This window comes from Microbispora corallina (assembly GCF_016863035.1).
In the GTDB taxonomy this organism is placed as follows: domain Bacteria; phylum Actinomycetota; class Actinomycetes; order Streptosporangiales; family Streptosporangiaceae; genus Microbispora; species Microbispora corallina.
Map to the genome: position 1 here is coordinate 1 of NZ_BOOC01000052.1, position 48,605 is coordinate 48,605.

Genomic DNA, 48,605 nt, shown 5'->3' on the forward strand with positions numbered 1-48,605 from the left:
GGAGCGCCGACGTCGCGGACGGGGTGCTCGTCGGGGTGCTCGTCGGACTGGAGGTGGGGGTCGCCGACGGTGTGGGCGTGGTGCCGCCGGGCGGGTCGAGCGGGCAGCTGGCCTGATACCTGGAGATGCCGTTCATGTTCGAAAGGGAGGGGCACAGGAACGGCGCGTACCGGGTGTCCTTATCGATGAACAGCTTCATCCAGATCATCTCGGTGCGGGCGAAGGCGCCCGAGTTGCCGCCGCCTCCGCCGGCCGGGAAGCCGTGCCCCTCGTTCGCGATCTCCACGTACGCCCGCTCGACGCTCCCGGGGATCGTGTTGTACGCGCTCAGGGCGTACGACGGAGTCACCGTGCCGTCGGTCTGGCCCGCGAACAGGACCGTCGGGATCCTGATGCCGGACAGGTCGCCGCCGGGCACGTACGGTGCCATCCCGATCGCGGTCATCAGGGAGGGGCGCTGGATGGCGGCGAGGAGGGCGCCGCCTCCGCCCATGGAGTGCCCGCCCACCGCCAGCCGGTTGCGGTCGACCCGGTCGCGTACCGGGCTGCTGGTCACCAGCCAGTCAAGGGCGGCGAGCAACTGGGCGGCCCGGGCGTCGGCGTAGTCGTTGAGGGTGTTGGTCTCGATCCCGATGACGACGAATCCGAACGAGGCGAGCCGCGGGCCCTGCCAGGCGTAGTAACTCCACGCGGTGCCGTAGCCGGGGGCGATCGCGATGGCTCCGAACGTTCCCTGGCTGGTGTCGGTCGGGTAGTAGACGACCCCGCCGCCGAAGCCGTTGCCCGCGGGAACCGTCACCTGGGCGGTGGCGAACGGCCCGCGGGCGGCGGCGACGCCGGCCGCGGTGGGGTCCGGCCCCCGCTGGAAGGGGTTGACGTCGGCGGACGCCGTGGGGGACAGCGCCGCCGCGCCGGCGAACACCAGGAGAAGGGTCACGAGACCCGCGAGGATCGCCTGGGGCGACCATCGTGACGATCCCGCTCCCGGTCGGTGGGTGCCGGGGACTCGGCGCGGAGCCGTCCCGGGGACTTCGTCTGGCACTGCACGCTCCTGTGGGCTGGGGGTTCGAGGGAGACGACGTCGGCGAGCCGACGGGCCGGACGAGAGGGGTGCCGCCGAGGCGACCGCGGCCGGTGCCGGGTGGCGGCCGGCGCATGCCGTCCGTGGCTGGGAGAGGCGCTGCCGCAGGCCCCCGCGCCGCGGCGGTGCGCTCCCGCCTCCCTCTCGGACCGCCGCGCCGGCGACACACGACCTCCTGGATGTGTTAGCGCTAACATTCCCGCGACGCGATCCTCCCCGAACGCACCGGCTCGCGAAGCCGGAGAAGCCGCTCAGTGCCTGTACGGGCGATCCCGAACGCGAGGCGAAGATCACCTCGGGGAGGTATGAGTACCAATTAGCTTCCGAAGACCACGGCCGGTCAAGACCCGAGTTTCAGACTCACCACAAGCGGGCTCCGGATACTGTGCGGCCATCTCCCGCCCCGTGTCGCCGTCGCGCCCGGCCGGGTTCCGTCCCCACCCGTCCCCACTCGTCGCGTCGATCGGACATCGATCCTGCTGAACGCGTCAGTCGCCGGCGGCCGATGTCTCCTGCTCTCCCGGCGGACCGCCCCACGCCTGCGCCGTGGCCGTCACACGGAAGCGGGACGCCGGCGCCGACCGCCGGGATGTAAGTTTCAGGCTCCGCTGCCGCCGGTGACCGCGCGGCCGCCGCGTCGCCTAGCCGGTACGCCAGAGGGCGGCGTGGGAGACCTCGAAGCCGTTGTCCTTCTCCGCGACCACCGCGCCCACCGCGTAGACCTGGCTCGTGCCGGGCCGCCGGGCCAGGGAGGTGACCCTCGCCGTGTATCCGGACGGCGCGGGAATGCGGTGGCGGGTCCAGCGCCCGCCGGACAGATGCCAGAGCAGGTCGCCGCGGCCGAGCGCCCACAGGCCGCCCCTGCCGTCGGGCTCCGCCTGGCCGAAGGTGGTGGTGCCCCACGCGGGGCGCGGAAGGCTCGACCCCGGCGGACCCCAGTTGCAGGTCCACGAGCTCCCGTTCCAGTGCAGGGCCACCGGGCGGCCCCTCATCAGAGGCTCGCCGTCGTCGTACTCGTGCTCCATCAGCCACGAGACCCCGCCCACGAGCCACACGTCATCAGGGCCGATCACGCCGACATCCCGGAGCACCGCGCGCGACACGTCGTGGCGCGGCGTCTCCAGTACGGGCACCCCGATCAGGCGCCAGCCGGCCTGCTCCCAGCGCGCCGCCGCGGGCTGCCGGCTCTGCTCCCCGCTCACGGCCCAGACGTGCTCGCCCTCGGAGCTCAGCGCCCCCGCCTCGATGGGCAGCGGGTGGTACTGCCATTCCTGTCCCGTCCACAGAAGCCCCACCCGCCCGTTCACGGCCCACGCTCGGCCCGCGCCGACGGAGCGCGCGGCGGTGTCTCCCCACCCGATCGTGCCGCCCACCGGCTTCGCCAGTGTTTCCGAACGCCACCGGCCGCTCGCGTAGGTGCTGACGATGCCGATCGTGTCCGCTCCCTTCCCGTCGCCGGCGTTGCCGAACAGCCAGGCCTGATCCGCCGAGGCGGCGGCGAGCGCGACGTAGTTCTGCGGACCGCGTCGGGGGAGGGGCGGAATCCGGAAGGTCTGCCATGCGCCGCCGCCGTCCCGGCGGCGCACCCCGCCCTCCCTGACCCACAGCACGCCTCCGTGCTCCCACTCCTCGGAGAAAGTGGTCCAGAGCGTGCCGTCGGGGGCCGCGGCGAGCTGGTACATGGCTCCGCGGGCGCGGTCGACCCAGAGTGTGCGCCACGCCGTGGCGACGTCGGACGCCCGCAGGTCGTCGTGACTGTCCGGCGGCAGCGGGCACCTCGCCGGTCGGGCCGGCAACGGCTGGAGCTCCGCCGTACCGGCCGGGCGTGGCGAGATCACGGCTGCCGGCTCCACGCCGGTGCGGCCGGACGACGGCGTGCCCCCGCCGCCGGCCGTGGGTGCGCGATCAGGCGCGCCGGGACCCGAGGCGCAACCGGCGACCGCCACGACCAGCACGGCCAGCGCCCGGGTCGCCATTCTCATGCCGGGAAGTCTGGCATGCCCGAGCAGGCGCGGGACACGCCACCGAGGTCCCGACTACGACGGCCATCGACGTGTCTTCTGATTCTTTCCGTCGAGGTGTCGGACGGCGGCGAGCGCGTTCGTAGCCAAGGTGAGAGGCCGGCAACGGGCCGGTCGCCACTCACGCTGAGATGACCGAGCTGACAAGGAGCGTGTACACCGTGACCGAGGAGAAGGTGAGCGCCACCCTGACTTTCGCCGTGCCCGTCGCGAGGGTGTTCGCGGTGCTGGCGGACCCGACGACCCATTCCGCCATCGACGGCACCGGCTGGGTTCAGGAAGCCGTCGAGCGAGCGCGGCTGACCGAGGTGGGGCAGATCTTCCGGATGGAGATGTATCACGCCGGTCATCCAGACGGTGACTACCGGGTGGTCAACAAGGTCGAGGTGCTCGATCCGCCGCACGCCATCGGCTGGTTGACGGGGTATGAGAAGGGCGACGGTCAGCTGGAGTTCGGCGGCTGGATCTGGCGTTACGACCTGGCGCCGCTCGGTCCCTCCGAGAGCGAGGTCAGGCTCACCTACGACTGGTCGGCGGTGCCGCAGTTCATCCGGGAGCGAGGGATCCGATTCCCGCCGTTCGGTCCTGAGCATCTCATCAACTCGTTGCACCACCTGGCCGAGCTTGTCTCCGGTAGGTGATGTCGTCGTCCAAGACGAGCGTCGGCAGCACACGGTGCCTCCCGCGGATCGCGCATGCACTGGAGATCCTGTGCGTCATGCCGGCGGCTGGGCGAGTTTGGCGGCCACGGCGTCGAGGACCCATTCCAGGCCGGTCGCGAAGGACGTCTCGGCGTCCACCTCCGTGCCGTCGTGCACGAACTTCGCCAGCGCCGGGAAGCGGCCGGTGGCCAGCATTCTCATCACATGCGGGCCGGAGGCGCGCTGCCAGTCGCGGTCGGACAGGCCCGTGGCGCGCTCGGCCCGCACGCTCGCGATCTCGCGCCTGATCGCGCCGGTGAAGTAGGCGCTGACGGTCTCCACGGCGCGCGTGACGGTCGGGAGGTCGGCGAGGCCGTCGAAGGCGGCCAGCGTGGCCTCCGTGACGGCGAGGGCGTTCGGGCCCAGGGCCGGACGGCCGCCGAGCAGGTCGGCCAGCCATTCGTGACGGTGGGCGGCCTGCCTGGTGCGGTGGGCGCGGATGCGCAGCGCCTCCCGCCAGTCGCCGGGCTGCTCCTCGGGGAGGATCTCGCCGTGGACCTCGTCCACCATGAGGTCGAACAGCTCCTCCTTGCTGGAGATGTATCCGTACAACCGCATCGGGCCGGCGTCCAGCCGGGCGGCGACCTTGCGCAACGACACCGCCTCCAGCCCGCCCTCGTCGGCCAGCGCGACGGCGGCGGCGACGATCCGCTCCCGGTCGAGCGGCACGGGCCGGGTCGGCGGCTCAGGCCGGTCCCACACAGTCATGGTCACATCCCACTGTTGCGATACGCCACATTAGCAAAATACAGTGTATCGACATGAGACAGCGTATCGCCGTGGCCGGCGGCGGCCCCGCCGGCCTGACCTTCGCCCGCGTCATGCACCGCCACGGTCACCCCGTCACCGTCCTCGAACGCGACCCCGGCCCCGACGCCCGTCCCCCGGGCGGCACGCTGGACCTGCACGAAAGGATGGGGCAGCTCGCGCTGGACAAGGCGGGGCTGCTGGCGGAGTTCCAGGCCTTGTCCCGTCCCGAGGGGGAGGCCATGCGCATCCTGGACACGGACGGGACCGTTCTGCGCGACTGGCAACCCCGTCCGGGTGCCCGGGCCCATCCCGAGATCGACCGCGGGCAACTCCGGGACCTGCTGCTCGGAGCCCTGGACGTTCAGTGGGGGCGGGGCGTGACGGAGGTGGAGCCCGGGACCCCGGAGGGCGTGCTGGTCCGTTTCGCGGACGGGCGGCGGGAGACGTTCGACCTCGTGGTCGGCGCGGACGGCGCCTGGTCCCGGGTCCGGACGGCGGTCTCGTCCGCGACGCCGCACTACACCGGCGTCACCTTGGTCGAGACCTCCCTGGACGACGTCGACACCCGCCATCCCGGCCTCGCGCGCCTGATCGGCGACGGTTCGATGGCCGTGTACGGAGTGAACCGCGGCCTCGTCGCCCAGCGCAACAGCGGCGGCCACGTCAAGGTGTACGCCCAGTTCCGCGCGCCGCTCGACTGGCACACGAACCCGGACCGGCATTTGGGCCTGAACCGGCACGCTGACCTGAATGCAGGGCCGGACGCAGACCTGGACCCCGGCCTGGACGCGGGCCTGGATCTGGCCGACGTCGAGGCCGTGCGATCAAGCCTGCTGGCCCTGTTCGACGGCTGGGCCGATCCCGTGCTCGACCTCCTCCGCCACGGCGCCGCCTTCGTCCACCGCCCCCTCCACGTCCTGCCCGCGCCCCACACCTGGACCCACGTCCCCGGGGTGACGCTACTGGGCGACGCCGCCCACCTGATGCCCCCTTTGGGAGTGGGCGCGAACCTCGCGATGCTGGAAGGCGCCGAACTCGCCGAGTCCCTCGCCGCAGCCTCCGGTCACGGCGATCTGGACGAGGCCGTCCGAGCCTTCGAGGAACAGATGTGGCCCCGGGCCGGCAGATGGGCGGAGATGACCATGGCCGGTCTCGAACGCCTCGTGAGCCCCGACCCCGCCGAAGCCCTCGCCCTCTTCGACGAGGTCCAGCCGTCCTGACTGCCGAGGTGCGGGACCTTTCCCGGCCGCACCGGACACAGTCTGGCGGGGCCGCCGCCGGCGGTTGCCGGGCGGTCTGGGCGAGGCCGCCGCCGGCGGATCGCCGTGGCAGGGCGGGCTGATCGCCACCGGCATCGTGGTCGTGCTCTTCATGATCTGGGCCCGATGCTCTTCCAAGAGCGTCCCTGTCCGAGAACGGCGCAGGGAACGCGCTCCCGGCGATCTTCTCCAGCATCTCGCGGGACCGGGCGAGCCCCTCCGCGGGCGGTCCCGCCGCGCCGGGGAGGTGCGCGACCAGATCGAGGTGGTGCAGCGTCCACTCCATGACGTACGCGGAGAGATAGTCGCCCACGGTCAGGACCTCGCCGCGGGTGGCGACCCGGAGGTCCGGGTCGGCGAGCTCAGCGGCGCGGCCGGTGGCGGAGCCGACGTCGTCGAGGTGGAACCTGAGCAGCCGAGGCTCCTCGTACGCGGCGGCCAGCCGGACGATCAGCGCGTCGAGCGGGTCATCGCCGGCCGGCGGCGTCGCGGCGACGTCCCAGTAGGTGACCGCGTCGCGGGTCGGTGGGGTGGCAGGATGCAGATGAGCCCACGCACATCGGTCGGATGGAGAGCGTGCCGGGCGGCGAACCTTTCACCGATGCGGTCGAGCTCGATGGTGATGGCTCGCAGCAGGTGCACCACTCGCATCCCGGGGTCCTGCTCATTCATGCCGTCTGCCGCCTTTCGTCCATTCTTCCCGTATGCCGATATCTCGCTCCGCGAGATGCTTGCTCGGCGTAAAGGCGGTTCCGTTGCGGCGAGGCCACCTTGAGTGCGGGGTGGAACGTCAGCCACCGGGCATGGCGTCACCCAGGACTGAGCCGGCGGAGCCCGGACTACGCGTCCTCCGCGATGAGGCCCTGGAGCAGGGCCAGCAGGGTCCTGCGGTCCGCGTCGGACAAGGCCCTGTAGCACCCGGCGAGCACCTCGTCGGCGACCTTGTGCCCGGCTTTCAGGACCTGCTCGCCGGAGGGGGTGAGATGGTGCTCGATGCGCCGGCCGTGCCCGGGCCGGCGCTCGACCCATCCCTGAGCCACCAGCCGACCGGCGAGGGTTCCGAAGGCCTGCTCGGTCTGGAAGGTCTCCGCGGCCAGCGCCCGGGCCGACGCCCCTGGGGAGCGGCTGATCGCCCGGAGGGCATCCCATTGGGCCAGCGTCGCACCGATCGCCGACAGCCCACTCTCCAGGGCCCGGTGCTGCCGGTACTGAGCCTGCTTGACCGCTCGTCCGAGCACTTGCAGATCGCCATGCACAGCATGAGCCTAGTACGAAACTAAGCTAGTTTAAATAAACATCTTTAGTTATGCTGCGTCCATGATTACAGAGCACCCCCTGTATGACGACCTGTCCCTCACTCTGTCGGAAGCCGGCGCCGGCAGACCGGCCCTGATCCTGCACGGCGGGGGCGGCCCCACCACGGTCGCCGGACTCGTCCAGCATCTTCGCCGCACGACACGCACCATCACGCCTGTGCACCCCGGCTGGGACGGCACCCACCGCCCCCCATGGCTCACCGGCATGGACGACCTCGCCCTGGCCTACCTGCACTACCTGCATCACCTGCGGCTGCGCGACGTCCTGGTCGTCGGCTCGTCCCTCGGCGGCTGGACCGCCGCCGAGATGGCCGTCCGTGACACCGCAGGGATCATCACCGGGTTGGTGCTGATCGACGCCGTCGGCGTGCATGTCCCCGGCGAGCCGATCCGCGACTTCTTCGCCCTCGACGCACGCGGCGTCGCCGAGTACGCCTGGCACGACTCGCAGCGCTTCTACGTCGACCCGGCCGGCATCCCCGCCGACGAGCTCGCGCGTCGGCAGGCCGACATGGCCACCATGCGCGCGCTGGCCGGAGACCCTTACATGCACGACCCCAAACTCCTTCGCCGGCTGAGACACGTCGACGTGCCCACGCTGCTGCTGTGGGGAGAAAGCGACCGGATCGTCACCCCCGCCTACGGCGCCGTCTACGCCGACGCCTTCGGCAACGGCCGACTGGAGGTGATCCCAGAGGCCGGCCACCTGCCGCACATCGAACAGCCGGCCGCCACCTTCGCCGCGATAGACGACCATCTACTCGAAGCGAGCACAGGTTCCATCACCGCTCGGTGAGGAGTTGATCCTCCCCGGCGACTGAGAAAGGCCGGTGCCGCCCCATGCCGCAACAGCCGCCGACGGCGGATCGCCGGGCGGAGCGCGTTCCGTCCGGCGATCGGTTCGGCCGTTCCGGCGTCACGCTCGCCGGACCGGTCCGATTTCACTCATCGGATGGTGACCCGGTCCCCCTTGGGCGCCTGCACCGGCGAGTTCTTCGCGAGGTACGACGCCAGCGCTCCCATGTCGTCCGGACCGCCGTGGAAGACGCTGATGCTCCCCTCCCATTGCGGGAAGCCCTGCCAGCCGCCCACCAGGGTGTAGTTGGCCGCGATCTTGATGACCTGGGTGTCGGTCACCGGAACACCGTTGAGCGTGATCTCGGTGACCACTCCGCCCTCCACCGTGTAGCGAAGCGAGGCGGAGGGTGTGAGCACCCAGCCCGAGGGGTTCCGATAGGCGAGCAACTTCTTGAGCTGCGCGCCGGTCAGCGACTGCACGTCGATGGCGAGCCCCGCCGGCTGGGTGGCGAACAGCTCGTCACCGGTCACCGGACCGGCGTCCAGGCCCGTGGTGAAGCCGTACCTGCTGACGAGGGCGACCTCCGCGCCGGAAGCGGCCTGGACCGCGTCGAGGTAGGCGTCCGCGACCGGTTCCGCCAGCGGGCCGCCGCCGGCGGTCAGCCCGATGGGCTCGGCGGTGGCGCCGAAGACCTCGTCCCCGCCGGGCGGGCTGCACTTGAAGTAGTAGAGCGTGTTGGATGTGAGACCGTTCGGCTGCTTGACCTCGATCTGCACCGAGTTCTTGCCCGTGTCCCAATCCCAGTCGAGCGTCTCCAGCGCCGTGGTGAAAACGGCGCCGTGGTCGGCCGGCACGTCGACGCTCTTCCACTCGTCGGTGCCGACGAGGCGATACTGGACGAGTTGCGCTCCGGCGGGAAGCCCCTCGAAGGAGCCGTGAATCGTGAACGTCAACGGGCACTTCGACGCGGTGGTCCGTTCGAAGAATATGGTCGCCTTCCGCACCGGGTTCTGCGCCGGGTCGTCATTTCCCGGCGGCGGAGTCGCGACTTCCGCGGCGGAGACGGAGACGGCGTTCCACACGTCGCCGCTCGTGGGCTCGCCGGGACAGCTGAAGACCGCGCGCCGTCCTCCCGAGGACGCACGGGGCGGGCGACGCGCAGGTCGTCCTCGGGGGAGGAGCCCTGTGCAGAGGGGACGAAAAAAGCAGGGACGCTACGCGCTCCCTGCCACTTTCAATCTATAGCCCCCCGGGGGGCTTGCGGCAAGACCGGGGTCATGCCGCAGAATCTCCGGGCCGGAGCCGGAACCCACGGAAATCAGGGATCCGCGGCGATCGCGGGTGCGCCGCCGCACTGTGCGGAGCGGCCGGCCCGGACATCCGACCTCGATGAATGGGTGGTTCATGTTCGACGTGATCATTGTCGGCGCGGGGCCGACCGGCTTGATGCTGGCCGGCGAGCTGCGGCTGCACGACGTGCGCGTGCTCGTGCTGGAGAAGGACGCGGAACCGACCGTCATCGTCCGCTCGCTCGGCCTGCACGTGCGCAGCATCGAGGTGATGGACCAGCGCGGCCTGCTGGAGCGATTCCTCGCGCACGGCCGGACGTACCCGCTCGGCGGGCACTTCGCCGGGATCGACAAGCCGCGGCCTGACAGGCTGGACACCGCGCATCCGTACATCCTGGGCATTCCGCAGCCCGTCACCGATCGCCTGCTGGCCGAACACGCCGCCGAGCTCGGCGCCGAGATCCGGCGCGGTTGCGAGCTGGTGGGGCTGACCCAGGATGACGACGGGGTGACCGCCGAGCTGGCCGACGGCACGCGGCTGCGCTCGCGCTACCTCGTCGGCTGCGACGGCGGCCGCAGCACGGTGCGCAGGCTGCTCGGGGTCGGCTTCCCCGGCGAGCCCGCGAGCAACGAGTGGCTGGTGGGCGAGATGGAGGTGACCGAGGATCCGGCGACGGTGGCCGCCGTCGTCGCGGAGGTCCGCACCACGCATCGCGGGTTCGGCGCCGGGCCCGTCGGCGACGGGGTCTACCGGGTCGTCGTGCCCGCCGCGGGGGTGGCCGAGGACCGCACGGTCCCGCCGACCATCGAGGAGCTCGCGCAGCGGCTGCGGGTGTTCGCCGGCACCGATTTCGGGGTGCGGTCACCGCGCTGGCTGTCCCGGTTCGGCGACGCCACCCGGCTGGCCGAGCGCTACCGCGTCGGCCGGGTGCTGATGGCCGGAGACGCGGTGCACGTCCACCCTCCGCTGGGCGGCCAGGGGCTCAACCTCGGCGTCCAGGACGCGTTCAACCTCGGCTGGAAACTGGCCGCCGAGGTCGCCGGATGGGCGCCCGAGGGGCTGCTGGACAGCTACCAGGCCGAACGCCGCCCGGTGGCCGACGACGTGCTGAACATCACCCGTGTGCAGTCCGAGCTGATGTCCCTCGAGCCGGGCCCCCGGGCGGTGCGCCGGCTGATGGCGGAACTCATGGACGTCGAGGAGGTGACCCGGCACCTGATCGAGAAGATCACCGCGATCGGGATCCGGTACGACTTCGGCGGGGGACACGAGCTGCTCGGCCGCCGGATGCGGGACGTGGTGCTGAAGCGGGGGCGCCTCTACGAGCTGACGCGCGACGGCCGCGGGCTCCTGCTCGACCGGACCGGCCGGCTCTCGGTGGCGGGCTGGGCGGATCGGGTCGACCACGTCGTCGACGCGGGCGAGGACCTGGACGTGCCCGCCGTGCTGCTGCGGCCGGACGGCCACGTGGCGTGGGCCGGCGACGATCAGCAGGAGCTGCTCGGGTCGCTGCCCCGGTGGTTCGGCGCCGCCACCGGCTGAGCGCGCGTTCGCGGCGGGCGGGAATCCGGGAGGGGCCGGGCGGCGAGCCCGCCGGCATCGCAGGGGTTCCGTCTGGACCCTTTCTTGGCCGGACGCGGGGTTAACGCCGCATCGCCTGAGGCATCAGACCCAGGTCGGCGTGCCCCAGCCGGACACAGGGGGAACGATGAGACGCTCACACGGCACGACGGTCGCGTTCGCGGGGATGCTCGGGGCGGCGGTGGTGGCATCGTCAGCCGCCCCGGCGCCGGCCGCCATCGGGTCCGGGCCACCGCCCTGCCCGTCACCGGCCCGGTCCAGGCCCACAGTCGTCCTGGTCCACGGGGCCTGGGCCGACACGTCCAGCTGGAACGGCGAGGTGGACGCGTTACGACGCGCCGGCTACGACGCGCGGGCCGTGGGCAACCCGCTCCGCGACCTGAACGGCGACGCCGCCACCGTCGCGGGTTTCCTCAAGACGGTGGCCGGGCCGATCGTGCTCGTGGGGCACTCGTACGGCGGCTCGGTCATCACGAACGCCGCCGCCGGGATCCCCAACGTCAAGGCCCTCGTGTACGTCGACGCGGCGGCACCGGCCGTCGGCGAGACCACCGGCGCCCTCAGCGGCCGCGGCTCCGCGCTCGGGGCGAACCCGGCCACGCTCTACGACAGGGCGCCGTACGCCGGGGCGCCGCGGGGGGCGGCCGACCTCTACCTCAAGAGGGACGTCTTCACCCGCGACTTCGCGTCGGATCTCCCGAAGGAGACCGCCGAACGCCTGTGGGCCACCCAGCGAGCCGCCTCGACCAGCGCCTTCACGACGCCGTCGAGGGCGGCGGCGTGGCAGAGGATCCCGTCGTGGGCCTTCGTCAGCACCGGCGACCGGATCATCACGCCGAGTTCCAAGCTCTCGATGGCCCGCCGGGCGGGCTCGAAGGTCACCCGGTTCGAGGGCGGATCCCACCTCAGCCTGATCTCGCATCCCGGCGCGGTGACCGCGGTGATCGCGTCCGCCGTCTGCTCGGTACGCTGACCGGAGGGCTCGGGCGGCGGACGCCGCCGTCCCGGGCCGGGACGGCGGCGCCACTCACGACGGTGTCAGCGCGGCTCGTAGGCCTTCGGCAGGCGCATGCCGCGCCGGGCCATGATGTCCCGCACCCGGTTGGGGTAGTCCGTGATGAGGCCGTCGATCCCCATGTCCAGGAGGGCCTCGATGGTGGCGGGGTCGTCGCAGGTCCACGGGATGACCCGCAGGCCGCGGTCGTGCGCCTCCGACACCATGGCGGTGTCGACGTAGAAGCGGAAGTTCGGGTCGGCGACGGTCCCGTTCTGCGGGAAGCCGTACACCGGGGACACCGCCCTGACGCCGGGGACGGCCGCGGCGGCCGCCACGAAGTCGCCGCCGAAGTCGTCGGCGTCCAGGCCGCCGAGCCACGGCGAGGCGCCCGGCTTGCCCACCTGCAGGAAGTCGTAGTTGGTCAGCGCCACCAGCGGCCACGCCGGCGCGAGCCGGTGCATCTCCATCAGCGCGCCCCAGTCGAAGGACTGGATGGTGACCTGGTCCTCGATCCCCGAGGCGTGGATCTCCTCGTACACCCGGCGGACGAACAGCTCGCGCGGCGCGGTCTGCTCCGGGGCGCCGGCCTCGACCTTGGTCTCGATGTTCAGCGTGACCTGCTTGGCGTGGTAGCTCTTGACGAGGTCGAGCACGTCCTTCAGCTCGGCCATCCGGAAGCCGTGGATCACCTCCTGCTCGGGGAAGCCGGGCAGCTGCTGGTACCCGCAGTCCATGGTCTTGATCTGGGCCAGGGTCAGGTCCTTGATGTACTTCCCGACGTACGGGTACATCGGGTCGCCGGGCGTGACGGGACCGGTGTCGCGGCACTTCTGCGCGCTGATCTGCCGGTCGTGGTTCACGACGACCTTCTGGTCCTTGGTGACGTGGGTGTCCAGCTCGAGGGTGCTGACGCCGAGGCGGAGGGCCTTGGCGAAGCCGTCGAGGGACTCCTCGGTGGTCATGCCGATGCCGCCGCGGTGGGCCTGCAGGTCGAAGTGGGTCTTCTGAGGCAGCACACCGGGGCCGCCGGCCGCCGACGCGTGTGCCGCGGCCGCGGGCGCGACGAGCGCCGGGACGACGGCGAGGCTCGCCAGGACATGGCGAAAGAACATGAAGAGGCTCCGCTCCATCGGTTCGATCCAAGCCGGACGACCCTAGATCGCGTCACGCCCGGCGGGTGCTGCCGTGGCGTGAGGGGGCCGTGAACGTTCGCGGAACGGATGGGACGCAGGCGGCGCCGCTCAGAGCCGGGGCGCGCGCGGCTCGGCCGGCTCGGCGGCCGTGGGCGGCGTCTCGATCGGGACCGAGACGAGCCGCGCCGCGACCGCGCCGATCGCCGTCAGCGCGAACGGGTACACGCACAGGTAGAACCGGAACGCGAGCCCGGTGCGGGTGCCGGGGTCGTCGCCGGAGTTGTAGCCGAAGAACACGCCGAGCGACGTGAGCGCGAGCCCGGTCACGATCCCGTTGAGCCGGGTGAAGAAGCCGAACGCGGACAGGAAGAGCCCTTCCCGGTGCTCCCCGTTGCGCGCGGCGTCCGCGTCCAGCACGCGCGCGACGATGAGGTCGTTCGTCGCGAGCATGCCCGACCACCCGGCGCCGACGAGCACTCCCGCGGCGATGGCCGTGACGAGGCCCGTGGCGAAGAACAGGGCGGCGAAGCCGGCCGCGAGCACGGCGAAGGCGAGCCGCCAGGCCCACAGCGCGCCGCGGCGCGCGACGACCCGCGTCCACACCGCGAGGCCGCCCGCCGAGACGAGGATGACGACGCCCTGGAGGTACAGCGCGGTCTCGACCGGGAGCCCGAGCGAGTAGCGCACGTACAGCTGGATGCCCGAGAGGACGAGTGCCATGGCGATCCCGTAACAGGCGCCGGTGAGCCCGACCGTCCAGAACATCGGGTTGCGCACGATCGACCACACGCTGGGCAGCAGCGGCGGCTGCTCCCGCGTGGAGTAGCGGGGGTTCTCGCGCGCGCCGAGCGCCATGAACACGATCACGACGAGCGCGACCGCGCCGTACACGATCGCGGTGATCTGGAACCCCTCGGTGGATCTCTCGGTGCCGAACACGCGGGTCGTGAGCAACGGGGTGACGGCGAGCGAGATCACGAGCGCCACGAGCTGGAAGCCCTGGCGCAGTCCGTTGGCGACGGCGCGGTCGCGCTCCCGCGGGTACAGCTCGGGGAGCAGCGCGCCGTAGTTCGCGTTGAGCATCGAGTCGAAGGCCTCGCACAGGATCGCGAACACCGCGAACCAGAGCAGGAGGCCGGCGCCCCGCAGGGAGGCCGGCGCGGAGAAGAACGCGATCATGCAGGCCGTGAGCATGGGCGCGCCCACGAGCAGCCACGGCCGCCGCCGGCCGAACCGGCTCCGGGTGCGGTCGGAGAGGTGGCCGAGCAGCGGGTTGTCGAGCGCGTCGATGATCGCGTAGATCGCCATGACCACGCCGTAGGCGCGGACGTCGAGCCCGAGGATGTCGACGTAGAAAAGGATCATCGATCCTTTGATCATGTTGATCGGGATCGAGGTGCCGAACATCCCGATGGCGTAGCGCCACGCGGGCGTCCTCAGGGGGGCGGACGCCGTACCGGGCTGGGACACGCGATCATCCTCCTTCGGACGCCGGCCTGGCGCTGACGTTACCGTCGCGGCCGAAGGAGAACAGCGGATGAACGGGAATCGGTCGTGCCGGCCGAAGCCCCCCTCACTCCACGCGTTGCGGCGCGTACCGGGCGATCACCGGACGTTCCAGGGCGGCGACGAGCGCGTACAGGGCGACGGAGACCACGACGATGATCACCGATCCCGACCAGAGAGCCCCGAAGCGGGAGGCGGTGTAGTCCGCGACCAGCAGGCTGCCGAGCCCCTTGCCGCTGGCGAGCCACTCCGCGAGGGTGGCGCCGGCGACCGCGCCGGGGATCGCGACGCGCGCCGACGCGAACAGGGACGGAAGGGCGTACAGCAGCCGTACCTTCCTGGTGACCGTGAGCCGTCCGCCGCCGAGCGAGGTGACGACCTCACAGGCGAGCGCGGGGGCCGCGCGCAGTCCCTGGCTCACCGTCACGAGCGTGGCGAAGAAGGTGACCACGGAGACGACGACCGTGACGCCCAGCAGTCCGCGCCCGAAGACGAGGGCGAGCAGCGGCGTGAGGGCCACCAGGGGGATCGACCGCAGCACGATGCCGAGCGGCAGGACGATCTGCTCGACGCGGCGGAACGCGACCAGGACCGCGGCGACGAGCGACGCGGCGACCATCCCCACGGCGTAGCCCACGCCCGCGTCGACCAGCGTGGTTCCCAGCGCGGACAGGAGGCGCGTGCGGTTGCCGGCCGCGTCCTCTCCGGCGAACAGGTAGGCCGCCACGTCCGCCGGCGTCTTCGCGAAGTACGGGTCGAGGGCGAACCCCCGGATGACGGCGTACCAGACGGCCACGACCAGGAGGATCGACCCGGCCAGTCCCAGCGTCCCCGTGAGGAGGGACCGCACCCGGCCGCCGGACACCTCGGCGGCCACGGCGCCCGCTCCCACGCTCACGTCCCGGCCCGCCCACGGGGTCAGACGGCGGGCGATGATCGCGACCACCGCGTAGCCCAGGCCCGCGAGCGCCGAGATGACGAGCGCCACCGCCCAGGTGCGGGCCACCTGGAACGACGACTGCGCCTGCACCAGCATCACGCCGAGCCCGCTGCTGGACCCCAGGTACTCGCCGATGATCGCGCCGAGCAGAGCCGAGGGCGCGGCGATCTTGAGGCCCGCGAACAGGCTGGGCAACGCGTAACGCAGGCGGAGCGTGCGCAGGATGAGGAAGGAGCCCCCGCCGAGGGAGCGGACCAGGTCGAGCGCGTTCCTGTCGGCGGACCGCAGCCCCAGAACGGAGGCCGTCAGCGTGGTGAAGAAGACCGACAGCCCGGCGAGCGCCTCCTTGGGCACGTCTCCGGGCAGCACGACGACGAGGATGGGCGCGACGGCGACGAGCGGCACGCAGTAGCTCGCGACGGCGATGCGCAGCAGCAGCCGCTCGACGGCCGGGACCTGGACGAAGACGCCGGCGAGCGCGACGGCGAGGACGTTGCCCCAGAAGAAGCCGATGCCCGCCTCGGACAGCGTGGTGGCCGTGTTCTCGGAGTAGATGTTCCGGTCGTCCCACAACGCCTGCAGCACCGCCCACGGCTGAGGGACCACCCGCGTGCCGGCGAAGATCTGCGCGAGGACCACCCAGACCAGGAGCAGTCCGGCCGCGCCGGCCGCCGCGGCCGCCCAGGACCGGACGCCGCCGCGCCGGGTCGCCGTGCCGGGGGTCACCTGACGTCCCCGGGGGAGCCGAGCGGGCCGGGGTCGCCCTCACCTCCGCCGCCCTGCCCGAAGAGCAGCTCGCTGAGGCTGTCGCAGAGCGCGTGGAACTCGGGAGACCGCGTCAGCGCGACGTCCCGCGGTCGCGGCAGGTCGATCCGCACCACGTCGATGATCCGTCCCGGCCGGGCGCCCATCACCACCACGGTGTCGGCGAGGAACACCGCCTCGCTGATGGAGTGGGTGACGAGCAGGGTCGTCGTCGTCCGCTCCAGCCAGATGCGCTGCATCTCCAGGTTGAGCCGCTGGCGGGTCATCTCGTCCAGCGCGCCGAACGGCTCGTCCAGCAACATCACCTCCGGCTCGCCGGCGAGGGTCCGGGCGAGCGCCACCCGCTGGCGCATGCCGCCGGACAACTGGGCGGGACGGGCCTTCTCGAAGCCGGTGAGCCCGGTCAGGCGCACCAGGTCGGCCACCGCCGTACGGCTGACGGGCCGGCCCGCGACCTCGAAGGGCAGCGCGATGTTGGCCTCGACACTGCGCCAGGGCAGCAGGGCGGCGTCCTGGAACGCCACCCCGATCCGGTGCTCACGCCGCAGGTCGTCGGGGGAGCGGCCGTGCACGTGCGCCGTGCCGGACGACGGCCGTTCGAGACCGGCGAAGATCCGCAGCAGGGTCGACTTCCCGCATCCGGACGGGCCGAGCAGGGCGGTGAACTCGCCGCGTCCCGTGTCGAGGTCGACGTCGCGCAGCGCGGGGACCTCGGCGGCCCCCACCGTGAAGGTCCTGCTGAGCGCCGCCGCGGTCAGGCCCACGGTCTCCGGCGCGCCGCCGTCCGGCGCGGGGGACTCCTGCCGGCGCGCTGTCACCCGTCCCATCATCCCGCTCCCAGGATGGCGAGCAGCCGCTCGCGGTAGGAGGTGTCGCGGCCGGGGAGCTCGTTTTCCACCTTCGACCCCTCCGTGAGGAAGTGCGTGATGTCGCGGCCCATCTCCTGCCCGCGGCGGGTGTGCATGTCGAGGGCGTAGTCGGGGATCTCGGGGAGCCGCTCCCCGCTGCCGAGCACGTGGACGGTCCACTGCGCCAGCTCGTCGGTCGTGCGGTCCTTCGTGCGGCCGGCCAGGAACCGCACGGCGTGCACCGCGAACAACCACCTGTCGCCGCTGCCCCGGGGGAGGCGCTCGTGCATGCGGTACAGGGAGTCGACGACCACGGGCTCGGTGAAATCGCCGCTCCCGACGTCCTCGCACGACATCACCAGGAGACGCGACCACATCACCTCCTCCAGCTCACCGCTGCTCTCGTACATCTCGCGCGCGACGAGCAGCGCGTTCTCCAGGAGGCCGCGGCGTACGGACTTCTGCAGGGTGGAGATCAGCTCGTCGGCGGGGAACCCGCGCAGGCTGGTGACGCGCGTCCAGGGGTCTTCGGTGTGCGGGACAGGCACTGCGGTGCGCTCCTGTTGGGTGTCGACGGTAACCGGAAGGGACGTCAGAGGCGGGTCTTGCCCGCGTAGACATCGCGGAGGACGCTCGTGTCGAACAGGTCCTCGGCGGTCGCCTTGATGCCGAGTGAGGTCAGCGTGGCGATGTTGGCCGCGATCCCGTCGGCGCTCATCGTGAGGAGGCCGTTCGTCTTGGCGTCCCCGGTCTCGATGACCGACCGGAACGCCGCCGCGGTCTTCCGCTGCGCCTCCAGGTCGAGGTTGAGGCTCTTGCCGTACTTCTCGACCACGAGCTTGGCCGCGGCGTCGGTGTCCTTGAGCGCGTCCTGCCACCCGCGGACCGCCGCACGGACGATCTTGACGACCAGTTCGCGCTTGTCCTTGTCGGCGAGCGTCTGCTCGCGCACCAGCAGCACGTCGGCCCAGACGTTGTAGCCGTAGTCGCCCAGCGTGAACGCCGTGGTCTTCACGCCCTGGAGGTCCAGCTGGATCGGCTGGTTGACCAGCAGGGACATGAACGCGTCGCAGTCCCCGGCCACCAGGGGCGACGGGTCGAACTGCACCGGAACGATGGTGACGCTCGCCGGATCGATTCCGTTCGCCTTGAAGACGGTGTTCATGATCTCGACACCGCTCTGCTGGACGCCGAGCCGCTTGCCGACCAGGTCCTTCAGCGTCCTCACCGGAGCCGAGGCGAGCGACATGATCGCCGTCGGGTTGGTCTGCATGGTCGCGGCGACGATCTTCAGACCGGCGCCCTGGTTGCGCGCCTTGGCGATGGTGTCGACGGAGTCGAGCCCGACCAGCGCCTTTCCGCTGACCACGAGCGGCTCGACGACGACGGACGGGCCGCCCGGCGTGAGCGTCACGTCGAGCTTCTCGTCCCGGAAGTAGCCGGCGTGGTCCGCCATGAACAGGCCCATGTTCTCGACATTGGCCACCCACCCGAGCTGGAAGTTCACCTTTGACGGGCCGGACGCGGAGGTGGAGGACGACGAGCAGGCGCTCAGGGCCGTGCCGGCGGCGAGCAGGGACATGCCTCCGACACCGGACATGAAGGCGCGACGAGAAAGGGACGCAGGCATGGAAGGAGCCTTTCTGGGGGGTTGAGCAGACGGCCCGGCGGAGGACGGGGACTCACGCCGGCCGGCGGGGAACCGCCGGCCTGGTCGGGGCCGTGGGGCGGAGTGCCGTTCCCGGACACCCGGAGAACGGGACGACGAGACGGGGGAGCGAGACCCGCCTGCCCGGTGGGCGGGCGGATCCGGTCCCGTCGTGTGTGCTCGAACTGCAAACGGTTTCCGTCGAACGCGGGACAGGCGCCGGCGTCCGCGCCGTCCTTCAGGAACCGATCACGGACACTCCTCGGACAGGTGCGCCGCCGGGAAGGCGGCACGGTGGTGCGCATAACTGCTGGTAGGGACGATTGCTCTGATCTCGATCGACTGTCAAGTGGCCGACGGCAGAAGTAACACGGCGACACATATTCGTGACATCTCCTTCACCGCCGGTGGGGACACGGGAGCGGGAGGCATCTGCCGATGCCAGGGTGCTGACAACGATTTCACTTGCCGGGCGGCAGCGCAACGGGCGGAGGGCCCCGAGTTCCCTCGCGCGGCACCGCGCAGCCCCCCCGGACCGGCGCGGATAACAACTCCGCAACAGGGGGAGCCCGTGCTGTTGACCGCCCGGGGTGCAAAGGTGCAACCATTCTCTGACAACGGTTTCACCAGGAGCAGAGTGGTCACCATCCATGAGGTAGCGGCTCGTGCAGGCGTGTCCGCCGCGACCGTTTCGCGTTTCCTGCGTGGCCGGCGGGTGCGCGCGTCCGCGGCGATCCAGACGGCCGTGGACGAACTCGGCTACTCGCCGAGCGCCGCGGCCCAGTCGCTGAAATCGGGACGCACCTACACCATCGGTGTCGTCGTCCCGGACATCACCAATCCCTACTTCGCCGCGGTCGTGAAGGGGATGGAGTCGGTCACGCGGACGGAGCCGTACCGGATCCTGCTCGCCAACAGCGACGAGAGCGGCGAGCGCGAGGACGACGTGATCGCCGACATGGTGCGGCGAGTGGACGGCATCGTCCTGGCTCCCGCAACGGAGCAGGACAGGACCCCGCTGAACGTCAGGGACGCCGGCGTGCCGCTGGTGTTCGTCGACCGGGACCTGGCCGACGGTGAGGACTTCGACGCGATCCTGGTCGACAACGCGGGCGGAGCCCGGCAGGCGGCCGAGCACCTCATGGGCCTCGGGCACACCCGGATCGCGGCGATCAGCGGGCCCGTCGACACCACACCCGGCCGCCGCCGTCGCGAAGGCTTCCTGGAGACGCTCGCCGCCGCGGGCATCGGGATCGCGCCGGAGCACGATCTGATCGGCGACTTCCGCGAGCAGAGCGGCTACCAGCTCACCCTGTCCCTGCTCTCGCTCCCCGAACCCCCCACCGCGGTCTTCACCGCGAACAACCTCATGACGCTCGGCGCCCTCAAGGCCCTGCACGACATGCGCGTCGGCGTTCCCGACGAGATCAGCCTCATCGGGTTCGACGACCTGGACACCGGGCCCCTGCTCCGGCCGCCGCTCACCGTCATCGACCGGCCGATGGTGGAGCAGGGCGTCCTCGCGATGCGACTGCTCCTGCGCAGGCTGGACCCGCGGCACGTCGACGACATGCCGCGCCGCGTCGTCCTCGGCACCAAGCTGGTCGATCGGGCGTCGACCGCGCCGCCGAGGACGTCGCCCGCCGGGACCGCCGCGCCCTCCCCGGCGGGAAGGACCCGGGCGAGATGAGCCGGCTCGGCCGCCGGGGAGCATGCGCACGCCCAGGCGCGACACCACTGCTCGGTTTGGAGAGGATCGCATGAGACCGGATGGCGTGCTCGTCGTCGGGAGCATCACCGCGGACGTCACCGCGTACAGCCGGCGACTGCCGCGCCCCGGCGAGACCGTGCTCGGCTACGACTGCAGCCTCGTCCTCGGCGGCAAGGGCGCCAACCAGGCCGTGGCCGCCGCCCGCGCCGGATCGCCCACCTGGCTCGCGGGGTGCGTGGGACGGGACCCGTTCCGCGACATCGTCCTGTCCGAGCTCCAGGCGTACGGCGTCGCGCTGTCGCAGGTCCGCACGGTCGAGGGCCGCACGGGCATCGCGCACATCCGGGTCGACGCCTCCGGCGAGAACGACATCGTCATCACCCCGCTGGCGAACGCCTCTCTCGACACGGACGCGGTCGACGAGAGCATCCGTGCCGTCGAGGGCGAGGTCAGCCTGCTTCTCCTCCAGTTGGAGGTCCCCGTGCCGGTCTCCTGCCACGCGGCGAAGGCGGGCGCGGCCGCCGGGCTGACGGTGGTGCTCGACCCGGCCCCCGCGCAGGAGCTTCCGGACGACGTGTGGCAGCACGTCGACATCGCGACGCCCAACGAGAACGAGGCGAGCGAACTGACCGGGGTGCGGGTCACCGACGTGACGTCCGCCGAGCGGGCCGCGTCCTGGTTCCTCGACCGCGGCGTGGGGCACGCCCTCATCACCCTCGGCTCGGCCGGGGCCCTGTCGGTGACCGCGACCCGGACCCGCTATTTCCCCGCCTACCAGGTGAAACCCGTCGACACGACGGCCGCGGGGGACGCCTTCACCGGCTTCTTCGCCGCCGCCCTCGCCGCCGGGCTGGACGACGGCACCGCCATCCAGCGCGGGATGGCCGCCGGCGCGCTCGCCACCACCAGGACCGGAGCGAGTCCGTCGCTTCCCGACGCGGCGGCGGTGGAGACGCTCATCCGGACGAACCGGGCCGGGGACGGGGGATGAGGCGCCGGGCCGGCCAGGTGACGGGGCCGATGGCGGCTTGGGCCGGTTGACGGCTGATCGCGCCGATCAGTCCGCCGGCCAAGGTGACGATCACCGCTACGCGTGAGGAGGCCGCCGTCACCGGGTCAGGGAGGCGTCACCGGGTCAGGGAGTCGTCGCCCAGCAGGTGGCGGGCGCGCAGCGCCAGCAGCAGGCCGGCCCGGGTCCAGGGAGCCTCCACGTCGGCGTCGAGCAGCTCGCCGATCCGCCGCAGCCGCTGGTAGAGCGTCTGACGGCGCAGGTGCAGCCGGCGGGCCGCCTCGGCCTTGCCCTCGGCGGAGGTCAGCAGCGTCTCCAGGGTGTCGAGCAGCCGGGTGCCGCGGCGCTCGTCGTAGTCGATCAGCGGGCCGAGCTGCTCGCGGACGTAGCGGGCCAGTCCGTCCACGTCGTAGGCCCGCAGCAGCGCCCGCTCCGCCCCGAGCGCGGCGGCGTCGGCGACGTGCGTGCGCGGCGCCACCTGACGTGCGAACCGCAGCACGAGCCGCGCCTCCGTCACACTGTGGACCAGGTCCTCGACCGCCCGGACGGGCGGCCCCACCGCGCCCGCCCCGGTCACCGGGAGGGCGTCGGCGAGCTCCGCGGACAGGCGGGCCGCGAGCCGGCGCGGCGACCCCGGGCCGGTGGGCACGGTGGTGAGAACGGTGCAGCAGAGGCCGTCCGCCTCCGCCGTCACGACCGCGGGGGATGGCAGCGACCGCGCGCCCGGCGGCGCCGACGCCGCTCGGGCGGCCCGGTCGAGCGCCGCGAGTGCCAGGGCCGGGTCGTCGTCGCGCGCCAGCGCCACCACGTAACCGTCCGCGGACAGCGGCAGCCCGGCCGCCTGCGCCCGGGCCCGCAGACCCTCGCGGTCGCCCCGGCCGGAGAGCAGGGCCGCGACCAGCCGGCGGCGCTCCGAGCTGTGGGAGACCGCCTCGCGTTCACCGCGGAGCAGCCCGAGCGCCACGATCTCGGCCGCGCGTTCCAGAGCCGCCTGTTCGACGAGGCGTTCGCCGTCCCCGTGGCGGGTGTGCAGCCACCCCCAGACGGCGCCGTTGAGGACGACGGGCGCGCGATCCGGCTCCGGTTCCGGCTCCCCACGGCTCCGGCGGGCATGGGCCTGGTCGCCGGCCGTCGTCTCGCTGAGCGGTCCGGTCAGGGACACGGGACGGTCGAGGACGGCGGCGAGCCGGGCCACCAGCTCCCCGACGGAGCCGCCGTTGGCGAGCACCTCCGAAAGGCCGCGCGAGACCTCGTCCATCCGGCGCAGCCGGTGCACGGTGACGTCGACGATCGTGCTGTTCACCGCCTCGGTCACCTCGACGAACGGCACGAGGGCGCGGAAGCCCAGCATCGGCAGGCCCAGGCGCTCGGCCTCCTCCACCATGTCCATGGGGGCGGTCGTGAAGAACCGGCACAGCTCCAGGGCGACGCCGGCCACCCCTCGGGTGGCGAGGTGCCGGACGTACGCCCGTCGCTCCGCCTCACCCCGTCCCTCCAGGCCGAGGCCGGTCGTCAGCAGCATGTCGCCGTCGCGGAGTAGCGGGGCGATCTCGTAGATGTCGCTGGAGTGCAGCCAGCGGATCGGCCTGTCGAGAAGGTCGGCGCCGGAGAGCACGACCGGGTCGCCCCGCTGCACGACGGGGTGCCTGATCAGGTTGGACAGGCAGATCGCCATGTCAGGTTGTCTATCACGACCGCGGCGTCTGTTGACGGATCGTCCATTGTCGTCCGACCCGGCCGAAGGCGAGACTTTCCACTTATATCGGGGCTCCGGCAAAGGGAGCGGGACATGCAGAGTTCAGCGGGGAATCCGGCGGCGCGGACGGCCGACGCCAGGGAGGCGGTCGAGCACCGGCTGCTCCCCGTGCCCGACGAGGCCAGGACGTCCACGGCGGCCCATCAGTTCTGGATCTGGGCGGGCGCGAACCTGGCGCCGATCAACTGGGTCCTCGGCGCCCTCGGCATCGGCCTCGGCCTGAGCCTGGCCGACACGGTCCTCGTCCTCGTCCTCGGCAACGTCGTCGGCATGGCCGTCTTCGGCTTCTTCGTCCTGATGGGGCAGCGCACGGGCGTCAGCCAGATGGTGCTCTCCCGCGCGGCGTTCGGCCGGCGCGGCGCCTACCTGCCGGCCGCGATCCAGGGTGTGATCGCGATCGGCTGGTGCGCCGTCAACACGTGGATCATCCTCGACCTGGTCATGGCCCTGTTCGCCAAGGTCGGCATCTCCGGCGGCACCGGCGTGAAGATCGTCGTCGCCCTGTTCGTCATGGCGGCCCAGGTGCTGATCGCCGCGTTCGGGTTCCGGGCGATCGCCACCTTCGAACGCTGGACGGTCCCGGTCACCCTCCTCGTCGTCCTGGCCATGTCGGTCATCGCGTGGACGCGGACCGGCGTGCACTGGGACTGGGCGGGACAGCACCTCACCGGGGGCGCGCGGCTGTCGGCGATGAGCACCGTCATGACCGCCATCGGGATCGGGTGGGGCATCACCTGGTTCGCGTACGCCTCCGACTACTCCCGCTTCGTCCCGCGTGAGATGCCCCGGGGGAGACTGTTCTGGGCCTCGGTGCTCGGACAGTTCGTCCCGGTCGTCTGGCTGGGCGTGCTGGGCGCCACGCTGGCGACGGTGAGCCAGAAGGTCGACCCCGGCGAGCTCGTGGTGGGCGCGTTCGGCGCGCTCGCGGTGCCGCTGATCCTGCTCGTCATCCACGGGCCGATCGCCACCAACATCCTCAACATGTACTCCTGCGCCCTGTGCGCGCAGACCCTCGACTGGAACGTCGACCGCCGCAAGCTCACGTACGGCGTCGGCGTGCTGGCCACGGTGTTCACGCTCTTCCTCATCTACCAGCAGGATTTCGCGAACACGCTGGACGCCTGGCTGGCCGGCATGGTCACCTGGGTGGCGCCGTGGGCGGCGGTGGTCCTCATCCACTACTGGCTCTTCGCCCGGGAGCGCGTCGACGTGGACGCGCTGTTCGAGCCGGCGGGCGCGAGCCGCCTCGCCGACGTCCGCTGGTCCGCCGTCGTCGCGTTCCTCGCCGGCGCTTTCGCCACCTGGGCCTTCTCGTACGGCGTGCCCGCGTTCCTGCAGGGGCCCGGCGCCCGCGCGCTGGGCGGCGTCGACCTGTCGTGGCTGGCGGGGGCGGTCGTCTCCGCGCTCGTCTACTACGTCGCCGGGAGGCGGTCGGCCGCCGTCCCGGGCATGGTGGGGGAGACGGGCGTGCGGCACACCGCCTGATCGTTCGCATCGCATTCGGGACCGCTTGATCGGGGGAACAGGTGACAGATCTTCTGGTGCGCGACGGCCGGATGCCGGGCCGGCCCGAGCCGGTCGACGTGCTCGTCCGCGACGGTAGGTTCGCGGCGATCCGCCCGGCCGGCTCCGTCCCGGCCGACGGGCGGGTCACGGTGCTGGACGCCGAGGGCGGGCTGCTCACCCCGCCGTACGTCGAGCCGCACGTCCACCTCGACTCGGTGCTGACCGCCGGGGAACCGCGGTGGAACGAGAGCGGCACGCTGTGGGAGGGGATCGCCCGCTGGGCCGAGCGCAAGCCCCTGCTGAGCCGCGACGACGTGGCCGGCAGGGTGCGGCAGGTGCTGCGCTGGTACGTCGCGAACGGCGTCCTGCACATCCGCAGCCACGTCGACGTCACCGACCCGTCGCTGGTCGCGCTGCGGGCCCTGCTGGAGGTGCGCGAGTCGGTCCGTGACGTGGTGAACCTGCAGATCGTCGCCTTCCCCCAGGAGGGCGTGTGCTCCTTCCCCGACGGTGAGCGGCTGCTGGGGGAGGCGGTGCGTCTCGGCGTGGACGTGGTCGGGGCGATCCCGCACTACGAGGACACCCGCGAGGACGGCGTGCGCTCCCTTGAGATCGCCGTCGCCCTCGCCGCCGAGCACGGCCTGCGGGTCGACGTGCACTGCGACGAGATCGACGACGAGCAGTCGCGGTTCGTCGAGGTGCTCGCGACCCAGGCGCTGCGGACCGGCCTGCGGGACCGCGTCACGGCGAGCCACACGACGGCCATGGGCTCCTACAACGCCGCCTACGCCTACAAGCTGCAGCGCCTGCTGCTGCGCTCCGGCGTGAACCTCGTGTGCAACCCCATGGTCAACCTGCACCTGCAGGGCCGCTTCGACGACTACCCCAAGCGCCGCGGCCTGACCCGGGTCAAGGAGATGCTGGCCGCGGGAGTCAACGTGGCGTTCGGCCACGACGACATCATGGACCCCTGGTTCCCGCTGGGCACGGCGAACCCGGCGCAGGTCGCGCTCGTCGGAGCGCTCGCCACCCAGATGACCGCGCCCGCGGAGATCGCCGCGTGCCACGGCATGGTGACCGAGCGGGCCGCCGCGGTCCTCGGCCTGGACGACCGGTACGGCCTGGCCGAGGGGAGGCCGGCGTCGTTCCTGGTCCTGCCCGCGCAGGACGGCGTCGACGTCCTGCGCCGCCAGGTGCGTCCGCGCTTCGTCGTCGCCCGGGGCCGCGTGGTGGCCGAGACGCCGAAGGCCGACGCCGTGCTCCGCTGGCCCGGCGAGGAGCCCGGGCCGGTCGACTTCGTCCGCGACGCCGACCGGCCGGAGACGGCCTCCACCCGGGTCCGGCCGTCCGTGCCGGAGCCGCCGGAGGTCCTTCCCGAGGCCGACGCGAACAGGGTCCGGCTGTCGGTGCAGGAGCCGCCGTCGGCCCACGGGGAGCCGGAGGCGAGCAGGGTCCGGCTGTCCGTGTCCGAGCCGGGCGCGGGGACGGAGCACGACGCGCCGGCCGCCCGCGACGCGACCCGCCCCGCCGACCCGGTCGCCTGGCCCGGGGGAGCGACCGCCGCGGCCGTGCTCAGCTTCGACCTGGACGCCGAGGCCGTCGTCCTGACCGCCGACCCCGGCAGCGCGACGCGCCTGTCGGTGATGTCCCATCAGGCGTACGGCCCGCTGACCGGGGTGCCGAGGATCCTGCGGCTGCTGCGCCGGCACGACCTGCGCGCGACGTTCTACGTGCCGGGCTACACGGCCGAGCGCTACCCCGAGCTGATCGGCAGGATCGTCGACGCCGGGCACGAGATCGCCCATCACGGCTACCTGCACGAGTCGGTGCGCGGCATGTCGGCCGAGGAGGAGGGGGCGATGCTCGACCGGGGCCTGGCCGCGCTGAAGAGGGTCGCGGGGCTGCGGCCGGCCGGCTATCGGGCGCCGATGTGGGAGACCACGTACGCCACCCCGGGGCTCCTCCTGGACCGCGGGTTCGAGTACGACAGCAGCCTGATGGACTCCGACGTGCCGTACCTCCTGGCCGAGCACGGGGGCCGGGGCGCGCGGTCACTGGTCGAGATCCCGGTGCACTGGGCGCTGGACGACTGGGAGCAGTACGCCTACGTGCCCGAGGTGTTCGGGTCGGGGGTCATCGAGAGCCCGGCGAAGGTGCTCGAGATGTGGTCGCTCGAACTGCGCGCGATCCACGAGGACGGGGGCTGCTTCTCCCTGACGAACCACCCCTTCCTGTCCGGTCGCGCGGCGCGTCTGCGGGCGCTCGACCAGCTCATCGAGATGATGACCTCCCTGCCCACCCTCTGGATCGCGACGGCGGGGGAGGTCGCCCGGCACGTCCGCGCGCTGAACCCGGCGCCGCGGTCCTTCCCGCCGCCCGTGGTGGAGTGACGCGTGGTGGAGTGACGCGGGGGGGAGTGACGCGGCGGGTGGGAGCGGGGAGCGGGAAGCGAGGAGACATGACGGAAGGCGGCGGCATGGGCACGGCGGACGGGCGGGACGGCATCCGGGGGCCGGTTTCGGGGACGGAGGTGCCGCGGCCGTTCGACGGCGGCACGTCGTTCCGTCCCGGCGCCCGGTTCGGGCCGGCCGCGGTCCGGCAGGCGTCCCGCAACCTGCGGCCCGCCTACCATCCCGACCTGGACGTGGCGCCCTACCGGCGGGTGCAGGTGGTCGACGCGGGCGACGTGCCCTGCGACCCCTTCTCCATCGACGAGGCGCTGGAGCAGATCGACCGGCACGCCGCCGGCCTGGTCTCCGACCGCCACCGGCTGATCACGGTCGGCGGTGACCACACGGTCGCCCTCCCGCTGCTGCGGGCCGTCAACCGGGTGCACGGCCCGGTGGCCCTGGTCCACTTCGACGCCCACCTCGACACCTGGGACACCTACTTCGGCGCGTCGCGGACGCACGGAACGGTCTTCCGCCGGGCCTTCGAGGAGGGGCTCCTGGTCGAGGACCACTCCATCCACGTCGGGATCCGCGGCCCGCTCTACGACGAGCAGGACCTGGCCGACGACGCGGCCTTCGGCTTCCAGGTGATCCGCGCGGGGGACCTCGACCTCCTCGGCGTCGAGGGCGTGCTGGACCGCATCCGCACGCGCGTCGGCGACGCGCCCGTGTACCTGTCGGTCGACATCGACGTCCTCGACCCCGCGTTCGCGCCCGGCACCGGAACCCCCGAGATGGGCGGCTTCACCTCGCGCGAACTGCTCCGCCTGCTGCGGGGCCTGCCCGGCGACTCCCTCGTCGGGGCCGACGTCGTCGAGGTGAGCCCCGCGTACGACCACGCGGAGGTCACCTCGCTCGCCGCCGCCACCGTCGTCTACGACGTCACGGCGCTGATGGCCGGCCCGGGCCCGAAGGCGCGGACGGCCGCCCCGGCCGTCCCGGCGGGTGCGGGGGAGGGGCCCGTGACGCCGCCGGACTAATGGCGGGCCCGCCCGCACCCTCCTGACCTGGGGTTCCTACACTGGCCTGCGAGAACGGCACCACCCGGAAGGCACGTCAGGTACCCCAGTGAACGACCCCGGCTTCCACGCCCTGCTGACCTCGTGCCACCTGCGCCTCGTCGGGACGCCCCTCGGCCGCCCGGAGGCCACGGGGGAATGGCTGTACGAGGACGCCCCCTTCGGGCTGCTGGCCCACGACGCGAGCCCCGACCCGCTCTTCACCTACGCCAACAGGACCGCGCAGCGGTGTTTCGAGTACGGCTGGGAGGAGTTCGTGGGGATGCCGTCGCGGCTGTCCGCCCTCCCCGGCAGCCGGGAGAGCCGGCAGGAACTGCTGGACGCGGTCGCCGGGGACGGGTACGCGACGGGCTACCGCGGCCTGCGGGTGGCGAAGTCGGGCCGCCGGTTCTGGGTGGAGGACCTCACCATGTGGAACCTCCTCGGCGCGGACGGCGCCCTCGTCGGCCAGGCCGCCGCCTTCCACCGCTGGCGGGACGCCTGACCGCGGGCTCGATCTGGTCGTCCAGGCGCCGGCCGCGACTTCGGCGGCCTGGAGTACACGCGGTGCGGGGCATGCGTGCTCCCGATCACGGCCGGCGTGTCACGATCGCGTGGCCGGCGCCCGGGACCCGGAATCCGTACCGGCCGGGGTCCGCCGGCCGGGCAGGGCGACGGTCACCTCGAGTCCTCCCGCCGGGAGGGGGCGCGCGACAAGCGTGCCGTGGTGCGCCTCGGCGATGGCGGCCACGATCGACAGGCCCAGCCCCAGGCCGTCGCCGCGGGCCTTCCTCGCGGTCTCGAGCCGCTGGAAGGGCTCAAGGAGCATGTCGACCCGGTCGGGCGGGATCACGGGGCCGCTGTTGGTGATCGTCAGGGTGGGGCGTCCGGACACCACGGCGGTCTCCACCCTGATCCACCCGCCGGGCACGTTGTACCGGACGGCGTTGTCCAGCAGGTTCGCGACGAGGCGCTCGATCAGGGCACCGTCGCCGGACGCGGGTGCCGGGTGCAGTGCGGACTCGACACGGGGCTCCGGGTTCCCGAGACGGTCGAGGGCGATCCCGGTGATCGCCGCCAGGTCGAGGGGCTCCTGATGGTGCGGGCCCTGCCGGCTGCGAGCCAGCGTGAGCAGAGCCTCGATGAGCCGTTCCTGGTGCTCGCCCGCGGCCAGCATGCGCGTCAGCACGGCTCGCAGCGACGGGGCGTCCGCCTCCGGATCGGCGAGCGCGACCTCGGCCATGGCCCGCTGCAGTGTCAGGGGAGTGCGCAGCTCGTGAGACGCGTTGGCGACGAACCGGCGCTGCGCGGTGAACGCGGCCTCCAGCCGGTCCAGCAGCTCGTCGAAGGTGTCGGCCAGTTCCTTGAGCTCGTCGTCCGGGCCGGAGGCGGCCAGCCGCCTGTCGAGGCGGTCCGCCGTGATGCGCCGCACGGCGGCCGTCATCTCGCCCAGCGGGCGCAGCACCCGCTCGGCCATGAGCCGCCCCAGCAGGACCGCGGCGAACGCCATCACCGCCAGCGCGATGGCGGAGTTGACCAGCAGCCGCATGCTGTCCGGCCGGCCCGCCGGCGGCGTCTGGACGGACGGGCCGATCCCTCCGGGTGCTCCGGGTGCTCCGGGGGCGGCCGGGGCCACGGGGAAGGGCGAGAACTCGACCAGGATGTAGACGAGGGCGATCAGCAGCGCACCGGCCCCCAGGAACAGTCCTCCGTAGAGCAGGGTCAGGCGCAGCCGTACCGCCGGCCTCATATCCGGTATCCGGCCTGGGGCACGGTCTCGATCAGCGGCGGGTCGCCGAGCTTGCGGCGCAGCCGGCTGATCGTCACCTTGACGGTCTGCGTGAACGGGTCGGCGAACTCGTCCCAGCCGCGCTCCAGCAGGTCTTCCGCGGAGACGACCGCGCCTCCCGCCGCAAGCAGCAGCTCCAGCACGGCGAACTCCTTGGGGCTCAGCCCCAGCCGGCGCCCGCCGCGGGTGGCGACGCGGGTGGCCGGGTCCACGCGCAGGTCTCCGTGGACGAGCACCGGCGGGAGGGCGGGGGTGGTCCGCCTGTCCAGCGCCCGCACCCTGGCGACCAGCTCGGCGAAGCTGAACGGCTTGGGCAGGTAGTCGTCGGCTCCGATGCCCAGCCCGGTGACCTTGTCGTCGACCGTCGCGGCGGCGGTGAGCATCAGCACCCGAGCGGGATACCCTGAGGCGACCAGCGACCTGCACACATCGTCGCCGTGGCGGCCGGGCAGGTCGCGGTCGAGGACGACGACGTCGTACCGGTGGACCGAGGCGCGCACGAGCGCCGCGTCGCCGTCGAGGGCCACGTCGACGGCCATGCCCTCCCGGCGCAGCCCGGCGGCCACCGTGTGCGCCAGCTCCTCGTGGTCCTCGACCAAGAGCACCCTCATGATCCCCAGCATGCCCGGCCGCCGGTTACATCGCGGTAACCGCCGCCGTTCCCGCCCGGTAACCGGTCCGCTGTTTGTCTGGACCCGTGGAAAGCAGCCGGACGGCAGAACGGAGACAACCCTCATGTCCGGATCGACGATCAGAACGGCGGTCCTCGCCGCCACCGTCCTCGCCGCGCTCGTCGCCGCGGGCGTCCGGCAGTCGACTGCCGCCCCGCCACGGGAGCCCGCCGCGGACGCCGGGCGGTTCAGCGCCTGCATGCGCTCGCACGGCCTGCCCGGATTCCCCGAGGTCGCGGTCTCCTCGGACGGCCTGGTGAACCTGGACATCAAAGGCGAGCGCGTCGACGCGCTGTCCGCGACGTACGGGGCGGCGGTCAAGGCGTGCGCGCCGCTGCTGCCCACCGGGTCGCGCCTGCCGGGCGCACCCGAGGCGCCGTCCGCCCCGGCGCTCCCGTCCTAGACGCGGAAGATCCCTCAGGCCGGACCGGTCTCCTTCAGCTCCGCAGGGGGACGGCGGGGCGCGCGGGGGACCGGGGGGCCGTATCCCAGGCGGACGATCATCTGAAGGTGCCCGTCCCGGTGGTGGGGGTCCCTGCGGCCGCGCATGTCGCGAAGGTCGAGGGGCTGGTTGAGGAACGACGCCGAGACCCCGTGGACGGTCGCGGTCAGCAGCACGCGTTGCAACGCCTGGCCCGCGCGCAGCCAGTCGGCGGGGCCGTCGCCGGCGGTGGTGAGCACCGCCAGTTGAGGACGGGGCTCGAAGCGGACAGGCCCGCGTCCCCCGTGCATCCCGAAGTCCCGGACCGGAGCCGGGTCGTCGGCACAGGCCGGTCCCTGCACGTAGGTCGGCAGGCCCTCGCCGCGGCTTCCGCCCATCGTCCAGGCCCGCAGCTCGGCCTGGTAGGCGGCGTCCCCGGCCAGCTCGTCGTCGGCGACGGCGACGCACTCCAGCAGGCCGGCCGAGGCACGGCGGCCGAGCACGACCAGGCGGGCCCCCTCGCGGGCGGCGGCGTCCCGCAGGTCGGTGAGCACGTGCTCGGGTATCCGCCACTCGCTGAACGGCTCACGGTTGGTGTGGCGCAGGCCGATGCCTTCGTAGAGGTCGCGGGTCCGCCAGGAGGCCGGTCCGGACGTCGACACGCGGACGGCGGCCAGGAGCCGGGGCTCCTCCGCGGTGTTCGGCAGCAGCCAGACCAGCGGCCGGTGACCGGCCGTCCGTACGGCGAGCCGGAGGTTGAACAGGGCGGCGCCGCAGCTGACGTGCAGGGACCGCCCGCGGGGGTCGCCGACCCGCAGCCGCCGGTCGGGGTCGGCCAGCAGTTCGGCGAACTCTCCCCGGACCGCCTTGATTCGCCAGGGCTGCGTGTTCAGCACCGAGGGCGCCTGCCCGGCGGCGCAGAGCAGCCGGGTGAAGGCGACGTGGGTGGCGAACGGAGAGTTCACGGCGCACCTTCCTCTCGTTTCCACCACACCCGCGTGAGAGTCGGATGTCGTGTTCACGGTGCCAGTGTTCTCGCTCACGCCGGTCCGGGACAGGGCCGGTGGGGTGGGCGGGTGAGGACCTACGTCGCCGGATCGAGGGACCGGCAACCCTTGCCCGGCCCCCGCCGCGTGCGCTCGACGGCCGCCGGAACCGATGACCTTGGTCCCCAGGAGAGAGGCCGTTGCGCAGCGGCCCGGGCGTGCCGGCCTCAGGACGATGGAGGTGACAAGCCTGCCGACCGAGCCCATGAGGTGATCCACATGACCGACTCCCCGGCCGGAGCCGCCCTGCCCGCCGACGTGCACGCCGCGATCGACACACTGGTGGCCGGCGCGCAGAAGGCGCTGACGGAGTACGAGTCCTTCACGCAGGAGCAGGTCGACCACATAGTGAAGAAGGCGTCCGTCGCCGCGCTGGACCGGCACGCCGCGCTCGCCCGCCTCGCCGTCGAGGAGACGGGCCGCGGGCTGTTCGAGGACAAGGCGGTCAAGAACATCTTCGCCTGCGAGCACGTGACCCATAGCATGGCCGGGCTCAGGACGGTCGGCGTCGTGTCCCGCGACGAGATCGACGGCATCGTCGAGATCGCCGATCCGGTCGGGGTGGTCTGCGGCGTCACCCCCGTCACCAATCCCACCTCGACCACGATCTTCAAGGCCCTGCTGGCCTTGAAGACGCGAAACCCCGTCGTCTTCGCGTTCCACCCCGCGGCCCAGCGCTGCAGCGCCGAGGCCGCCAGGATCGTCCGCGACGCCGCCGTCGCCGCCGGCGCTCCCGAACACTGCGTCCAGTGGATCGAGGAGCCCTCGCTGGAGGCGACCGGCGCGCTCATGCGGCACCAGGGCGTGTCGGTCATCCTCGCCACCGGCGGTAACGCCATGGTCAGGGCCGCGTACTCGGCCGGCAAGCCGGCCCTGGGAGTGGGCGCGGGCAACGTCCCCGCCTACATCGAGCGGACGGCCAAGCTGCGCCGGGCGGTGCACGACGTCGTGCTGTCCAAGACGTTCGACAACGGCATGATCTGCGCCTCGGAGCAGGCCGTCATCCTCGACGAGGAGATCTACGACGCGGCGCTGGCCGAGTTCGCCCGGCTGCACGCGTACGTCGCGACGCCGGAGGAGAAGGCGAAGCTGGAGGAGTTCGTGTTCGGGGTGACGGCCCGCGGCGACTCCTGCTCCGAGGCCAGGCTCAACCCGGACGTCGTCGGGCGCACACCCCACTGGATCGCCGGGCAGGCCGGGTTCGCCGTGCCGCCGGACACCTCTCTGATCCTCGTCCCCGTGGCCGAGGTCGGTCCGCGCGAGCCGCTGACCAGGGAGAAGCTGTGCCCGGTGCTCGCCGTCCTGCGGGCCCGCAGCCGCGAGGAGGGTCTGGCCCTCGCCGAGCGCATGGTCGAGTTCGACGGCCTCGGGCACAGCGCCGTCATCCACACCGAGGACGCCGAGCTCGCCGAGAGATACGGCGTCAGGGTCAAGGCGGTGCGGGTGATCTGGAACGCCCCCGCCTCCCAGGGCGGCATCGGCGACATCTACAACGCGTTCCTGCCTTCGCTGACCCTCGGCTGCGGCAGCTACGGGCACAACTCGGTGTCGAACAACGTCTCGGCCGTCAACCTGCTCAACATCAAGCGGATCGGGCGGCGCACCAACAACATGCAGTGGTTCAAGGTCCCCGCGAAGATCTACTTCGAGCCGAACGCGATCCGCTACCTGGCGGATATGCGGGACGTGCACCGCGTCACGATCGTGACCGACGCCGTGATGACGCAGCTAGGATACGTCGACCGCGTCACCGGCGTGCTGCGGCGGCGGGCCGAGCGGGTGGCCCTGCAGATCATCGACGACGTGGAGCCCGAGCCGAGCGTGGCGACCGTGGACAAGGGCGCCGATCTCATGCGCGCCTTCCGGCCCGACACCATCGTCGCCCTCGGCGGCGGCTCGGTGATGGACGCAGCCAAGGTCATGTGGCTGCGGTACGAGCATCCCGAGGTCGTCTTCGCGGACATGAAGGAGAAGTTCTTCGACATCCGCAAGCGCGCCTTCCGCTTCCCGACGTTGGGCGAGCTCGCCCGCCTGGTGTGCGTGCCGACCACGTCGGGCACGGGGGCGGAGGTCACGCCGTTCGCCGTCATCACCGACACCGCGACGGGCAAGAAGTACCCGCTGGCCGACTACGCGCTCACCCCGAGCGTCGCGATCGTGGATCCGGTCCTCGCCGCCGACCTGCCCGCGGTGGTCACCGCCGACAGCGGTTTCGACGCCCTCACCCACGCCATCGAGTCGTACGTGTCGGTCTACGCGAGCGACTTCACCGACGGCCCGGCCCTCCACGCCATAAGGATCATCTTCCGCTACCTGGAGCGCGCGGTCACCCGCGGCGGCGCCGACCCGGAGGCCAGAGAGAAGATGCACAACGCCGGCACCATCGCCGGCATGGCCTTCGGCAACGCCTTCCTCGGCATCGTGCACGCCATGTCGCACACGCTCGGCGCCACCTTCCATGTCGCCCACGGGCGCACGAACGCCATCCTGCTGCCGCACGTCATCCGCTACAACGGCACCGTCCCGTCGAAGCTGTCGGGTTGGCCCAAGTACGAGGACTACCGGGCCCCCGAGCGCTTCCAGGAGATCGCCCAGACGCTGGGCCTGCCCGCGGCCACGCCGGCCGAGGGGGTCGAGTCCCTCGCCGCGGCCGTCGAGCGCCTGCGGGACGCGGTCGGGATCGAGCCCTCCTTCCGCCGCGCCGGCGTCGACGAGCAGGCGTTCCTCGACGCGCTCCCACAGCAGGCGCTCAACGCGTACGAGGACCAGTGCGCGCCGGCCAATCCCCGCATGCCGATGCTGGACGACATGCAGGCACTGATGCGAGCCGCCTACTACGGGCGCTCCCCCGGTAGCCGGCCGGTGTGCATCCATGCCGGTGCCCGCCCCCGGGGGCGGGGGGCGGGCACCGGAGCCGAGGGGCCGTGAGGCCGGACGGGGTCTACTTGAGGATGGGGAACCGGCGGACCAAGGGAGTGGCGGCCCACCACCTGCTGAGGCCGAGGGTCTCGCCGGCGCTGGCCAGGGCCAGGCCGGCCAGGACGATGGCGTAGACGATGTGCTCGTCGACGAAGGGGTTGGTGTCGAGCGGCAGCTCGGCCGCCCACATCAGCAGCAGGAGCAGCCCGCCCGCCACGGCGGTGACGCGCAGGCCCACTCCCAGGATGAGAGCGGCGCCGACGCCCAGCAGGCCCGCCATGAACAGCCAGTCCACCCATGCCTGCCCGGCCAGGGCGGTGAACAGCCCGCCGAAGGTCGCGTCCGCGGTGCCCTTGAGGAAGCCGGTGGTCGGGCTGCCGCCGCTGACCCACGCCTTGGCGGCGGGGGTGGCGAAGCCCCAGCCGAACAGCTTGTCCAGGAAGGCCCACAGGAAGACCCAGCCGAGGGCGAGCCGGGCGACGGCCCACACGTACCGGATCGGGCGCGTGGCGGGGGCGGGGATCGTCTCGCCGCTGTCCGCCCGGTGATCGGGGCGGGAGGCTGCAGCCGACACGTCTAAGAAAGGAGGTCCGGCCATGACACGGGTGCTGGTCGCCTACGGATCCAAACGAGGCTCGACCGCGGAGATCGCGGGCTGGATCGGCGACACCCTGCGCGGCCAGGGGTTCGAGACCGATGTGGCGGACGCCGCGGAGGTTCGCGACGTGACCGCCTACGACGCCGTGGTGCTGGGCGGCGCGCTGTACGCGGGACGCTGGCACAAGGACGCCCGGCGCTTCGCCCGCAGGCATGCCGCGGCGCTGTCCGGACGGGCGGTGTGGCTGTTCAGCAGCGGGCCGCTCGACCGGTCCGCGCAGGAGACCGAGATCCCGCCTGTCTCCCAGGCGGCCCGGGCGTCGGCCGCTCTCGGCGCACGTGAGCACCGGACGTTCGGCGGACGGCTCGCCCGCGACGCCACGGGCTTCCTCGCCTCCGCGATCGCCGAGAGAACCGGCGGCGACTACCGTGATCCGGACCGGGTGCGTGCCTGGGCACGGCAGGTCGCCGAGCAGGTGGCCGCGAACCGGGCGCAGGGCTGAGGAGCGGCGGGTGAGCGGGCGGCCGGAGGGGCCCGGCAGGCCGCCGGGTGTCATTGACCGTCTCCGACGGCGTGATCGTCCTGCCGGGCCGCCCGCTTCCCCGCCGAGACCGCATGGCCGGGCCGTACGCAGGGCGGAGGTCCCGGCGCAGACCCCGGCTCAGACGCTGGTGACGCCGTGCGCGGCGAACTGGGCGTGCACGCGCCGCAGCAGGGCGCCGTCCGGCGGCCTGACGTCGGCCAGGGGGAACACGAGACCGAGCCGGGCGTACTTGCCGGCGGCCATGCGGTGGAAGGGCAGCACGTCGACGCGCTCGACGTTGCCGAGCGTCGCGACGAACCGGGCCAGGCCGTCCACGTTGTCCTCGGCGTCGGTGTACCCGGGGACCAGGACGAACCGCACCCAGACCGGGCGGCCGAGGCCGGCCAGCCGGCGGGCGAACCGCAGGGTCGGCTCCAGGCTTCCCCCGGTCAGCCGCGGGTAGCCCTCGGGGTCGGACGACTTGATGTCGAGCAGTACGAGGTCGGTGTCGGCCAGCAGGGCGTCGCTCGCGCGGTCGCCGAGGAAGCCGGAGGTGTCCAGCGCGGTGTGCAGGCCGCTCTCGTGGCAGCGGCGCAGCACCTCACCGGTGAAGCGGGGTTGCAGCAGTGGCTCCCCGCCGCTGACCGTCACCCCGCCGCCGGCGACTGAGATGAACCGCCGGTAGCGGTCCACCTCGGCCATGACCTCGTCCACCGTGACCCGGCGGCCGTCGCGCATCCGCCAGGTCTCGGGGTTGTGGCAGTACAGGCAGCGCAGCGGGCAGCCGCAGGTGAACACCGCGAAACGGGTGCCGGGGCCGTCCACGCCGACCGACAGGTCCCACGACTCGATGACGCCGCGGCCGGCCGCCGGCTCCGCCTGGGAGAGCTCGGCGGCGGCGTCCTGGCGGAGCCGGGCGGTGGAGTCGTCCAGCAGCCTCTCCCGCATCACAGCGCGCCGTGGAAGGTGCGGTCGATCACGTCCTGCTGCTGTTCGCGGGTCAGCCGGACGAAGTTCACGGCGTAGCCGGAGACCCTGATGGTGAGCTGCGGATACTTCTCCGGGTGCTCCATCGCGTCGACGAGCGTGGCGCGGTCGAGCACGTTGACGTTCATGTGGAAGCCGCCCGCGTCGACGTAGCCGTCGAGCAGGCCCACCAGATCGGCGACCCGGTCCTCGCCCGTACGGCCCAGCCCTTCAGGGGTGACGGTGCTGGTCAGCGAGATGCCGTCCTGCGCCTGGTCGTAGGGGAGCTTGGCCACCGACAGCGCCGAGGCGACCAGGCCGTGCCGGTCACGTCCGTTCATCGGGTTGGCGCCGGGGGCGAACGGCGTGCCGGCCCTGCGCCCGTCCGGGGTGTTGCCCGTGTGCTTGCCGTACACCACATTGGAGGTGATGGTGAGCACCGACTGGGTGTGCTCGGCGCCCCGGTAGGACGGGTGGCGGCGGATCTTGTCCATGAACGACCGCACCAGGTCCACCGCGATGGCGTCGGCGCGGTCGTCGTTGTTGCCGTAGGCGGGGTAGTCGCCTTCGACCTCGTAGTCCACGGCGAGGCCGGTCTGGTCGCGGACCACCCGGACGGTCGCGTGTTTGACGGCCGACAGGCTGTCGGCGGCGACCGACAGGCCCGCGATGCCGCAGGCGAGGGTGCGCCTGACCGGGTAGTCGTGCAGCGCCATCTGGAGGCGCTCGTAGGCGTACTTGTCGTGCATGTAGTGGATGACGTTGAGGGCGTTGACGTAGGTGGCGGCGAGCCAGTCGAGCATCCGGTCGTAGGCCGCGACCACCTGGTCGTAGTCGAGCACGTCGCCGGTCAGCGCCGGATAGGCCGGGCCGATCTGCCGGCCGGTCATCTCGTCGCGGCCGCCGTTGATCGCGTACAGCAGGGCCTTGGCGAGGTTGACCCGGGCGCCGAAGAACTGCATCTGCGTGCCGACGGGGGCGGCGGACACGCAGCAGGCGATGGCGGCGTCGTCGCCGTACCGGGGGCGGATCAGCTCGTCGCTCTCGTACTGGATCGAGCTGGTCTCGATGGACAGGGCCGCGCAGAACCGCTTGAACGGCTCGGGCAGCCGGGGCGACCACAGCACGGTCAGGTTGGGTTCGGGGGCCGGGCCGAGGGTGCGCAGGGTGTTGAGATAGCGGTAGCTGGTCCGGGTGACCAGCGGCCTGCCGTCCGCGCCGATGCCGCCGATCGACTCCGTCACCCAGGTGGGGTCGCCGGAGAACAGCTGGTCGTACTCGGGGGTGCGCAGGAAGCGGACGATGCGCAGCTTGATCACGAAGTCGTCGACCAGTTCCTGGGCCTGCTGCTCGGTGAGCAGCCCCTCGGCGAGGTCCCGCTCCAGGTAGACGTCGAGGAAGGTGGAGGTGCGGCCCAGCGACATCGCGGCGCCGTTCTGCTCCTTCACCGCCGCGAGGTAGCCGAAGTACAGCCACTGGACGGCCTCGCGCGCCGTGCCGGCGGGGGCGGAGATGTCGTGGCCGTAGGAGGCGGCCATCCGCTTCAGCTCGTGCAGGGCGTAGATCTGCTCGGCCAGCTCCTCCCGGTCGCGGATCACGTCGGGGGAGGAGAAGCGGTCGTCGAGGGAGCGCTGCTCGGCGCGTTTGGCCTCGATCAGCCGGTCCACCCCGTACAGGGCGACGCGGCGGTAGTCGCCGATGATGCGGCCGCGGCCGTAGGCGTCGGGCAGCCCGGTGATGATTCCGGCGCGGCGGGCCGCCCGGATCTGCGGGGTGTAGGCGTCGAAGACGCCGTCGTTGTGGGTCTTGCGGTACCGGGTGAAGATCTCCCGGACCGCCGGGTCGAGCCGGTACCCGTAGGCGGCCAGCCCGGTCTCCACCGTCCGCAGGCCGCCGTTGGGCATGATGGCCCGCTTGAGCGGGGCGTCGGTCTGCAGGCCGACGATCAGCTCCTTGTCCGAGTCGATGTAGCCGGGCCGGTGCGAGGTGATCGAGGAGGGCGTGGCGGCGTCCACGTCGTAGACGCCGCGCCGCCGCTCCTCGCCGAACAGGTCCGACACCTCCGCCCACACCGCGCGGGTCCGCTCGGTCGGCCCGGCCAGGAACGACCCGTCGCCCTCGTACGGGGTGTAGTTGGCCTGGATGAAGTCCCGCACGTCCACCTGGCCGCGCCAGGCCGCACCGCGGAAACCCCGCCATGCCACGTGCGCGGTCGCCTGTTCCCGTGCCTGTGTGACCGTCATCGCTGTCCCCTTCGTCGGTTCCGTCTCCACTGTCGTCCCTGCCACCGCCCGCCTCTGCGAGCGGAGGTCACCCATCACGGGGACCAAAGTCATCCCGGACGCGTGACCGGCGGCACGGAGACGGGCGGGGGCCCGCCCGGCCCGCGCCCGTCCCGTACGGACCCCGGTGGCCTGTGGCGGTCCGTCCCGCGGACAGTGCTGAACGAGAACCCTGCGGCCCTCGGCCGTGTGCTCCTCCTTCAGCCCGACCGTGATCTCCAGGACGCCGTCCCTGTAGGCGGCCGTGACGTCCTCGGTCTCGGCCGCCGGTGGGAGCGTGACCGAGCGCGAGAACGCGCCGTAGGCGATCTCGGAGCGGCGCGGCTCCTTGGCGTACTTGACCTCCCTGGCCTTCTCGGCCCGGATGTGGAGCACTCCGTGCCCCACGGTCACCTCGAGGTCCTTGTCGGGGTCGATGCCGGGCAGCTCCGCCCGCAGCACGTATCTGCCGTCCGCGACGAAGTCCTCAACCCTGATGACCTGGCCGAACGGCCGGAACCCGAAGACGGGGCTCTCCAGCAGCTCCAGCAGCTCCGGGAAGAGGAACCGTCCCTGGCTCCGCTCCACGAGGTTCATCGTGACCTCCTTGTCTCGATGCCGACTCGTCAAGCCCACACCCGCGAACTCCGGCGCGGCAGGGGCGGAACGCACCGCCGAAGGACCTCGGATCGGCCGCCGTCCGCGGGCCGTAGGCCCCGGCGCGGCGGGACCTTCGCCGCTGCACATCGCCCGGGTCGGGCGGTCTCATTACAGAGGGCACGAGTCACGGACGGAGGGGTGAAGCGTGGACGAGCAGGGACACGGCCGGAGATCGTTCCCGCCCGGTCCGCCGGACACGTACCTGGCCCGCATCGGCGAGACCCCGCTGCTGACCGCGGGGGAGGAGGCCGGGCTGGCGCGGCGGATCGAGGCGGGCGTGTACGCCCGCCATCTGCTCGGCGAGGACCCCAGCCGACCGGACGCGGACGAGTTGGAGGCCGTGGCCGCCGACGGCCTGCGGGCACGCGACCATCTGATCCGGGCCAACCTCCGCCTGGTCGTGTCGATCGCCAGGCGGCACCTCCACCGGGGCGCGTCGCTTCCCGACCTGATCCAGGACGGCAACCTCGGCCTCATCGAGGCGGTGGACCGCTTCGACCACAGACGCGGCTTCCGCTTCTCCACCTGCGCCGCCTGGTGGATCCGTAAGGCGATCCAGAAGGGGCAGGAGACGAGCGGGCTCATCCGCATCCCGGGACACGTGCGGGACGAGATGTACCGGCTGGCCCGTGCAGAGGAGAGACTCACCGGCGAGACGGGTCACGCGCCGTCCGCGGAGCGCCTGGCCGCGGAGCTGGGGCGGCCGGTGGACCGCGTGCTGGCCTGGCGGCTGCTGGCGCGGGACTGCGTCGCCCTCGACGCCCGGCCGGCCGGCGGCCCTCCGTTCGCCGAGCCGTCCTCCGGGAGCGAACCCGTGGAGCACGCGGTCTGGGCCTGCCCGGAGGCGGCGATGGAGCAGGCCGCGCTGGCCGGCGCGCTCCGCTCGGCCACGGCCGCCCTCGCGCCCCGCCAGGCGCTGATCGTACGGCTGCGGTTCGGCCTCGACGGAACGACCGAACATACCCGGCGGGAGACGGCCGCGACGGTGGGGGTGCCGAGCGCGTGGATGGGCCGGCTGGAGCGCGAGTCGCTGGCCCGTATGCGCCACCACGCCGGTGGCAGGACGCTCGCCGTCTGGGCGGGCCGAGCCTGACCCAGTGCCTCACCACGCCGGTGGGGGACATCCGCCGCATGGGCCTGCCGAGCCCGGGCGGAAGGCCCTCTCGCTGGGGGCTGTTACGCCCGTCCTCCCGGCACCTACGCCTCTACGGCCGTCTGATCGGGGCGGCGGACGATGGCGGCACCGCCAACTCTCCGGGAGGACCACCATGAAGATCGGCATAAACGGGTTCGGCAGGATCGGCAGGGCGGTGCTGCGGCGCGCGCTGCCGATGGGCATCGAGGTCGTGGCCGTCAACGACCTCACGGACGCGGCGACGCTCGCCCACCTGCTCAGGTTCGACTCCACGCACGGCCCTCTGAACGTGCCGGTGACGTCGACGGCCTCCTCCATCGAGGTGGACGGCCGCAGCATCCCGGTCACCGCGCACAGCGACCCGGCCCACATCGACTGGGCCGGGTACGGCGCCGATGTCGTCGTCGAGGCCACGGGCAGGTTCCGCACGGGGGAGGACGCGGCCCGCCATCTCAAGGCCGGCGCCCGCCGGGTGCTGATCTCCGCCCCCGGCAGGAGCGTGGACGTGACGATCGTCCCCGGCGTCAATGACGCGGCCTACGACCCCCGCCTCCACCGGATCGTCTCCATGGCCTCCTGCACCACCAACTGCGTCGCGCCGATGGTTAAGGTGCTGCACGAGAACTTCGGCGTCGTCCACGGCTTCATGACGACCGTGCACGCGTACACCGCCGACCAGCGGCTGCTGGACGCCCCGCACAAGGACCCACGCCGGGCCCGTTCGGCGGCCGTCAACATCGTCCCGACCACGACCGGGGCCGCCCGCATGGTCGGCGAGGTGCTGCCCGAGCTCGCCGGCAGGCTGGACGGCGTCGCGCTGCGCGTCCCCGTCGAGGACGGCTCGCTCACCAACCTCGCCGTGGTCCTGGCCCGCCCGGCCGGGGTGGAGGAGGTCAACCGGGCCTTCGCCGAGGCCGCGGACGGGGAGCTGAAGGGCGTCCTGCGCTACAGCACCGACCCGCTCGTGTCCCGCGACATCGTGGGCGACCCCGCGTCCTGTGTGTTCGACTCCGCGCTGACCCAGGCGGACGGCGAGCTGACGAAGGTCTTCGGCTGGTACGACAACGAGTGGGGCTACGCCAACCGGCTCGTCGAGACGGCCGCCCGTATGGCCGGGTGACGGCCGGACGGACTCCGGGGGACGCGCGCCAGCTCGCCTCCGCAGAGGCGACCGGAACCGGCGTCCACGGGCTGGACCGGCGTGACGGCCTCCGGCTCCCGCGCCGCCGGGTCGGCGATGTGCCGCAGACCGGCCCGCCCCTCCTGCCCGCCCCTCCGTCCCGCCCGTGCGGCGGCGCGGGCCGAAGGTCCCCCGGCGGGGTGCCTTTGGCCCGCGGCGTCCCGGCACTCCCGGGTGATCTGCTTGGGCCATGGACGTCACCGTGCGGGAGCCGGCCGGGCTGAGCGAGAAGACGGCGTCGGAGCGGCTGGCCGAGTGCGGGCCGAACGAGCTCCCGCAGCCGCGACCGCCGCGCATGCCCGTCCGGGCCGCCCGCCAGCTCGCCGATCCGATGTCGGTCCTGCTGCTGATCGCCGGACTGGTCACCCTGGCCGTCCTCGGCGAGGTCCCCGAGGGCGCGGCCATCCTGACCATCCTCCTCGTCAACGTCGTCATCGGCGTGAGCCAGGAGACGAGGGCCGACCACGCCGTGCGGGCGTTGCGGACCCTCACCGCGCCCATGGCCGCGGTGGTCCGCGACGGCGTCGTACGGAGGGTCTCCGCCGCCGAGGTCGTGCCGGGCGACGTCGTCCGGGTCGCGGCCGGAGACCGCGTCCCCGCCGACGCGCGGCTGCTCAGGGCCGACGCGCTGGCCGTGGACGAGTCCACGCTCACGGGAGAGTCGCTGTCGTCCGTCAAGCGGGCCGCGGGAGCCGGCGCACCGGGCGGCATGCTCGCCGATCGCCACGACGAGCTGTTCGCCGGGACGCTCGTCGTCCGCGGCTCGGGCGTGGCCGAGGTGACCCGCACCGGCGCCCGGACCGAGATGGGGCGCATCGCCTCCGCACTGGGCGGCGTCAAGGGCCCGCTCGCGGCGGAGCTCGCCCAGGTGTCGCGGCGGATCGGCCTGGTCGCGGTCGTCGCGGGCGTCGTGATGATCCTTATCGGGCTGTCCCGGGTCCGGCGGGGCGAGGCGGCGCTTCTCGACATCATCCTGGCCGGGGTGGCGCTGGCCATCGCCGCCGTGCCGGAGAGCCTGGCCGCCGCCGTCACCACCGCGCTCGCGCTCGGCTCGCAGCGCATGGCGGGGCTCGGTGTGATCGTCCGGCGGCTGTCCGCCATCGAGGCGCTGGGCGCGACCACCGTCATCGCCACGGACAAGACGGGCACGCTGACCACCGGCCACCTGACCGTGGCCGACCACCTCGCGGCGTCGGGAAGCGACCTGTGGCGGGCCGCTCAGCGCTGCAACGACGCCAGGGACGGCCTGGGGGACGCCGTCGACGTCGCCCTCGCCGCGGCCGCCGAGCGGCACGGGGTGCGGCCGCCGCCCGGTGAGGAACGCCTGGCCGCCCGGCCGTTCGACGCCGAGACGAGGTCGATGGCCGTGGTCACCACGGCGGGGACCGGTGCGGGCGGACCCCTGCTGACTGTCAAGGGTGCCCCGGAGGCGGTGCTCGCCCGGTGCGTCCCCGGCCCGGCGACCGAGCGGCTGGCACGCGCGGTGCCCGGGCTGGCGGACCGGGGACTTCGGGTGCTCGCGCTCGCCGAGAGCCACACCGCCGACCTGGACGCCGTGGACCTGCGCCCGCTCGGTTTGGTCGCGCTGCGCGACGAGATCCGCCCCTCGGCGTCGCGGGCGGTGGCGGACTGCCGCGCCGCCGGCATCCGCGTGGTGATGGTGACCGGCGACCACGCCGACACGGCCCGCGCCATCGCCGGGGAGGTGGGCATCGACGCCGACCCCGTCGTGACGGGCGCCGACCTCCAGGCTCTCCGCGGAGGCGACCGTCCCGGACGGTTCGCCCTGCTGCGGGAGGCGGCCGTACTGGCCCGCGTCGACCCCGTCACCAAGCTCGACCTGGTGCGCGCCCTGCGCGCGGACGGCCAGGTCGTCGCGATGACCGGAGACGGTGTGAACGACGCCCCCGCCCTGCGCAACGCCGACGTCGGGGTGGCCATGGCCGGCGAGGAGGGGACCGACGTGGCCCGGGAGGCGGCCGCGGTCGTCGTCACCACCGGCGATCTCGGCACCGTCGTCGCGGGCGTGCGCGAGGGACGCCGGCTGCGCCACAACGTGGCCTCGATGATCGGATACCTGCTCACCGGCAACCTCGCGGAGATCCTGATCGTCCTCACCGGCCTGGTCGCCTGGCCGGATCTGGTCGTGCCGCTGCTCCCCGTGCAGCTGCTGTGGATCAACCTGGTGCTGGACGGCATCCCCGCGATCGCGCTCGGCGTCGACCGGCCCGTCGGCGACCCGCTGGCTCTGCGCCCGCCCGCCGGCGGTCTGCTCTCCTGGCCGGTCCTGACCCGCGTCGCACTGCGCGCGGCGGCCGTCGGCGCGCTCGTCTTCGCGGCCGTCGAGGCCGCCCGCCGTCTCGGCTGGAGCGAGGAGCAGGTCCGCACCCAGGCCGTGCTCGCCCTGGTCCTCGCCCGGCTGACGCTCGCCTATGTCGTCAGGGCCCGCCGCCGGACCTTCGAGCGCGGCTGGTGGCGGGGCCGTTCCGTGTTCGTCGCGGTGACCGCCACCGCGGGGCTGCAGGCACTCGTGACGGCGGTCCCGGCGCTGGGCGCGCCGCTCGCCCTCGTGCCCCTGCCGCCCGCCGGCTGGGCGATGGCGCTGGGCGCCGCCGTCCTGTCCGCGCTCGCCCGCGATCTGGGCCGGCCATGACGCCGGCCATGACGGGGCTCACCGACGAGCAGGCCGCGGCGGTCCGGGCCGGGGTCGGCCCCAACGCGGTGCGCAGCCACCGGGCGCGCCCGGTCCCCGTGCTGGTCCGGCAGCTCCGCAGCCCGCTGCTGATGCTGCTGCTGGTCGCGGCCACCGTGTCGTTCTTCGTCGGGGAGCGGACCGACGCGGTGGTGATCGGGGTGATCGTCGCCCTGAGCGTCGGGCTGGGCTTCGCCAACGAGTACCGCGCCGAGCGGGCGGTGGAGGCGCTGCACGAGCACCTGCGCAGCAGGGCGCGCGTGCTGCGCGGCGGCACACTGGTCGAGCGTGACGTCACCGAGCTGGTCCCGGGCGACGTGGTCGAGCTGAGGCTGGGCGCCGTGGTCCCCGCCGACGTGGAGCTCGCCGAGGCCCGCGACCTCGAATGCGACGAGTCGGTGCTGACCGGGGAGTCGCTGCCGGTACGCAGGAAGGCGGGCGACACGGCGCTGATGGGCACGGTCGTCACGGCGGGAACCGGCACGGGGACCGTGTCCGGGACCGGGGTCCGTACGGCCTTCGGCGCGATCGCCGCGGGCCTCGGCGAACGGCACGCGGAGACGGCCTTCCAGATCGGGCTGCGCCGGTTCTCCGGACTGCTGGTGTGGGTCGCCGCGGCGCTGACGGCCGGGGTGTTCGCCACCAACCTGGTCATGGGCCGCCCCCTGCTCGACGCCATGCTGTTCTCGCTCGCCATCGCGGTCGGCGTCACCCCGCAGCTGCTGCCCGCCGTCGTCACCACCGGCCTCGCCACCGGGTCCCGCCGCCTCACCCGGCGGAAGGTGCTCGTGAAACGCCTGGTCGCCATCGAGGACCTCGCGGACGTCGAGGTGCTGTTCACCGACAAGACCGGCACCCTGACCCAGGCCGGGATCGCCCTGCGCCAGGCCGTCCGCCCCGACGGGACCCTCGACCCCGGCGACCCGCACGGCCCGTTCCGCCTCGGGGTGCTGTGCGCGGACCCGCCCGGCTCCGGGCCGCTCGACGACGCCCTCCACGACGCCCTCCACGACGCCCTGAATGCAGGCCCGCGCGGTGCGGGCACGCTCATGAGGGAGTGGACGCCGGAGGGCTGGCGGCGGCTCGACGCCAAGCCGTTCGACCACGAGCGGCGCATGGCGTCGGTGCTGGTCGAGGGCCCCGAGGGCGAGCCGCTGACCATTGTCAAGGGCGCCCCGGAAGCGGTGCTGGCCCGCTGCCGTGCGGTGCCGCAGGAGTCGAGGGCCCTCGCCGAGCGGCTGTTCGCCGAGGGCGCCCGCCTCGTCGCGGTCGCGATGCGTCCGGGTGTCCGCGAACTGGTGGAGTCCGGCCTCGACCTGGCCGGGTTCCTGGTGTTCAGCGACCCGCCCAAACCCGGAGTGGGGGAGGCGCTCCGGCGCCTGGCCGCGCTCGGGATCACCGTGAAGATCCTCACCGGCGACCACCCCGCTGTCGCGACCGGCCTGTGCGGGAAGATCGGCATGCCCGTCGCCGGGGTGCTGACCGGCGAGGAGGTCGAGTGGCTGGACGACGCCGCCCTGACGGAAGCCCTGCCGGCGACCACCGTGTTCGCGCGGGTGAGCCCCGAGCAGAAGGCCAGGATCGTGAGCGTCCAGCGAAGCGGCGGCCTGGACGTCGCCTACCTGGGCGACGGCGTCAACGACGCGCTCGCCCTGCACCGCGCGGACGTCGGCATCTCCGTCGACACCGGGGCCGACGTCGCCAGGGACGCGGCCGACGTCGTCCTGCTGGAGAAGGACCTGGGCGTGCTCGCCGACGGCATCGTCGAAGGCCGCCGCATCTTCGCCAACACCGTCAAGTACCTCCTCATGGGGACGGCCAGCAACGTCGGCAACATGTTCTCCGCCGCGGCCGCCTCGGCGGTGCTGCCCTTCCTGCCGATGCTGCCGAGCCAGGTGCTGCTCAACAACCTGCTGTACGACGCCGGCCAGCTCGCCATTCCGGCCGACGCCGTCGACGCCGAGCAGATCGCCCGGCCCGCGCGCTTCGACCTCGGGCTCATCCGCCGCTTCATGCTGGTGTTCGGGCCGCTCAGCTCGATGTTCGACCTCGCCATGTTCACGCTGCTCCTGCGGGTCTTCCACACCGCGCCACCGCTGTTTCGCGCGTCCTGGTTCGTGGAGTCCCTCGCCACCCAGACCCTGGTGATCTTCATCGTCAGGACGCGGCGCACGCCGTTCTGGCGAAGCCGCCCGGCCACGGCCCTCGTGATCGCAGTTGGGGCCGTGGTGGCGGCCGGAGTCGCCCTGCCGTACGCGCCGTTCGCGTCCGAGCTGGGGCTGGCGCCCGTCCCGCCGGCGATCCTCGCCGCGATCGCCGTCGTCCTGGTCGGCTACCTGGTGCTGGTGGAGGTCGCCAAGCGGCGCTTCCGCACGGCGCCCTCCCCTCGCCTGCGCCGCCGGCCGCCGCACCGCCGGGTGCACCGCCGGGCCACCCCGTTCAGCCGCGGGCTGCCGCCCCGGCCGGCCGGGGTGAGGTCCGTCAGGCGACGGGCTCCGGCAGGCAGAGGCCGAGCTGGCTGAGCAGTTCCAGCTGATCGTAGTAGTCCCGGTCGCTGATGATCAGCCCGTTCTCGATGGTGCACAACCCGGCGGCGCGAACCGCGATGCGGTTCCCGGTGGCCTCCAGCGCCGACCCGCCGGGCAGCAGGAACGGCCCGAGATGCGTGCCCGTCATGACGTACTCGGAGACGGCCGAGACGGCCGGATCACAGACGGGGACCTTGCACCACGGGGTGAGACGCAGATCGGGAAAGGCCTGGAGCAGATGCTCGAAGTACCATCCGATCTGTTCGTGCCCCTCGGCCGTGCCCACCGGTCCGACGTAGACGGCGTCCCGGGCGAAGCATCGCTTGACTGCTTCGAGATCGTGATCGTTCAGAGCGTCGATCACGCGATCTTTCACTTCTCGAGCGGTGACCATCATCTTCGCTCCCCCGACGCGCGTATCACCGGCTCATACGACACCACGGTAACGCGGCGCCCCCCGTCCGGCCCACACCCGCCTGCCGGGAAAGGCCGGACACGCGAAGCGGCGGCCTCGCCCCTTCACGAAAGGGCGAGGCCGCCGAGGTTCTCCAGGAGGCTCGTCCCGCCGTTCCCCTCGCCGGCGAGGGCGGACGGGGAGGATGGTCACCGAGCGGTCCGAGCGGCGAATCAGGCCGGTCTTTTAGAAGACCGAGTCGTCCCAGTCCGGACAGGCGTTTCCGGCGACGAAAAGGTTCCAGGTGATGTCGTCCCAGTCGGAGCAGTTGTCCCCGAAGGACCCGAAGGAGCTGAAGCCGCCGCCCCATTCCGTGGGAGCGGTGGTCGCGGCGGCCGCGGTGGCGGTCGCGGCGAGGGCGCCACCGGCGAGCGCGGTACTGACGGCGAGTCCGGCGATGACCTTCGTGAGCTTGGGCATTAGGTGTCCCCTCTAGAGGATCAAGTGCCTGATTAGCGAAGAATGTCGCTTGATGGCCGTTAAGTGGCCATCGCCCGCGATCCCATAATTACCGGATCGAATGAGCGATAAACGGCGATCTACGCTGTTTGATGCCTCCTTGTTCACGTAAGAGCACCAGTATGCCATTTATGACTGATATATCCCTTAATGTCCGATTCTGAGCGCCCCAGGTCGTACGGCGCGAACGTCGGCGTGTGGAGGGCGGCGCCGGACTCCGCCGGTCGACGCACCTAGA

General features: G+C 72.6%; 38 protein-coding genes and 1 pseudogene. 18 read left to right on the top strand and 21 right to left on the bottom strand.

The window, feature by feature from the left end; translation table 11 throughout:
- Positions 1 to 937: poly(ethylene terephthalate) hydrolase family protein (locus Mco01_RS35190; RefSeq protein WP_204061145.1), on the bottom strand; the 937-nt coding region annotated here is incomplete at its 3' end.
- A gap of 785 nt (positions 938 to 1,722) precedes the next feature.
- Positions 1,723 to 3,063, bottom strand: a complete 1,341-nt coding sequence (locus Mco01_RS35195; RefSeq protein ID WP_204061146.1) for a hypothetical protein — start codon at positions 3,061 to 3,063, stop codon at positions 1,723 to 1,725.
- A 200-nt stretch (positions 3,064 to 3,263) separates the two neighbouring features.
- On the opposite strand from Mco01_RS35195, the gene Mco01_RS35200 reads away from it, so the two are divergent.
- Positions 3,264 to 3,743, top strand: a complete 480-nt coding sequence (locus tag Mco01_RS35200; RefSeq protein ID WP_204061147.1) for an SRPBCC family protein — start codon at positions 3,264 to 3,266, stop codon at positions 3,741 to 3,743.
- Positions 3,744 to 3,818: 75 nt separating this feature from the next.
- Here Mco01_RS35200 and Mco01_RS35205 read toward each other — a convergent pair whose 3' ends face one another.
- Positions 3,819 to 4,511 carry a TetR/AcrR family transcriptional regulator gene (locus Mco01_RS35205; protein WP_204061148.1) on the bottom strand — a complete coding sequence of 231 codons (693 nt, stop codon included), beginning with the start codon at positions 4,509 to 4,511 and terminating at the stop codon, positions 3,819 to 3,821.
- A 53-nt stretch (positions 4,512 to 4,564) separates the two neighbouring features.
- On the opposite strand from Mco01_RS35205, the gene Mco01_RS35210 reads away from it, so the two are divergent.
- Positions 4,565 to 5,773, top strand: coding sequence for an FAD-dependent oxidoreductase (locus tag Mco01_RS35210; protein WP_204061149.1), 1,209 nt, complete (start codon positions 4,565 to 4,567; stop codon positions 5,771 to 5,773).
- Between the two features lie 175 nt (positions 5,774 to 5,948).
- On the opposite strand, the pseudogene Mco01_RS39475 reads toward Mco01_RS35210, so the two are convergent.
- Both Mco01_RS39475 and Mco01_RS35215 read right to left on the bottom strand, forming a co-directional pair.
- A pseudogene (locus Mco01_RS39475) lies at positions 5,949 to 6,341 on the bottom strand (maleylpyruvate isomerase N-terminal domain-containing protein); the annotation flags it as partial.
- 310 nt (positions 6,342 to 6,651) lie between these two features.
- A complete protein-coding gene (locus tag Mco01_RS35215) occupies positions 6,652 to 7,068 on the bottom strand; it encodes a MarR family winged helix-turn-helix transcriptional regulator (RefSeq protein WP_204061150.1) in 417 nt (138 codons plus the stop codon).
- Between the two features lie 61 nt (positions 7,069 to 7,129).
- On the opposite strand from Mco01_RS35215, the gene Mco01_RS35220 reads away from it, so the two are divergent.
- The gene (locus tag Mco01_RS35220) at positions 7,130 to 7,924 is read left to right on the top strand and encodes an alpha/beta fold hydrolase (protein ID WP_204061151.1); all 795 of its coding nucleotides are present in this window, start codon (positions 7,130 to 7,132) and stop codon (positions 7,922 to 7,924) included.
- 149 nt (positions 7,925 to 8,073) lie between these two features.
- Here the strand turns inward: Mco01_RS35220 and Mco01_RS35225 are convergent, their stop codons facing one another.
- Positions 8,074 to 8,880 carry a 5'-nucleotidase C-terminal domain-containing protein gene (locus Mco01_RS35225; protein WP_204061152.1) on the bottom strand — a complete coding sequence of 269 codons (807 nt, stop codon included), beginning with the start codon at positions 8,878 to 8,880 and terminating at the stop codon, positions 8,074 to 8,076.
- A gap of 451 nt (positions 8,881 to 9,331) precedes the next feature.
- Here Mco01_RS35225 and rox point away from each other — a divergent pair, with 451 nt between their 5' ends.
- Positions 9,332 to 10,759, top strand: a complete 1,428-nt coding sequence (gene rox / locus Mco01_RS35230; protein WP_204061153.1) for a rifampin monooxygenase — start codon at positions 9,332 to 9,334, stop codon at positions 10,757 to 10,759.
- A 166-nt stretch (positions 10,760 to 10,925) separates the two neighbouring features.
- Entirely contained in the window at positions 10,926 to 11,771 is an 846-nt protein-coding gene (locus Mco01_RS35235; protein WP_204061154.1) for an alpha/beta hydrolase, read from the top strand.
- Positions 11,772 to 11,836: 65 nt separating this feature from the next.
- On the opposite strand, the gene Mco01_RS35240 is transcribed toward Mco01_RS35235, so the two are convergent.
- From Mco01_RS35240 to Mco01_RS35265, 6 genes are all read right to left on the bottom strand, one after another.
- Positions 11,837 to 12,907, bottom strand: a complete 1,071-nt coding sequence (locus tag Mco01_RS35240) for a glycerophosphodiester phosphodiesterase family protein (protein WP_204061155.1) — start codon at positions 12,905 to 12,907, stop codon at positions 11,837 to 11,839.
- Positions 12,908 to 13,036: 129 nt separating this feature from the next.
- The gene (locus tag Mco01_RS35245) at positions 13,037 to 14,398 is read right to left on the bottom strand and encodes an MFS transporter (protein WP_204061156.1); all 1,362 of its coding nucleotides are present in this window, start codon (positions 14,396 to 14,398) and stop codon (positions 13,037 to 13,039) included.
- A gap of 103 nt (positions 14,399 to 14,501) precedes the next feature.
- Entirely contained in the window at positions 14,502 to 16,100 is a 1,599-nt protein-coding gene (locus Mco01_RS35250) for an ABC transporter permease (RefSeq protein WP_204061157.1), read from the bottom strand.
- Positions 16,097 to 16,957, bottom strand: coding sequence for an ABC transporter ATP-binding protein (locus Mco01_RS35255; protein ID WP_239104153.1), 861 nt, complete (start codon positions 16,955 to 16,957; stop codon positions 16,097 to 16,099). Before Mco01_RS35255 ends, Mco01_RS35250 begins: the two co-directional genes overlap by 4 nt.
- Positions 16,958 to 16,965: 8 nt before the next feature.
- Positions 16,966 to 17,535 (bottom strand): hypothetical protein, encoded by a 570-nt coding sequence (locus Mco01_RS35260; protein WP_204061159.1) that lies wholly within the window; start codon positions 17,533 to 17,535, stop codon positions 16,966 to 16,968.
- A gap of 44 nt (positions 17,536 to 17,579) precedes the next feature.
- Complete coding sequence (locus tag Mco01_RS35265; RefSeq protein WP_204061160.1) at positions 17,580 to 18,587, bottom strand: ABC transporter substrate-binding protein; 1,008 nt, start codon at positions 18,585 to 18,587, stop codon at positions 17,580 to 17,582.
- 685 nt (positions 18,588 to 19,272) lie between these two features.
- Here Mco01_RS35265 and Mco01_RS35270 point away from each other — a divergent pair.
- Together Mco01_RS35270 and Mco01_RS35275 are read left to right on the top strand one after the other, a co-directional pair.
- A complete protein-coding gene (locus Mco01_RS35270) occupies positions 19,273 to 20,325 on the top strand; it encodes a LacI family DNA-binding transcriptional regulator (RefSeq protein WP_275410668.1) in 1,053 nt (350 codons plus the stop codon).
- A gap of 70 nt (positions 20,326 to 20,395) precedes the next feature.
- Complete coding sequence (locus tag Mco01_RS35275) at positions 20,396 to 21,337, top strand: ribokinase (protein ID WP_204061161.1); 942 nt, start codon at positions 20,396 to 20,398, stop codon at positions 21,335 to 21,337.
- A 136-nt stretch (positions 21,338 to 21,473) separates the two neighbouring features.
- Here the strand turns inward: Mco01_RS35275 and Mco01_RS35280 are convergent, their stop codons facing one another.
- Entirely contained in the window at positions 21,474 to 23,030 is a 1,557-nt protein-coding gene (locus tag Mco01_RS35280; RefSeq protein WP_204061162.1) for a PucR family transcriptional regulator, read from the bottom strand.
- A gap of 114 nt (positions 23,031 to 23,144) precedes the next feature.
- On the opposite strand from Mco01_RS35280, the gene Mco01_RS35285 reads away from it, so the two are divergent.
- The 4 genes from Mco01_RS35285 (at position 23,145) to Mco01_RS35300 (ending at position 28,570) form a co-directional block, all read left to right on the top strand.
- Positions 23,145 to 24,596 (top strand): purine-cytosine permease family protein, encoded by a 1,452-nt coding sequence (locus tag Mco01_RS35285; RefSeq protein WP_204061163.1) that lies wholly within the window; start codon positions 23,145 to 23,147, stop codon positions 24,594 to 24,596.
- A gap of 41 nt (positions 24,597 to 24,637) precedes the next feature.
- On the top strand, positions 24,638 to 27,007 hold the full coding sequence (codA, locus tag Mco01_RS35290; protein ID WP_204061164.1) for a cytosine deaminase: 2,370 nt from the start codon (positions 24,638 to 24,640) through the stop codon (positions 27,005 to 27,007).
- Positions 27,008 to 27,075: 68 nt separating this feature from the next.
- Positions 27,076 to 28,047, top strand: a complete 972-nt coding sequence (gene speB / locus Mco01_RS35295) for an agmatinase (RefSeq protein WP_204061165.1) — start codon at positions 27,076 to 27,078, stop codon at positions 28,045 to 28,047.
- A gap of 88 nt (positions 28,048 to 28,135) precedes the next feature.
- The gene (locus Mco01_RS35300; RefSeq protein ID WP_204061166.1) at positions 28,136 to 28,570 is read left to right on the top strand and encodes an MEKHLA domain-containing protein; all 435 of its coding nucleotides are present in this window, start codon (positions 28,136 to 28,138) and stop codon (positions 28,568 to 28,570) included.
- 99 nt (positions 28,571 to 28,669) lie between these two features.
- Here Mco01_RS35300 and Mco01_RS35305 read toward each other — a convergent pair whose 3' ends face one another.
- Together Mco01_RS35305 and Mco01_RS35310 are read right to left on the bottom strand one after the other, a co-directional pair.
- Positions 28,670 to 29,815 carry a sensor histidine kinase gene (locus tag Mco01_RS35305; protein WP_204061167.1) on the bottom strand — a complete coding sequence of 382 codons (1,146 nt, stop codon included), beginning with the start codon at positions 29,813 to 29,815 and terminating at the stop codon, positions 28,670 to 28,672.
- Entirely contained in the window at positions 29,812 to 30,465 is a 654-nt protein-coding gene (locus Mco01_RS35310; RefSeq protein WP_204061168.1) for a response regulator transcription factor, read from the bottom strand. Before Mco01_RS35310 ends, Mco01_RS35305 begins: the two co-directional genes overlap by 4 nt.
- Before the next feature lie 124 nt (positions 30,466 to 30,589).
- On the opposite strand from Mco01_RS35310, the gene Mco01_RS35315 reads away from it, so the two are divergent.
- Positions 30,590 to 30,928 carry a hypothetical protein gene (locus tag Mco01_RS35315; protein WP_204061169.1) on the top strand — a complete coding sequence of 113 codons (339 nt, stop codon included), beginning with the start codon at positions 30,590 to 30,592 and terminating at the stop codon, positions 30,926 to 30,928.
- Between the two features lie 14 nt (positions 30,929 to 30,942).
- Here the strand turns inward: Mco01_RS35315 and Mco01_RS35320 are convergent, their stop codons facing one another.
- Positions 30,943 to 31,911: an Acg family FMN-binding oxidoreductase gene (locus tag Mco01_RS35320; protein ID WP_204061170.1), complete on the bottom strand. Its 969-nt coding sequence runs from the start codon at positions 31,909 to 31,911 to the stop codon at positions 30,943 to 30,945.
- A 291-nt stretch (positions 31,912 to 32,202) separates the two neighbouring features.
- On the opposite strand from Mco01_RS35320, the gene adhE reads away from it, so the two are divergent.
- Positions 32,203 to 34,920, top strand: a complete 2,718-nt coding sequence (gene adhE, locus Mco01_RS35325) for a bifunctional acetaldehyde-CoA/alcohol dehydrogenase (protein ID WP_372445019.1) — start codon at positions 32,203 to 32,205, stop codon at positions 34,918 to 34,920.
- Positions 34,921 to 34,933: 13 nt separating this feature from the next.
- On the opposite strand, the gene Mco01_RS35330 is transcribed toward adhE, so the two are convergent.
- Positions 34,934 to 35,485, bottom strand: a complete 552-nt coding sequence (locus Mco01_RS35330; protein ID WP_372445020.1) for a hypothetical protein — start codon at positions 35,483 to 35,485, stop codon at positions 34,934 to 34,936.
- 22 nt (positions 35,486 to 35,507) lie between these two features.
- On the opposite strand from Mco01_RS35330, the gene Mco01_RS35335 reads away from it, so the two are divergent.
- Complete coding sequence (locus Mco01_RS35335; RefSeq protein WP_204061172.1) at positions 35,508 to 36,011, top strand: flavodoxin domain-containing protein; 504 nt, start codon at positions 35,508 to 35,510, stop codon at positions 36,009 to 36,011.
- 159 nt (positions 36,012 to 36,170) lie between these two features.
- Here the strand turns inward: Mco01_RS35335 and pflA are convergent, their stop codons facing one another.
- A complete protein-coding gene (gene pflA, locus Mco01_RS35340) occupies positions 36,171 to 36,980 on the bottom strand; it encodes a pyruvate formate-lyase-activating protein (protein ID WP_204061173.1) in 810 nt (269 codons plus the stop codon).
- A complete protein-coding gene (pflB, locus tag Mco01_RS35345; protein WP_344057034.1) occupies positions 36,980 to 39,856 on the bottom strand; it encodes a formate C-acetyltransferase in 2,877 nt (958 codons plus the stop codon). Before pflB ends, pflA begins: the two co-directional genes overlap by 1 nt.
- A 208-nt stretch (positions 39,857 to 40,064) precedes the next feature.
- Here pflB and Mco01_RS35355 point away from each other — a divergent pair, with 208 nt between their 5' ends.
- From Mco01_RS35355 to mgtA, 4 genes are all read left to right on the top strand, one after another.
- Positions 40,065 to 41,012 carry a sigma-70 family RNA polymerase sigma factor gene (locus Mco01_RS35355; protein ID WP_204061174.1) on the top strand — a complete coding sequence of 316 codons (948 nt, stop codon included), beginning with the start codon at positions 40,065 to 40,067 and terminating at the stop codon, positions 41,010 to 41,012.
- Positions 41,013 to 41,016: 4 nt separating this feature from the next.
- On the top strand, positions 41,017 to 42,174 hold the full coding sequence (gene gap / locus Mco01_RS35360) for a type I glyceraldehyde-3-phosphate dehydrogenase (RefSeq protein WP_275410669.1): 1,158 nt from the start codon (positions 41,017 to 41,019) through the stop codon (positions 42,172 to 42,174).
- 250 nt (positions 42,175 to 42,424) lie between these two features.
- On the top strand, positions 42,425 to 44,887 hold the full coding sequence (locus Mco01_RS35365; protein WP_204061176.1) for a cation-translocating P-type ATPase: 2,463 nt from the start codon (positions 42,425 to 42,427) through the stop codon (positions 44,885 to 44,887).
- Positions 44,888 to 44,895: 8 nt separating this feature from the next.
- Positions 44,896 to 47,448: a magnesium-translocating P-type ATPase gene (gene mgtA, locus Mco01_RS35370; protein WP_239104155.1), complete on the top strand. Its 2,553-nt coding sequence runs from the start codon at positions 44,896 to 44,898 to the stop codon at positions 47,446 to 47,448.
- On the opposite strand, the gene Mco01_RS35375 is transcribed toward mgtA, so the two are convergent.
- Positions 47,408 to 47,818, bottom strand: a complete 411-nt coding sequence (locus Mco01_RS35375) for an ester cyclase (protein ID WP_239104156.1) — start codon at positions 47,816 to 47,818, stop codon at positions 47,408 to 47,410. The genes mgtA and Mco01_RS35375 overlap by 41 nt on opposite strands.
- Before the next feature lie 276 nt (positions 47,819 to 48,094).
- Complete coding sequence (locus Mco01_RS35380) at positions 48,095 to 48,328, bottom strand: hypothetical protein (protein WP_204061179.1); 234 nt, start codon at positions 48,326 to 48,328, stop codon at positions 48,095 to 48,097.
- Positions 48,329 to 48,605 lie beyond the last annotated feature (277 nt).

Coding starts and splice junctions, on each gene's coding strand:
- Mco01_RS35380 (WP_204061179.1), bottom strand. CDS start 48,328: ATGCCCAAGCTCACGAAGGTCATCGCCGGACTCGCCGTCAGTACCGCG.
- speB (WP_204061165.1), top strand. CDS start 27,076: ATGACGGAAGGCGGCGGCATGGGCACGGCGGACGGGCGGGACGGCATC.
- rox (WP_204061153.1), top strand. CDS start 9,332: ATGTTCGACGTGATCATTGTCGGCGCGGGGCCGACCGGCTTGATGCTG.
- mgtA (WP_239104155.1), top strand. CDS start 44,896: ATGACGGGGCTCACCGACGAGCAGGCCGCGGCGGTCCGGGCCGGGGTC.
- pflA (WP_204061173.1), bottom strand. CDS start 36,980: ATGCGGGAGAGGCTGCTGGACGACTCCACCGCCCGGCTCCGCCAGGAC.
- Mco01_RS35195 (WP_204061146.1), bottom strand. CDS start 3,063: ATGAGAATGGCGACCCGGGCGCTGGCCGTGCTGGTCGTGGCGGTCGCC.
- Mco01_RS35265 (WP_204061160.1), bottom strand. CDS start 18,587: ATGTCCGGTGTCGGAGGCATGTCCCTGCTCGCCGCCGGCACGGCCCTG.
- Mco01_RS35305 (WP_204061167.1), bottom strand. CDS start 29,815: ATGAGGCCGGCGGTACGGCTGCGCCTGACCCTGCTCTACGGAGGACTG.
- Mco01_RS35235 (WP_204061154.1), top strand. CDS start 10,926: ATGAGACGCTCACACGGCACGACGGTCGCGTTCGCGGGGATGCTCGGG.
- Mco01_RS35220 (WP_204061151.1), top strand. CDS start 7,130: ATGATTACAGAGCACCCCCTGTATGACGACCTGTCCCTCACTCTGTCG.
- Mco01_RS35365 (WP_204061176.1), top strand. CDS start 42,425: ATGGACGTCACCGTGCGGGAGCCGGCCGGGCTGAGCGAGAAGACGGCG.
- Mco01_RS35240 (WP_204061155.1), bottom strand. CDS start 12,907: ATGTTCTTTCGCCATGTCCTGGCGAGCCTCGCCGTCGTCCCGGCGCTC.
- Mco01_RS35205 (WP_204061148.1), bottom strand. CDS start 4,511: ATGACTGTGTGGGACCGGCCTGAGCCGCCGACCCGGCCCGTGCCGCTC.
- Mco01_RS35335 (WP_204061172.1), top strand. CDS start 35,508: ATGACACGGGTGCTGGTCGCCTACGGATCCAAACGAGGCTCGACCGCG.
- Mco01_RS35275 (WP_204061161.1), top strand. CDS start 20,396: ATGAGACCGGATGGCGTGCTCGTCGTCGGGAGCATCACCGCGGACGTC.
- pflB (WP_344057034.1), bottom strand. CDS start 39,856: ATGAACCTCGTGGAGCGGAGCCAGGGACGGTTCCTCTTCCCGGAGCTG.
- Mco01_RS35280 (WP_204061162.1), bottom strand. CDS start 23,030: ATGGCGATCTGCCTGTCCAACCTGATCAGGCACCCCGTCGTGCAGCGG.
- Mco01_RS35310 (WP_204061168.1), bottom strand. CDS start 30,465: ATGAGGGTGCTCTTGGTCGAGGACCACGAGGAGCTGGCGCACACGGTG.
- Mco01_RS35315 (WP_204061169.1), top strand. CDS start 30,590: ATGTCCGGATCGACGATCAGAACGGCGGTCCTCGCCGCCACCGTCCTC.
- Mco01_RS35285 (WP_204061163.1), top strand. CDS start 23,145: ATGCAGAGTTCAGCGGGGAATCCGGCGGCGCGGACGGCCGACGCCAGG.
- Mco01_RS35210 (WP_204061149.1), top strand. CDS start 4,565: ATGAGACAGCGTATCGCCGTGGCCGGCGGCGGCCCCGCCGGCCTGACC.